Source organism: Paenibacillus lentus (genome assembly GCF_042714055.1).
Taxonomy (GTDB): Bacteria; Bacillota; Bacilli; order Paenibacillales; family Paenibacillaceae; genus Fontibacillus; species Fontibacillus lentus_A.
Window position 1 is genome coordinate 1 of record NZ_JBHGVC010000021.1, and the last position, 56,882, is coordinate 56,882.

Here is a 56,882-nt window from a genome sequence, read left to right on the forward strand (position 1 = left end):
AAGTTCAGAGGTCATCTGCTCGCTAGTTAGACAAAGGCTGTCTGCTGCGAATTGCTTATGTTTATCTTAAGCTTGCTTCAGGTTGTAGAAGGATTTCAAGCCGTTGTATTGAGCCAGTTCGCCCAATTGGTCTTCGATGCGAAGCAATTGGTTGTACTTCGCAACACGGTCTGTACGGGAAGGTGCACCCGTTTTAATTTGACCAGCGTTTGTCGCTACAGCGATGTCAGCGATGGTGCTGTCCTCGGACTCGCCGGAGCGGTGCGAGATTACTGCCGTGTAGCCTGCGCGTTTTGCCATTTCGATCGCGTCGAAGGTTTCTGTCAGCGTACCGATTTGGTTTACTTTGATCAGGATGGAGTTACCGATACCGTCCTTGATTCCTTTTTCCAGACGCTCTGTGTTTGTTACGAACAGGTCGTCGCCCACGAGTTGAATTTTGTCACCCAATTTCTCAGTGAGCAATTTCCAACCTTCCCAGTCGTCCTCGGAGCAGCCGTCTTCGATTGTAACGATTGGGTATTTATCCACCCAAGAAGCCAGCAAATCAACGAATTCAGCTGGAGTGTAGGATTTGCCTTCGCCTTCCAGATGGTATTTACCGTCTTTGAAGAATTCAGTAGAAGCAACGTCCATACCAAGCATAACGTCTTCGCCTGGTTTGTAGCCTGCTTTCTCGATCGCCTCAATGATGGAAGACAGAGCATCCTCATTGGAGGAGAAGTTAGGAGCAAAGCCGCCTTCGTCACCTACAGCCGTGTTCAAGCCTTTTGCTTTAAGTACGGATTTCAGGTTATGGAAAATTTCAGCGCCTACGCGAAGTGCTTCTTTGAATGTAGGTGCGCCTACAGGCAGAACCATGAACTCTTGCACGTCTACGTTGTTATCCGCATGCGCGCCGCCGTTTACGATGTTCATCATTGGAACTGGAAGCTGCTTCGCGTTGAATCCGCCAAGGTAAACGTACAAAGGAAGATCAAGAGCGTCAGCTGCAGCACGAGCTACGGCCATGGAAACAGCCAGGATCGCGTTTGCGCCGAGCTTGCCTTTGTTATGTGTTCCGTCCAAAGTAATCATCAGCTTGTCGATGCCAAGTTGATCCAAAGCATCCATGCCGATGACTTCAGGAGCGATAATTTCGTTTACGTTCTCAACAGCCTTCAATACCCCTTTACCAAGGTAACGGGATTTGTCGTCATCACGCAGCTCAACCGCTTCGTGAGCGCCTGTGGAAGCGCCGGAAGGAACGATAGCACGGCCAATTGCGCCGGACTCCAGATATACTTCAACTTCTACCGTCGGGTTACCGCGGGAGTCCAGGACTTCGCGAGCGTACACGTCAGAAATAATAGTCATTGTATAGTCTCCTTTTATATGCGTATTTGAAAGCTTTTCTTGTAGCCTCTTGCCCGAAGCCTGTTCGGACAATTTATGCTTTGCGGCTGGCGATCATCGAGGTGCCGGTCATTTCTTCCGGCTTAGGCAGACCCATCAAATCCAGAAGCGTTGGCGCCACATCGGCCAGAATGCCGCTATCACGTAGTATAACATTTTCATCGGTCACGATAAAAGGAACCGGGTTGGTCGTATGCGCCGTGAACGGACGGCCGTTCTCATCGAATACCATATCGGCATTGCCATGGTCGGCAATGATGATGACGACGCCGCCTTTTGCCTTAACGGCATCAACCACTTTGCCTACGCATTCGTCGGTCACTTCTACCGCCTTCTTCGTCGGTTCCAGCATGCCGGAATGGCCTACCATGTCCGGGTTGGCGAAGTTCAGGATAATCGCATCATGCTTATCGGATTCGATCTCCTTCACGGCAGCCTCAGCCACTTCATAAGCGCTCATCTCCGGCTTCAGGTCATATGTGGCCACCTTCGGCGAGTTGATAAGCACCCGCGTCTCCCCAGGCAGCTGGACATCCCGTCCGCCGCTGAAGAAGAACGTAACGTGAGGATACTTCTCCGTCTCGGCAATGCGAAGCTGCGTCTTTCCTTGCTGTACAAGAACCTCGCCAAACGTATTGTCCAGATCCTTCGGCTTGTAGGCTACATAACCCTCTACGGTTTCCGCAAACAGCGTCAAGCAGACGAAATGCAGACCTTGCGGGAACTTCGGCCCCCGGTCAAAGCCTTGAAAATCCTTGTTCGTAAATACGTTCGACAATTGAATCGCCCGGTCGGGACGGAAGTTCAGGAACACGACAGAGTCGCCGGACTCTACCTGAGCAATCGGCTGGTCATGTCCATCCACGATAACGGTCGGCATCACGAATTCGTCGAACACCGATTTCTCGTAGGATTCCGTCACGGCTGTAATCGGATCGGTATATTTAGGGCCTTCGCCGTATACCATGGCACGGTAGGACTTCTCGACGCGATCCCAACGCTTGTCGCGATCCATCGCATAGTAGCGGCCTTGCACCGTGGCAATTTTACCTACTCCGACTTCCTCGATCTTCGCAATAAGGCGCTCGATGAATCCTTTAGCGCTGTCTGGTGCCACGTCGCGGCCATCCAGGAACGCATGGATATAAACCTCGTTCATCTCTTCCTTCTTCGCAAGATCAAGCATAGCGAACATATGGTCAATGTGGCTGTGTACGCCGCCATCCGAAAGGAGTCCGTATAAATGAAGCTTCTTCCCGTTAGCCTTGGCGCTGCGTACAGCATCCACCAAAGTGTCATTCTCGAAAAATTCGCCTTCACGGATCGATTTGGAAATCCGGGTTAAGTCCTGATATACGATGCGTCCCGCCCCGATATTCAAGTGGCCTACCTCGGAGTTGCCCATTTGCCCTTCCGGCAGGCCCACGGCCTCGCCGCAAGCAGTCAGGGTCGTGTTCGGATACTGCTTCAGGTAGCGGTCGTAGTTAGGCTTGTGAGCCTGGGCAACCGCATTGCCTTCCGATGTATTCCGAAGACCGAAACCGTCCATGATGATCAATGCTACAGGTCTTGGAGCTGCCATTTACTGCGCCCCCTCGACCAGTTGAATATAAGAAGCCGGCTGCAGGCTGGCACCGCCAACTAGCGCGCCATCGATATCGCTTTGGCCCATATATTCCTTCACATTCTCAGGTTTTACGCTGCCGCCGTATTGAATGCGGATTTTGCCGGCAACTTCATCGTTGTACAAATCTTTAACCAGGCTGCGGATGTAAGAAATGACTTCGTTCGCATCCTGTGCTGTCGAGGATTTGCCGGTTCCAATCGCCCAGATCGGCTCATAAGCGATGACAACCTGCGCTGCCTGCTCCGCAGACAATCCTTGAAGGGCTGCTTCGGTCTGAACCTTAACAACCTCCTTCGTTTGGCCAGCTTCACGCTCTTCCAGCTTCTCGCCGACACAAGGGATCGGAGTCAAGCCATGCTTGAATGCAGCATGAACCTTTTTATTCACGATTTCATCCGTCTCTCCGAAGTAAGCCCGGCGCTCCGAATGCCCAATAATGACATAATCTACGCCCAGATCCTTCAGCATTCCCCCGCTGATTTCACCGGTAAATGCACCTTCATCCTCAAAATGCAGGTTTTGAGCGCCAATTTTGATCTTCGTTCCTTTAGCCGCTTCGACCAAAGCCGGAAGATTGATATAAGGAGCACAAATCACGCTCTCTACGCCTTCTACTTCTGCTTTACCCTTTACCGCTTCGAAGAAAGCTTTTGCTTCAGGAACGGTTTTGAACATCTTCCAGTTCCCTGCAATGATCGGTGTTCTCATGCGGTTCACTCCTTTATCTTTCACTAAATAGTGTTACTTGTCGTTCAGAGCCACAACGCCCGGAAGCGCCTTGCCTTCCATGAATTCCAAGGAAGCGCCGCCGCCTGTGGAGATGTGATCCATTTTATCCGCCAAATTGAATTTCTCGGTTGCCGCTGCCGAGTCGCCGCCGCCGATGATCGTGTAGCCTTCCGTCGATGCGCAGGCTTCAGCTACCTCGCGAGTACCGCCCGCAAAAATATCGATTTCAAATACGCCCATCGGCCCATTCCACACGACTAATTTCGATTTTTTGATAATATCCGCATAAATTTCGCGAGTTTTCGGTCCGATATCCACGCCTTCCCAATCTGCAGGAATGCTGTCGATGTCCACGACTTTATGATTCGCATCCGCACTGAAGTCGTCCGCTACAACTACGTCTACAGGCAGCACGAAGTTCTTGCCCAGCTTCTTCGCCTTCTCAATGAACTCGAGCGATGCATCAAGCTTGGTATCATCCAACAGAGATTTACCAATCTCATGGCCTTGCGCTTTGAAGAAGGTATAAGTCAGACCGCCGCCAATCAGTACGTTGTCAGCAATGTTGAGCAAGTTGTCGATGACATCGATTTTGTCTTTTACTTTGGAACCGCCGATAATCGCAGTGAACGGGCGATCTGGGTTGGACAACGCTTTGCCGAGAACGGCAAGCTCTTTCTCCATCAACAGACCGGATACCGCCGGCAGGTGATGAGCGATGCCTTCCGTGGAAGCATGTGCACGGTGAGCCGCACCGAACGCATCGTTCACGAACAGATCAGCCAGCTCGGCGAATTGCTTCGCAAGCTCTGGATCGTTTTTCTCCTCGCCCGGGTAGAAACGAACGTTCTCCAATACAAGTACATCGCCGTTGTTCAGGGCAGCTACTTGGGCTTTGACCGCTTCGCCAACCGCTTCATCTGCTTTTGCTACTTTTTTGCCTAGCAATTCGGACAAACGCTCAGCAGCCAGGTTCAACCGCAGGGATTCAACCACTTGGCCTTTCGGACGTCCCATATGGCTTGCAAGAATAACTTTCGCGCCTTTTTCAACCAAATAGTTAATGGTAGGCAGCGTCTCACGAATTCGAGTATCATCGGAGATTTTACCATCCTGAACCGGGACGTTAAAATCGACTCTGACAAACACGCGTTTGCCGGCTACTTCCACATCACGTACACTTTTCTTGTTCATCTCCACGTTCCTCCTAAGGTATGCGGCGGCCATGGACTAACGCCATTTATACGCCACGCGTTCTCTTGAATGATTTCTCTCCTAAGCGGTGCTTTATATCTATATAATTTGTGTGTGTGAATGTCGATTCTATGACTTTATGAAAAGCAGATCTAGAAACTCATAAAGCTTGGTTTTCTGGTTTCAATCATGAACCAAAGAGGAGTCCTGCGGTCAGGTCGCTCCTCTTTGATGTTAGGTTTTATTTAGGGATTACTTAGCTTTTTTAGCGAAGTACTCCAGCGTACGAACGAGTTGTGCTGTGTAGGACATTTCATTGTCATACCAAGCTACTGTTTTAACCAATTGCTTGTCGCCAACCGTAAGAACTTTAGTTTGTGTAGCATCGAACAGGGAACCGTAAGTGATTCCTTTGATATCGGAAGATACGATTTCATCTTCAGTGTAGCCATAAGTATCTGGATCGGAAGCAGCTTTCATCGCTTCGTTGATCTCAGCTGCTGTAACTTGTTTCTCAAGAACAGTTACAAGCTCAGTCAGGGAACCGGTAGCTACAGGCACACGTTGTGCTGCACCATCAAGCTTGCCTTGCAGTTCAGGGATGACAAGGCCGATCGCTTTAGCTGCACCAGTTGTGTTAGGGATAATGTTCTCAGCTGCTGCACGTGCGCGGCGGAAATCGCCTTTCGCGTGAGGAGCATCAAGTGTGTTTTGGTCGCCTGTGTAAGCGTGGATCGTCGTCATCAAGCCTTCAACGATGCCAAATTTGTCTTGAAGAACTTTAGCCATAGGAGCCAAGCAGTTTGTCGTACAGGAAGCGCCGGAAATTACTGTCTCTGAACCATCCAGGATTTCATGGTTAACGTTGTAAACAACAGTTTTCATGTCGCCTGTAGCAGGAGCGGAGATAACAACTTTCTTAGCGCCGCCTTTCAAGTGAAGCTCAGCTTTTTCTTTCGTTGTGAAGAAGCCTGTGCACTCCAGAACGATGTCAACGCCAAGCTCGCCCCAAGGAAGCTCTTCAGGATTGCGGTTAGCAAGAACCTTAACTTCTTTGCCATTCACTTTGAAGAAGCCGTCATGAACTTCTACTTCGCCATCGAATTTGCCTTGAGTTGTATCATATTTCAACAGATGAGCCAACATTTTAGCGTCGGTCAAGTCATTAATTGCTACTACTTCGATACCTTCCACGTTTTGAATACGACGGAAAGCAAGACGTCCAATACGTCCAAAACCGTTAATACCTACTTTTACACTCATTGATAGATCCTCCCAGTGTTTGTTTTTTTATTATTCAAGACCAGCCTGATAAAAGCCCGTCATGAGTAAATAAGGTTATGCGATCAAATTGCGCTGTTCTGCTGTTTTTCTTTTTGCTCCAGTTCGCTCACGATGTCCATTGCCGCGGCTTCGTCCGTGACGAGAATGTCTTCATGTCCGAACTGCAGCACCGCGTATATAGCTTTGGCCTTGCTTTTGCCGCCCGCGATTCCGATCACCGTGTCCGTCTTCCTGATGTCTTCCAGACGGAGTCCCAAGGTCAGCATTTTGTGAACAACTACGCCTTCTTCATCGAAATAATAACCAAATGATTCTGCGACTGCGCCTTCCTTCTGCAGCTCCTCAATCATTGAGGAATCGAGCTTGCGGCGGCGAGCCATTTCCATCGCATCCCCGATGCCGTGTATGACAATCCGCGCCTGGCGAATCGTACTCACAATATCTTGGATGTTGGGATCGTGCACCAGTGACTGATACGCTTCCTTGCCCAACAAATCAGGTACATGCAGCAAGCGGTAACCCGCTCCAACCCGCTTTGCCATGCCGGAAGCAATCGTATTCGCCTGAATTTCCAGACTCTCTCCGAGCCCTCCACGCGCTGGCACGAACCAATTCTGCTTGAATGCCGCATTCGCCGGCGGATTCAATTGCTCCGCTACTTCGGCCATCGTCGTGCCGCCTGTGACCGCTACGACGTCTCCGCCGCGCATGGCGCCTAGCAGCGCCTTTGCTCCTGCCAGACCAAGCTCGCGCTTTGTGAGCGGCGAGGTTTCCCAGTCTCCAGGGATGACCACGACTTTGCGCAATCCAAAGGCTTCACGTATCTTCTCCTCCAGATTAGCAAGACCGAATATTTCCTTCACAATCGGCTCCAAATCTTCCAGCAGCTTCCTGCCCGAATCGCTAACCCTCATGCCTATATTCTCGATTTCAATCAGGCCTTGAGCCTTCAGGAGATCTGTTTCGGCACGCAGTACACGTTCTGTCATGTTTAGCGAGAGAGCCAAGGTTCTGCGACCAATCACATCCGATAACATGATCTGGTGAAGTATGGTATGCCTTTTCTTGAGAATTTCCATGAGATCTGGAAGAAGCTGCTTCTGCATTTCTAAAATAGTTCGCATGCTTTCCACTCCTGCAAGCTTCGTCTTTCTCTCCTTCTCCTATGGCCTTAAAATGTCCCGGGTTAACCTTTTAAGTCCCACTGATATTTTAACCAATTTTGGTCCCTGTTGCAAGTGTGATGTCCCTATAATTCTCTATCTTTGCGGCACTTATACAACAACTTTCAAGGAACTTCTCTAAATCAAAAAATAATTTTAAAAAATAATTTATTAAGTCCTTTTTCGTTAAGAAGTTAGCAATCTAGTTTTTTCTATTTACAAATAGTAGAGTTGAGCATATAATTAACTGGAATGTAATTACAAATATGGGAAAAGCGGTGTATTGATTGCGTATCTTCATTACGTATATTCTCGTCTTTTGTACTATTTTTTTATCCGGATGTATAGGTCAGCCTAGCTCTTCCGAATTAAACGATAACGGCATCACCCTAAATATCGGCTATTTCTCAGAGCAGCAGTTTGAAAACAGATATTCGTCCTTGTTGGCGATTGAATATCCGCATTTAAATTACAATGTTATCCCGACAAATGAATTGATTACTGGGAAGCAATCCATTCAGGAATGGGCCGCCAATAACTCTGTAGATTTGATTTATCTGCCGCCAGATTATCTGCAATCTTTTAAAAATAACGGACTACTTAAAGAGCTTGATTCTTACATACAAAAAACTTCCTTCCCTCTAGGTTCCTACGTCCCTAGTATTGTAGAGCTCATGAAGCAGTATGGAGATGGACAGTTGTACGGATTAGCGCCCACCTTCTATGGCCGCGCACTAGCTTATAACCCTCATATATTTGACCAGTATGGCGCCGAATATCCGGGGGATCAAATGACCTGGGAAGAAATTATCGAGTTAACCCGCCAATTTCCAAAAGGGCTTTCGCTTTCTTACCCAACAGCGGCCCACTTTTTAATTAATGTAGGACAAACCCAGAATCTCCAAGCATACAGTGAGGATACAAACCGTATCACCTTAAACAGCCCCTCATGGACAAAATTACTAGAACTAGTTCAGGAGCCGCTAAGAGACGGCCATATTGAGTTCCATGATTTAAATAACAACCTATTTATAACAGGCGAGTATGCCATGTCGGTCATAACTTATGATGAATTAACCCTTTTAGAGCAGCAAGACTCGACATTAGAATGGAAGCTGGTCACGATGCCAACACATCCATCGGAGCCAGATTCAAGTCATCACTATGCTTTGGATGGGATGTGGGCCATTCCTAGCACCTCAACCGAAAGTGATGCAGCCTGGGAATTAATCCAGTTTTTTATGTCCGATCAAGTTGCTAAATGGTCGTATCGATCTGTACATGGCTTTTCTTCGCTTACCGCTTATACTTTTATGGGACAGAGCAATACCAATATTGAGGCCTTTTACAAACTTAAACCCACTAATAGCGCAAGCTTCGTACCCAATTCAATATATGATCTTCTTAACAGAGCTGTAGAGCAAATCCTCACCGGAGAGATGACCTCAGAACAAGCTTTAGCCGTCATTGCGAATGCAGAAATTTCATTAGAAGATGATTAACTATGTGATTAGTTCTATAAGAACTTATTTTTCCGGGGGAAAATATGCCCAGGATTATGCATCAGATAGCTGGTAAAAGATTGAGGGTGGGGTCATCCCACCCTATTCTCCACTTAAAGGAGGAGCCTACATATGTCAATGAGACGCGGACTATTCATGATCTTATTGCTTATTTTCACTATAAACGCACTTGCGGGTTGTCAAAGGCCCCAGCAGAATCAGCCAATCACGCTCAAAGTCAGCTATCCGTCTGCACAGCAGTTTTATAAGATGTTCGGTTATGCTTTTCAAAAATCATATCCCCATATCGAAATCCAAGTTCTCCAGGATGAGCTCCGAACAGAGGGTAACAGCTTCGATACGGAAGCTGATGTAATCTATTTAAACGGAATGTATCAATATAAAGCAGCAATAGAACAAGGTAAGCTTAGGCAGATAGTCCCGCCGTTATTAAACCCATCAACGAATAATGGCGAGCTCTCACCGGTCGTTACCACCCTGCTTAGCTCTGCTTCGCAGGACGGCCGCTACTACGCGCTGGCTCCGACCTTTCACAGTGAAGCATTGTATTTCAATAAGAAATTATTTGACAAATATAACGTTCCCTATCCTTACGACGGGATGAGCTGGGCTGATATATTCACTTTGGCACAACGTTTCCCTACCGTAGATGAAGAGGGTAACCGATTATATGGCATCCAAATGAACTATTATCAAAACGTAACGATGAATTACATCCTTAAAGCTGGGGAGACCGAGAACTTGTCTTACTTCAATCCCGATACCATGAAAGTTACGATGAACACCGAAAGGTGGAAATCGATCTGGTCCACTGCGGTTCAGGCCTTTCGAGCCGGAGTCGTTTATGATCAAGCAGAGGGTTTGGACTCCATGAAGCATCCCGCTTTTTTGACGGAGGATGCAGCAATGACCGTGAGCTCCAATACTCTAGCTTACAACTTTGAGCCATTCTCACATTTTGAAGGCGCAACGAGAATCGATTGGGGAGTAGTAAGCCCACCCGTTGACCCGCTAAGTCCGGATACCTCCAACTTTTATGAGATATTCGACTATTTTGGTGTCTCTTCGGCTTCGGAGCATCCAGAAGAAGCGCTTGATCTCGTCAAATTCATTACGGGAGATTCCCTCAACAGCCCGATGCTGGCCCAAAAGCAGCCCAATTTCGGATTGCCGGCCGTGATTGAATATGTCCATCCGGTTAGCGAGCATGATCTCTCCCCACTTTATTCGCTAAAGGCCAATCCTGATTATATCGACTTGTATACAAGGGTCGAGCCGGATATTCTGGATGCTTTTCAGCTTACCGCACAATCCGTCCTCGATCGGCTTCTGCGGGATGAGTTAACGCTGGAGGAAGCGCTCGTAGAAGTCGAACTGCGAGGTCAAGAGGCTGTCGATGCGGCAATCATTGAACTTGAACTGAAGAGGCAAGGGAAATAAAAAAGCGTACATGCCGCCAACACGTTTTCCGGCAGAGCGTGTTGGCATATAAAAATTCCCACTTGAATTTTGTCTTCCAATGCCATATAATCATTTTTGTTACGCTAAATTTGCGCCCGTGGTCCAATGGATATGACGTAGGCCTCCGGAGCCTGAGATCGAGGTTCGATTCCTCGCGGGCGCGCCATCTTATTTTCAACCTCTGCTACATACAGCCTGCATAAGGCTTTTTTTAGATTATAAAATTTAGAATGTACGTCGATAGAATTTTTTTTCAATTTCACAGTTTTTCCAAAAGGCACCTAAGGTGCTTTTCTTTTTTTAATAGTTTGACCATCTTTGACTTTCTGTTTAAAATTGTTTATGATGAGGTTAATATCTCTCGATTACGTCAATTATGAGATTGATTGAATCGATACCAAAATTTATATTACAATGGAAGCTATACTGCTAACTTCGCTATCGGTCCAACCTTTACGCAAGGGACGCATGTAATAGCTTGAACCAATCTAAGGAGGTTTTATCGGTGAGTTATATTCCAATGGTCGTTGAACAAAGCAACCGCGGAGAACGCGCATACGACATTTATTCCAGACTGCTGAAAGACCGTATTATCTTCCTTGGTAGCGGAGTGAATGACGTCGTTGCCAACTCCATCATCGCTCAAATGCTGTTCCTGGATGCAGAAGACCCAGGCAAAGATATTCATTTGTACATTAATAGTCCAGGCGGTTCCATCACAGCAGGCATGGCTATTTATGATACGATGCAATTCATTAAATCGGACGTATCGACGATTTGCGTGGGACTTGCCGCTTCCATGGGCGCATTCCTGCTGAATGCAGGTACCAAAGGCAAACGCTATGCGCTGCCTAACAGCGAAATCATGATTCACCAGCCGCTCGGCGGTGCGGAAGGACAAGCGACCGACATTGAGATTCGCGCTCGACGCATTCTTAAAATGCGCGATAAACTGAATCATATTCTTGCGGAACGTACCGGTCAGCCGCTGGAGCGGATCGAGAAAGACACGGATCGCGATTACTTTATGAGCGCTGCCGAAGCTATGGAATACGGTATCGTCGATAAAGTCATCGAAAGAGTGACCCCTGAGGGAGTATAACTGTTACTTATATAAGGCTGTTCTCCAAGTATAGCTTGGAGGACAGTCTTTCTTGCAATTTGTGTGCTACAGACAAAGGAGCGACTGAAGGATGAGCAGCAACCGGATAAACAAACAATATGATATTAGCCACAGCCTGGGTCAGGTAGCCTTAGGGGCGGAGCCTGCGGATATGGTTGTGACCAACGGCACGCTGGTGAATGTATATACCGGCGAACTGATAGGCCACACAGATATCGCCATCAAACATGGCCGCATCGCTTATGTAGGCCAGGCCACACATACCATTGGAGCCAATACACAGGTAATCGATGCCGCAGGACGATATATTTCCCCTGGACTGCTGGATGGCCATATGCACGTAGAAAGCACAATGCTGTCCGTGACCGAATTTTCCAAGGCTGCGCTAGCTAAAGGAACTACAGCGATATTCATGGATCCGCATGAAATAGCCAATGTATTCGGGACGGAAGGCGTCCGCCTCATGCATGAAGAAGGCCGCGGCTTGCCGCTTAAAGTGTACACGACATTCCCTTCCTGTGTTCCTTCCACAACGGATTTAGAGGATGCAGGCGCCGAGCTTCATGTCGCGGATATCGCCGAAGGCATGACGTGGGACGGCGTTGCCGGCTTGGGCGAGGTAATGAACTTTCCTGGGGTGGTTCACGGGGAGCCTAAAATGACTGGGGAAATTAAAGCCACCATGCAATCCGGCAAAGCAGTAACCGGCCATTTCCCTAGTGATGACGAAGCTGAGCTTCAAGCCTATATCGCCGCAGGAGTCACCTCTTGCCATGAGACGGTCACGCGGGAGCAGGGGCTGGCTAAGCTAAGACTCGGCATGCACCTGATGATCCGCGAGGGCTCCGCATGGCATGACGTCAAAGAAGTCATTAAAGTCGTTACCGAGGATCATGTTCGAACCGATAACATTATGCTCGTCACCGACGATGTCTACCCAGAAACTCTTGTCGATAAAGGCCACCTCAACCATGTCGTCCGCCGTGCCATCGAGGAAGGGGTTGACCCGGTTACAGCCATTCAGATGGGGACGATCAACACAGCTCGTTACTTTAAGTTGGATGGGGATATCGGTGGAATCGCCCCCGGTAAATGTGCGGATCTGCTGCTCATCGACGACTTACGTGATATGGAGCCTTCTACCGTTATTACGAACGGAGAGCTGGTCTATAGCGGCGGCGAGCTGTTAGCCCAGTTCCCAAGCTATGTCTATCCGGAAAAGATTCGGCAGTCGGTTCATATAGCCAAACCGCTGACCGCGGCTGATTTCCTTCTTCCCAGCCGAAGCCAGGGAACGAGCACCAAAGTACATTTGATTCAAGCGATAGAGAATAGCGCCCGTACGGCCAAAGCCGTCGCCACATTACGCGTATCCGAGGGCATGATCCAGCCGGATCCCGGACAGGATATCGTCCAAATAGCGTGCATTGAGCGCCATCATGGAACAGGACAAATCTCTCTGGCCTTTGCTCAAGGCTTCCAATTGAAAAGAGGAGCGGTCGCATCCACGGTAGCTCATGACAGCCATAACCTTCTCGTCATGGGTACGAATGCGGACGATATGGCCGTGGCGGCCAACGAGCTCGCCCGGCTCGGCGGCGGCATGATTGCGGTCGAGGATGGTAAAATACTCGCCTCAGTACCTATGGTTATCGCTGGTCTGATGTCGGATCAGCCACTGGAAACTGTAACTCGAGAAGTAAAGCAGCTGGCTGCCGCCTGGAAGCAGCTCGGATGTCCGCTAAATGCACCGTTCATGACATTTTCGCTGATCGCTTTACCGGTCATTCCTGACATCCGCATCTCGAACCGCGGCCTGGTTGATGTGACGGGGTTCAAGCTGATCCCCGTGGAAATTGTCGAAGGGTAAACAACGAATCCTAAGGAGGTACACTATGAAAGTAGATATATGGTCAGACTTCGCTTGCCCGTTCTGCTATATCGGCAAACGAAAATTCGAAGCAGCTCTGGAGCAGTTCCCTCACCGGGATCAAGTCGAGGTGAGCTTCCGAAGCTTCGAGCTCGCCCCTGATGCGCAGAAGAATACCGGGAAGGATATGAATACGATTCTAGCCGAGAAGTATGGCATGTCCTACGAAAAAGCTAAACAAATGAACGATCAAGTCACTCTGCAGGCTGCTGAGGTTGGATTGGAATACCGTATGGACAGCGTCATCCCAACGAACACCCATGATGCGCACCAGCTGACGCAATTCGCCAAGCAGCATGGCAAAGCCAACGAGCTGGCGGAGCGGCTGTTCAAAGCCTATTTCACGGAAGGGCTCGATCTAGGAGATCATCCTACACTTGCCCGACTAGCTGCCGAGATCGGCCTTAACGAGCAAGAGGCGCTCAATGTCCTTAAGGAAGCCTCCTTGGACCGTGCGGTCACGGACGAGCTGCAGGAAGGCGCACGACTTGGCATCAGCGGCGTTCCGTTTTTCGTAATCAACGATAAATACGCCGTATCCGGCGCACAGCCAAGCGGAACATTCCTAGGAGCGCTTCAACAAGTATGGCAGGAAGAGCAGCAGCAGCCTTTACAAGTGATCCATGGCGAGGCCAGCAGCAATTCGGGGGCCGGCCCGGATTCCGATCCTTCCTGCTCGGACGGCTCCTGCTCCGTTTAATTTTCTACTAAAGCAATAGCACGAGGTTGCCTGAATAGGTATATGCTCCCCTTATATAGTTGACAGGTTAATGAATGATATCTGCTGCTATAAGGGGAGCTTTTTCACGCTAAGTTACAATTGCTTGTAACGTTTCCGAATAATCAAAGAAGATTAGCATAACGAAATAATACCAACAAAGCAACCGCCTCAATGATTACTTTTTATCGCAAGAGAAAGAGGCTTCCCCGTAAGGTCAATTACCCCTGGGAAAAGCCTCTTTGCTGTTTCCATCACTGCTCCTGACGGCCTAATTCCGTCTCGTAAAGTCAAACGGATTCGTGCCTGCTGGCAATAGCTGTGAGAAAGGGAAATAAAACTCTGGGAACCCATTCACATAGGGCAAGTACTCATAGAGCGGGAAAAATATGACGATCCCCTCGTCTTTAACATAATACGACGGATTCGGCCCAACGGTCTTGAAGTTGCCGAAATAGCCCGGCGTTTGCTGCAATTGCTGGGCAATAGCCGGATCGACGATCTGGCGATAGTCCGGGTTGGCCCGCAGCAGCTCATCAAGTGTAAGCAGCTTGCCGTCTTGCAGCCGGAAGGTCATCCCTTCCCGTAGGCTGTTTCCATGAGCTCCTCCCGTATAAGCATAGGTTTGCTCGTAAAGGCTCAGGATGCCATTTTTGTTATACGTTAAATTGTAGCCGCCCAAGAACTCATACTTATGCCCGCTCGGGGATGGCTGACTTTGCTTCGTTTCTTGGACGGATTTCCCTACAAATGCCTCGGCTCTGGCTTTAAAGAAGGAATTCAGTTTGCGCTGAACGGATTTATTCTTCAAACCGCTAATATGAGGATACTCCGCCTTGATGGAAGCCCCCGGCAGAGACTTCTCCATCGTTCGCGTCTCCACCTTAACCCCTTGATTCGGAGATGCCGGGCTGGAAACATTCATCAACTGAGAAGCTGCCTGCACGGCAGGAATCACCCTTTCTGACGCTGCTTGAAGGGCATGTTCCTCCGCATTTCCCTCTACCAGCATACCAGCCGAGAACAAAACCGCCGCAACCACTCCTATCCCTATCCGTTTTATCATGAACCTTTCCATCTTTACGTCACCTCTTTCCTTGGATAGTCGAATTATGTCCTTCTTCCCACTAAATCATGCTCCTACCCATGCGAAACGCAAACGACAAAAAAACAGTGAAGCGCATTGCGCTCCACTGTTCTGTTTACTAAAACTTAATAGGATCTCAAAAGCAAATTAATCGCGGCCGCTCTTCAGGTCCGTCCAGGAACGGTCATAGAGCTGCAGCTTATCCTGAACGTCGCCGAGCCACTCCGTGCGGGACAGTTCATCCGCAGAAAGATTAATCATCGTATCGGCATTGTATTCATCGCTATGGAATTCCTTGGCCTTGATATTCGGATCACTGTATCCGATCGATTCGTAGTTTTTCGCGCTAACCTCCGGCTCCAGCATATAGTTAATGAACTTCTCCGCCAGCTCCTTGTTCTTCGCGTCCTTCGGAATCGCATAATTATCCGCAAAGATCGTTCCGCCTTCTTTAGGCACTACGTATGCAACATCCGGGTTGTCCTTGGCAATTACGGAGGCGTCGCCCGACCATACTGTGCCGATCCAGCCTTCTTCCTGAATCATTTTATTCTTGATATTATCGGTATCAAAAGCAAGCACGCTCGGCAACAGCTGCTTCAAATCATCCACCGCAGCAGTGATTTCCGCTTCATCCATCGAGCTGTTCGATTTGCCGGCCTTTTTCAGGGCCATCCCGATCACTTCCCGGTTATCGTCGAGCAGAAGCACTTTCCCTTTGTACGCCGGGTTCCACAGATCTTCCCAGCTATCGATCTCGTCCTTGATGTACTTCTTGTTGTAAGCGATGCCCGTTACGCCCGACATATATACGATCGAATATTTGTTGCCCGGGTCGAACACAGGATCCTTGTAAGCAGGATCGATGTTCTCGAAATTCGGAATATTCTCCATATTCAGCGGTACGAGCAAGTCCTCTTTAATCATGGTGTCTACCATATAATCGGAAGGCTGAATCAGATCGTAGCCGCTGCCGCCCGTTTTGATCTTCGCCAGCAAATCCTCGTTGTTGGCAAATACGTCATAGACGATTTTTACGTCATACTGCTTCTCAAAATCAGCCAGTACATCCGCATCGAAATTATCGGCCCAGCTGTATATATTCAGCGTCTGCTTTCCCGATGATCCACAACCTGACAGCAAGGATAATACGAGCATACTTGCCAGCAGCACGCCAGCCCATTTCATTTTTTTCAATTTATTTGGTCTCCTCTCTTGAATACCTAGTTTAAATCATGTTTAAAAAGTCCTCTTTTCAGCACTGAATCCGAATCCTACTCTCTGATGTGCGTTTTTCCAAAACGCTTCAGGTTATAGAAGCCTACATGAGCATTTAAAATGTTTCCAAGGGAAACATGCTGCGAAAGCATCTGCTCTTCGAGGGTGAAGGCAAGATTCAATGTCGAATCACTTCTTGAAATACTTCATAATAAGAAAAGCTCCGATTGTTGCTTATCGAAAGATGTAGACAATCCTTTATTAGCGGTAGCTTTTCTTACGATTTAGAATTATACAGCATTACTGGAATGTCTAGAAATTCTGTAATCTTCAGAAGGGGACTCTTTGAACTACCTCTAACTTAGAAGGGAAGCACGGACTGTTTCTTTTGCCCCTTGCCTCGATTCAAAATATACTGCGCCAATAAAATCAAGGTTACGCTCACAATGATCAAAATCGTACATAGCGCATTAATTTCCGGGGAAATACCCCGTTTCACTTGTCCGTAAATATATATAGGCAGCGTCGTCGAGCTCGGCCCGCTTACGAAGAAGCTCACCATGAAATCATCCAAAGATAAAGTAAAGGCAATTAGCGCCCCGGCCACAATACCCGGCATAATTTGCGGAAATGTGACATAACGGAACGTCTGCCATGCGCCGGCCCCCAGGTCATTCGCTGCTTCCTCCAGTTGCTTGCCCATGCCCGCAAGCCGCGTGCTGACCACGACGTACACATAAGACATACTGAACGTGATATGCGCCAGGATAATCGTGAGCTTGCCCATAGGAATCTGAAATTGGGTAAACAGAACAAGCAAAGATAAACCCATAATAATATCCGGAATAATAATCGGCAAGTAGAGTAAGCCGCCCATTCCGGCTTTGGACTTACGGCTTAGCGTTCTCATCGACAAGGCCGCCATCGTGCCTAGTATCGTAGATACCAGGGTGGAGACAGTGGCAACGATCATGCTGTTGCTCAGCGCCTCGATCACCCGCCGATTTTTAAACAATGAGACGTACCAATCCAGCGTGAAGCCGCTCCAATCCGCAGCCAGACGCGAGCTATTAAACGAATAAGCAATAATAAAAGCGATTGGCACATAGATAAACACCATCATAAGAAGCGAATGGAATCCGAGTAGCGGATGCGTCTTGGTCTTCATCAGCGACCCTCCTTCACTTTTAAGTGCCTGGAAGTCATCGCTTTGTTAAACAAGGCGATCATAATCAAAGACGTGATCACGAAGATAATCGACAGCGCCGAGCCGAACGGCCAATCCCGGGCTCCTGAGAATTGAGCTTGTATGACATTGCTGATCATCGCCGATTTAGCGCCGCCCAAAATGTCCGTTACGACAAACATGCCTGTTGTCGAAACATAGACTAGCACCGAGCCCGTCATAATTCCCGATTTTGTCTGCGGCAGCGTAATATGCCAGAACGCTCTCCAAGGAGATGCCCCGAGGTCGCTGGCGGCCTCTAGCAGCTTCTTGTCCATTTGCTCCAGCGCCACATAGATCGGGAGCACCATAAAGGGAATAAACGTATATACCATGCCAAGCAGCACGGCCCCTCTTGTATATAGCATCTGCAGCGGCTCCTGGATGAGGCCGATATCTATCAGCAGGTTGTTGACGATCCCTTGTGTCCGAAGCAGCAAGACCCATGCGTAAGTGCGAATGAGAAAATTAATCCAGAACGGAATCGTCACAAGAATAAGTCCCCATGTCTGCCTCTTCGGGCCTGAATTGGCAATATAATAAGCCAACGGGTAGCTGAGCAGAAGACAGATCACCGTGGTCAAGACAGAGAGCACAATCGTATCCCAATAAATCCCTAAATACAACGGATCGAAAAAGCGGGCATAAGAAGCCAGATTAAAATCAACTACGACGCCCCCAACCTCGCTACGACCCATGAACGACATACCGACGACGATAAGCATCGGAATGACCATAAACACGCCCAGCCACAACAGAACAGGCAATACGGTCAGGCTCGATTTCCTCATGGCCCGATAATCACCTCATCCTCAGTGTTCCAATCCACCCCGACCTTTTCGCCGATGATCCAAGGACGATCATCCGTAAAATCAAATACGATCGAGACCGTCATCGGCTCGTTGTCCAGCTGGACGATTAGCTTGTGGATGCTGCCCAGGTACAGGACATCCATTACCTCTCCGCAGCGCTTGGATCCATCAATCTGCCTGCTTGCCCGCAATTTCTCTGGACGCACGGCAAATAACCGCCCATCGCGGGAGAAAATGTTATTCTCTCCTACAAAGGTAGCGGAGAACAGGGTGGTCGGCGTCGCGTATATTTCGCGAGGCGTGCCTATTTGCTCTACTTGTCCATTATTCATAATAACGATCCGGTCGGACAGCATCATCGCTTCCTCCTGGTCGTGGGTCACGTACACGAACGTAATGCCCAGGCTCCGCTGCAACTGCTTCAGCTCGGATTGCAGGTTCTTCCGAAGCTGCAAATCAAGAGCGCCTAACGGCTCATCGAGCAGAAGTACCTTCGGCTTGTTCGCAATCGCCCGGGCAATAGCCACGCGCTGCTGCTGGCCTCCAGACAGCTGATGCGGATAGCGCTTGACCAGCGGAGTGAGCTGTGTCATCGTTACCGCTTCCTCTACTCGCTGCCGCTGCTCCTTGGGCGGCATTTTCTTCATCTTTAATCCAAATGCGATATTATCCTCAACAGTCATGTGCGGAAATAGCGCATAGTGCTGGAACACCAGGTTCAAATCCCGGCGATTGGGAGGCAGATGCGTTAAATCCGCCCCGTCCAGCATAATTTTTCCACTCGTCGGTTGCTCGAACCCGGCGATCATGCGTAAAATCGTCGTCTTGCCGCAGCCGCTCGGGCCCAGCAGGGTTAGGAACTCCCCTTCTTGTATGGTGAGCGATAGCGGATGCACAACGACTTGTCCTGCAAAGCTTTTTTCAACTTCGGCCAGTTCAATCATGTATGCACCAACTCCTTCAGGTCTACTAAGAAAAAAAAGCCATATCCATTGGTATGGCTTTCAAAAGGTCAGTCGATTCATTTTTTGCATATTCACTATACCTTGTTTTGTTCTCAGTTACAACACTTTTCTAGGCCATTCGATAGAACTAAAGAAGGTTTTGTGAAGGTTGCCAGGCTCCAGAACCAGCAATACGCTTGGATGGACGCCCCGCTATGGTTACAACGCATCAGAACCTTCCAATTATTGACCGTACTTTTATCAACAAAAGAACCGTGATGCCTCTGCCAAATAACAGAGCGGCATCACGGTTCGGGGAAGAAGAGCCTTGATTCAACCCAATCCTTGAATTATTATTTCATCTCATACACTACGGAAAGCGTTGTTTTCACGGTAATCTCCCCGGGTTCGATGGAGGTTCCCTGATCCATGGAGGCCTTTTCCGCTACGGCAAAGCTCATGTTCATATAAGGCGCGTAATCATTACTGCTGCCTTGAGTAACGCTCAGCACAAGTCCAACCTGACGCTTGGCCGCCTTGGCAATCGCAGCAGCTTTCAGATCCGCGTTAGCCATCGCCTTTTGAATGACCTGCTCCTGATACAGATCCGGATTCTCGGTCGAGAAGCGGACATTGTCGATGCGGTTCGCCCCTGCCTTTGTGAGCTCGTCAAGCAGCTGGCCGACCTTATCCAAATCGCGGTAAGTAACTGACAAGGAATGGTATGCGGAATAACCCTTAACCTTCTGCCCTTCCTTCTCCGAATAAGTATAGTTCGGCTGAACCGAAAACTGTCCCGTCTTGATATCCTTCGCATCGAGCTTCCACGTATCCTTAAGCAGAGCGTTCACCTTCGCCATCTTGGCAGCATTCTGGCTTTGCGCCTCCTTTGCTGTATCGGCCTGTGTCTCTACCCCCACAGAAATGTAAGCGATGTCCGGTTTAATCGAAATTTCCCCGCTGCCTGTAACGTTAATTACATTACGCTGCGCCTCATTATCAGCATACACAGATTGCACTGCCCCCCCGCTAATCAACGAACCTCCAACAACTAACGCTCCTGCAATTAACACTGCTCCTACAGGCTTTAACCAATTTTTCATTAGAAATGACCTCCATTATAGGGTAAGTTTAACTACTAAACGGCAGCTTGCGGATAAATGTTGCAGTTGAGCTTCAATTAACAAAAAAAATATTTTTCGACAAACTTCGAATTAAAAAGGAACGATGACGTGAATAGAGTCACGAAATCGTTCCTTCTTGAACACTGGCAGCAACCTATTACTGGTTCTCCAGTTCCTCTTTACTAACCAAATTAATTAAAGCGTTTGCGGCTTGCTCCGCATCTGCGCCATCTGCACTGATGTAGATTTCCGTTCCGGTGCTAATGGCAAGGCTCATAATACCCATGATACTTTTTGCATTTACTTTTTTATCGTCTTTTTCGACAAATATTTCAGATGAGTATTTATTCGCTTCCTGAACGAAAAGCGCTGCCGGCCGAGCATGTAGACCCGTTTTCAATCGAACAGTCACCGGGTGTTTGATCATGAAACCTTACCCCCTATTACGAATTCAATCAGCATATTGTAGAACTATGCGATCATGGTAAATTTATCTCATTATATCATATACAGACTGTAACAGACTAGCTATACACTTGTACCCCCGCGAATTTTTTCAGCCAGCTCGTCGATTTTCCGAAGTCTGTGGTTGACGCCGGACTTGCTAACCTTGCCTTTTAACAGCTCTCCGACCTCTTTCAGGTTCATATCGGGATGAGCCAAACGTACTTCGGCAACCTCTCGCAGCTTCTCCGGAAGGTTCTCAAGTCCCATTTCCTTCTCCAGCAGCCTGATATTCTCAATCTGCCTGACGGCTGCTCCGATCGTCTTATTCAAATTCGCTGTTTCACAGTTGACGATCCGGTTGACCGAATTGCGCATATCGCGCATGATGCGAACGTCCTCAAACTTAAACAAGGCTTGGTGAGCGCCGATAATGTTCAGCAGCTCGATAATTTTCTCGCCCTCTTTGATGTAGAAAATAAAGCCCTTCTTGCGCTCGATACAGCGTGCATTCAGATGGAATTCATTAGCGAGATCCACCAGCGCCTTGCAATGCTCCTCATACATGGAGGCAATTTCCAGATGATATGAAGAGCCCTCTGGATTATTGACCGAGCCCCCTGCCATAAATGCCCCTCGCAAGTAGGCTCTTTTACAACAGTTTTTCCGGGTCAAGTCGGGATTAATCCCCTGCGTAAAAATAAAACTCTCGGACACAATGTTCAACGTCTTCAGTATTTCCTGAACCCGGGCCGGAATTCGTACGATATAGACGTTATTTTTCTTCAGCCGCATTTTCTTGCGTACAAGCAGCTCAGTATGAACCTGAAAGTGCTTCTTCAGTAAAGAATAAATTCGCCTTGCAATCGCGGCGTTTTCCGTGGAGATGTCCAGAACAACCTTTTTGTTCGAAACCTGTACCGAGCCGTTCATCCGAATTAACGCGGACAACTCGGCTTGCTCGCAGCAGGGCTCGGCCTCGACCATCGTTAGTTCCTTTTTGGTTTGCGCCGCAAACGACAAGGGTCTCACCTCTTTCGTAAATTCCAGTTCTGCACCAATTGATAAATATGCTGACTTAATTTGTCGGCATCATGGCGCAAATAGCGACGGAACAACACGAGCGTGTCCGCAATTACTTTATATCCTCTTCCCGTCACGACGTCCCAATCGACCTCGACGGGCTTGGCGCCTTGCTCGGCATAGAAATCCTGAACCTGAGTCGGGATTTCGCCGTCGTTAACGATGACATAATCGAATAAATGATGACCCACATGATCGTAAACAGCCTGCAAGTGATCGCTTACCGTATAATTATCCGTCTCTCCGGGCTGAGTCATGACATTGCACACAAATATTTTGATCGCGTTCTTGTTGGCCAGAATCGACTCCGTCAGCTTCGGAACGAGCAAATTCGGAATAATACTCGTATAAAGACTGCCCGGGCCGATCAGAATGGCGTCGGCTTCGCGAATCGCTTCACAAGCCTCCGGCAGCGGCTCAACCTCCTCCGGCTCCAGGAAGATCCGCTTGATTTTGCCGCGAGCCTCAGGGATCTTCGATTCCCCGGTTATGATCGTACCGTCCTCCATCTCTGCATGAAGCACAACCGCTTGGTCGGCAGCGGGGAGCACGCGGCCGCGTACCGCGAACACGCGGCTCAGCTCGCGGACGGCGGTAACGAAATCGCCGGATATATCCGTAATGGCTGCTAGTATTAAGTTGCCCAAACTATGCCCGGCTAGTCCCGAACCGTTAGAAAAGCGGTAGCTGAGCATATTTGATAATAAAGGTTCCACGTCCGCCAGCGCGGTCAATACGTTACGGATGTCGCCGGGAGGAGGCATATGCAGTTCACTCCGGAGGATTCCGGAGCTTCCTCCATCGTCGGCGACGGTAACAATGGCCGTGATATCGAGCGGTTTCTCTTTTAATCCGCGAAGCATGACAGATAGGCCAGTACCACCACCCATCACTACGATTCGCGGTACTTTTGTCTCGTTAGCTCGATTCATCGTCTTGATTCACCCTCTTAATGCCGGTCTCGGCCCTCATCCCTGTGGCTTACGCGAACCGTCTCCGTTTCACTAGTTCCGAGCATCCGGCCCAAATATTCAGCAATGGCGACCGAACGGTGTTTCCCTCCGGTACAGCCGATGGCGATAATGACCTGGCTTTTCCCCTCCTTATGATATTGGGGCAGCAGAAAGTGCAGCATATCCAGCAGCTTGGTCAGGAAAGACTGCGTCTCCGGCCACTTCATAACATAATCATATACATCGCTGTCTTGTCCGGTGTGTGGACGAAGCTGCTCTATATAATGAGGGTTTGGCAGGAACCGAACGTCGAAAACGAGATCGGCGTCGATCGGTATGCCGTATTTAAATCCGAAGGATGTGATGTTAACGGATAAATGATTGCTCTCCAAATGGGAGAAGCGGGAGATAATTTTCTCTTTGAGCTGAGCAGGCTTAATGTTGCTCGTATCGATCACCTGTGTGGCGGAAATTTTCAATTCCTCCAGCATTTTGCGCTCAAGCCGAATGCCATCCAGCGGCATACCGTCCGGCGCAAGCGGGTGACGGCGGCGGCTTTCCTTGTATCGCTGCACCAATACGGAATCGGTTGCATCCAGGAACAAAATTTCACAATTAATCGTAAAATGATCCTTCACATAACCAAGCGACTCGGATAACGCCGTGAAAAATTCTCGGCCGCGTAGATCGATAACAAGCGCTACCTTGGCGATCTTGCCGTTCGATTGCTCAATGAGCTCAGCGAATTTGGGGATGAGTACTGGAGGTAAATTGTCCACGCAGAAAAATCCTAGGTCTTCCAGGCTCCTTACGGCGAGCGATTTCCCTGCCCCCGACATGCCTGTAATAATAATCAAATTGGCAACTGAAGTTTTCTCCTTGTCTGACATGCATTTCCCTCCTTGTATGTTCTCCTGTTCTTCTATCTATCTATTATATATCTATAATGACATCGACAACATATATCGACAGAATATGATGACAGACCCCCGACGTTCCTATGAGCCTATGAGCCTATGAGCTGGCTTGCGAGCCTACGAACGGGTAAACAGGCCAGCGGCCCCAACCATTCCGGCATCATTGCCCAGCGTTGCGGGAACGATGCTTACCCCTCTTGCTACTACTTCAGGAGTCAGCTTCTGGAACACACTGCGTACTTCATTAAAGAGAATGTCTCCTGCCTTGGATACGCCGCCGCCGATAATGAATACTTCCGGATTAAGAACTACGGCTGCAGCTGCGAGCGCTTTGCCTAAATAGAACGCGGCACGGTTGACGATCCGAATCGCCACTTCATCTCCCTCTTTAGCTGCATCAAAAACGTCCTTCGCCATGATTTTCTCCACTTGCGATAACGTCGTTCGTTCGCCTCTAGCCACCGCATCGTTCGCCATCCGAATAATGCCGGTTGCCGAGGATACCGTCTCAAGGCATCCCATCTCGCCACAGCCGCATTGAATCGCTTCCAGGTCGGGAACGACGGACATATGACCAAGCTCGCCTGCAAAACCGGCGAATCCTTGATAAATCTTGCCATGTATAATAATGCCGGCACCTACGCCAGTACCCAGCGTAGCGCAGACGCAATGATCGATGCCTTTGCCGGCGCCGCTCCATGCTTCGCCCAGTGCCGCAACGTTGGCATCATTGTCTATTTTGACGGGCTTGCCCAGACGTGCCTCCAGAATCTCTCGAATCGGAAGATCCCTCAAACCTACATTCGGTGCAAAAATGATGATTCCTTCGCGTACGTCCGTAAATCCGGCAACTCCAGCACCGACACCCGCTACCTGCTCCCAATTAAACGGGGATTGCTCCACAATATGACGGACATACTGCTCGATATTGTTAACTACGGTATCGGCACCTTTATTAGCCTCGGTTGGCCCTTCATAAGTATGGAGAAGCTGCCCTTCATCATTACAGATGCCGACTTTGATCGCAGTCCCGCCAAGGTCAACACCAATGTAGATTTTTTCAGACATTGTACAAGCCACCTTTTTCTTAAATAAAATAGTTTATCCTACGTACCAACTATAAGCGAACCACTCCGTTCGGTCAAGAGAAGCAAGCTGCAGAAAATCCAGTAAATACAAGGCTTTCAGCGCAAATGATGAAATTCACAAAGGCTGTTTCGATCAGAAAAGCACCTAGTGCCGCTAGCTCCAAGACGTGATCCAATCCTTCAATTTCCCAGCAAAAAACCCCGCCAATGGCGAGGTTTCCATAAAATAGACATGTATACCATATATAACATACATCCTTAAGACAATATCCGCTTTTGTCCCTCCAAAGCCTGAATCGGAGCGATATTCTGAGTGAATTCCAAGGTTCCCATGTATTTCCCATCGTCGCCGCGAATCGCAAAATAGCGAATGTAGACGAATTTATCCTTGAACGGAATCCAAAAATCCTCCGTATCCTTCCGCCCGGCCTTAAAATCCGCCAGCAAGTCATTCACGACATGCACGCTTTGCGGAGGATGGCAGTTCTGCACCGTACGGCCAATGACCGCCTTCGTCCGGGCAAAAATTCGCTCCTTCCCATGGGAGAAATACCGGACGACATCCTGCTCATCAATAAACGTCAGATCCACAGGCAAATGATTCATGATCGCTTCCAGCTGTGCGACGGACAGAATCCCTGTCTCAAACCGGATCAGTCCATTTGGCAGATGGCCGTTCTCCGTTCCCTCCCCACCTTCGTCAAACGCCAAGGGTACCCGCTCGGGAATCCACTTCTCTTCCGGAGCGACAAGACAATATCCGATCTCCTCGCTCTCCGCGGCAATCTTGACCCACTCGTCCTCCGTAAGCTTCTCCAAGGCCATCGGCAGCAATATGTTCTCTTCCTTGAAAATCATCTCGTTCACCTCGGTGATCAGCCGCTCCAGATCGATCATGAGCATATTCTTAGCGGCACGGTCGCCATTATAGCCGAGCAGCTTTTCCTTGATTTCCTTGATCATGGCGCGAATGGCATCATCTACGCCCCACATGACTTTGGTAGGACCATAGATACCGTATTTCTCCAAGTACGGGAACAGCAAATTTTCCTTACGGCTATAGTGCTTATCCAGATCCAGGAGCAAATTCAGATCCTCCACCAGCTTATATATGATTTCCGTGCCCTCTTCCCGGTGGAATTTATCCTTATGCAGCTCCAGCTTGAAATTGACATGCCGCTCAATCTCGCGATTTTCCAGCTTAAAGGTATGGACAGGGTGCCCCGGCTGCTCCTCCGGCTTGGACGAGCGGTGAATTTCCTCGATCGATCCTTTGAATATAGCGGTGTGCACAGAACATAAACGCTGTACCTCGGAGACCGGAATCCCCTCCTCCTCCATCAAAGCATGCTCCATTGCCGATATTTCCGCCACCGTAACGTCTCCCACCGCTTCCTCGAACCGCGCCTTGACTTCCTCTACACTCTTGCCCTCATGCAGCTCCTTAATGATCTCCTTAAGCATCTGCTGCCGGCGTCCTTGCTCCGGCACGGCATGCTCGCGGTTGTTAATCATTTCGCTCATCGCCGTATCCTCCTTTATATTTTCAACCTGTTATTTTAAAAAGCTTCCTAGGCGCAGACGACAGCCCCCGCCACCAGTTCATTCTCTAATCTCGTAGCCCTTCGCTCGAAAAGCATCCTTGATCTTATCCAGCTCTATCTTGCGCAGCCTGGCACCCTGGGGGATCGTCATAAAACGTCCCGCGCTCTGCAGCATTCCCGGTTTAGCTAATTGCTCAAAGCCTAATCCAACCATGATATCGATCACTTCAGGATCGGCAGAGCATAGCTCATACACCGTTTTACGCAAATCGATCGCTTTTCCCATGAACCATCACCTGCATTCTTCAATTTTGAATGAAAACCATTCTCATATAAAAAGTATCACAGAGCATCACCGTTACTTGTGATTACAATCACAAAGATCAGGAGGGTTCCCAGCATAGTTTATTTTTTAATTCAGATTTGTCACAATAGGAACAGAAGGAGGCATAATGATGAATCAAATTCATTTGCTATATATTGAAGACGATACGGAGATCGGGGAATGGGTATACGCAAATTTGCAGGATCGCGGCTACCGCGTGACGTGGCTGACTAGCGGGGAGCGCGCCTTGGAACAGGCGGATGAATGCCGGCTCGTCATTCTCGATGTCATGCTTCCGGGCCTGGACGGCTTCACCATCGGGCAGCGGCTCAAGAAGCAGCACCCGGATCTTCCCGTGTTGATGCTATCGGCAAGAACCTCGATCGACGACAAGCTGCAGGGCCTGCAGTTCGCGGACGACTACCTGACGAAGCCGTTTCACCCGGATGAGCTGGTCGCCCGGATTGAAGTGCTGCTGCGCCGCAGCGGCAATATTTCCCCAGAGCCGCTCAGGCTCCGGCACCTGCTCGTTCACGAACGCGAGAACCTGATTATCAACCAGGACAGCGGAGAAGAAATTATGCTTACCGGGAAGCAATTCCATATATTCAACTACCTGCTGCGCCACCTCGGTCAAATTATGACGAAGGAGCAAATCTATGAAGCCGTGTGGGGAGAGCCTTACCTGGAAGGCGATAAGACCCTGATGGTGCATATCCGGCATTTACGCGAAAAAATAGAACGCGATCCCGCCTCGCCCGAAATTATCGAGACGATCCGGGGGATCGGTTACCGGGTGAAAGCATGAAAATAATAAACCAAAGCCCTTTTCAGCGCCTTCGGAACTCCCTTCTGTCCCGATACGTGCTGATTATTGCCACGGCTCTTGTATTTATTCCCGTGCTCATTCCGGTCAGCTTTGCGGCCTCATGGGCGGTTAATCGGATGCTGATCACGGACGGGCAAGAGAGCTATCAGTTGCCTTACGGCAGTGCTTATGATCTAGAACAGATGTGGCATAAGCAAGCCAAGGCGCTTGATGGAGCCCCACCCGAGAAGATTAACGCCAAGCTCACGGCATTGAAGGAGCAGTATCCCGATGCAGCGCTTTTCTGGGTCGACGGGGAGGGATTCACGCAGCTTCAGCTGCCCGTACAGCCTGCGCATCCCGAGAAATGGTCGGCGGAGCATACCATCGCCTTCATGAAGGCGGGGATTAATTCCGATCCTTATACGGTAGTCGCCTTGATCGGAGGCAGCGAAAAAACCGGGCAGGGCTTTATGGTATTCGAGCTGCCGCGCTCCTATCTATCGTTCCAGAATCGGCCTAGCGATACCCGATTTTATGGCTTGTTCATGGCCCTTATTTTCGGCATCTTCATCCTGCTGTCCTACCTGTTCTTCCGCGACATCCGCAAACGCCTCCTGCGGCTTGAGTCATCCATGACCCGCGTCGGAGATAACGGGCTTCCCTCACTTACAGACGAAGGACGACCCGATGAAATCGGCAGGCTGGAGCAAGCGTTTAATCATATGGTGAATCAATTGGAGGAAGGCCGCAGGAGAGAATGGGAAGAAGAAGAGCTGCGCAAGAATCTCATTGCTAATCTGTCCCATGACCTGCGTACGCCGCTAACGGTGTTAGGCAGTCACCTCTATTCGATCGCGAAGGAGCCTTTATCTTCACAAGGGCAGCAATCTTTATCCCTGATGCAGACGAAGCTTGACGATCTGGATCACTTAATCGACCATCTGCTGTCCTACAACTTGCTGACTAGCGGCAGGTACGCCATGTCTATCCAACTGCAGGACGTGCACCGCATCGTCAGAGAGAGCGCCGCCGCATGGTACCCGGTCTGGGAGAAGGCCGGCATGACCATCGATATTGACCTGCCCGAGGAACCATTGAAGTGGGCGATCGACAGGCAGGGCTTTCGCCGTGTGCTGGATAACCTGTTCCAGAATGTTGTCCGCCATGCCGGTTCGGGGAAGTATGTAGGCATTCATACCACAGGTTGGAGGGGGCGAACCGCCCTTGTCATCACGGATCACGGCCCCGGCCTCGACACCGCCTCGAATGCCAAAGGCGCAGGCCTTGGGCTCGCCATCGTCGATTTACTGCTTCGGGAAATGGGACTGCTGCTTGATGCGGAATCCTCCAGCGCAGGTGCCCGGTTCATCATATATCCCGCCTCTTAAAGTGCAGGTTCAAAAAGTCAGACTTTCAGCACCGAGAAGGTTGGATAAAGCTAGGGACTGAGGAGCACAGCTAAACGTTTTCGAAGAAAACGACTACGGAAGCATACACAGGCAAAACCTACGTGAGCACCGGAAGGCCCGGCTGAATTCAAGATTCGATGTCGAATGGGCTTCCTTGGGTTACTTCGTGATCAAAGATTGACTTTTTGAACAACCTCTTAAACGAAATTTAAACTTCAACGGACACTGTATTTAAACTTCGGAGGATATGCTGGTTTCCGAGGTGATATATCGTGAGTGAAATGATTATCCAAACTAAAGGACTAACGAAAAAATACCGCGGACGCGCTGCCGTCGATCAATTAAACCTGGAAATCTCCAAAGGGGATATTTACGGCTTTCTTGGGCCCAACGGAGCCGGCAAGACAACGACGATCCGCATGCTGCTGGGGCTAATTCAGCCAACAAGCGGCTCGATCTCCATTTTTGGACGGGAGCTGAAACGGGATAAACTGAATATTTTGCGGCGGATCGGCTCCTTGGTCGAGTACCCTTCCTATTACGGGCACTTAAGCGCCACCGACAACTTGGAAGCAATCCGACGTATTCTGGATGTGCCGAAATCACGCATTGCCGAAGTGCTGGAGATCGTATCTCTGACCAAGGAAGCTAGACGCCCGGTGAAGGGCTTCTCCCTCGGCATGAAGCAGCGATTGGGCATTGCCGCCTCATTGCTCGGCAATCCTGAGCTCCTGATTTTGGATGAGCCTACCAACGGCCTTGACCCTTCCGGCATTCAGGAAATCCGCGAACTGATTAAGAACATGCCGGAGCAATACGGCATTACCGTGCTCGTCTCCAGTCACCTGCTGGGCGAAATGGAGCAAATGGCTCATAAGGTCGGCATCATCCGCGAAGGACGGATGGTCTATCAGGATACGATTCAGCATTTACGTCTTCAAGCAAGGCATGATATCGAGCTGGTCGTATCCGAGCCCGATTCCGCCATCTGGATCGCCCGGGATATGGGACAGACGGGAGCTCTGCAGGACGGGGTCATGACATTCCCAGGCATGAAGGATCCCCAGGTAGCCCATTTGGTCAAGCGGCTCGTCGAGAACGGCCACGCTATCTACCGGGTCGAGCAGAAGAAGAAATCCCTTGAGGATATCTTCATGCAAGTGATCGGGGAGGGAGCGCTATGATGGTGCTGCGCTCGCTTCGAGCCGATTTCCTGAAGATACGCCGTAAAGGAATCTGGTTCCTGGTCTTCCTGGCTCCGATCGGTCTCGTCGCGATGCAGGGGCTGAACTTCGGACTGCGCTTCGACTATCTATCCAAAATATATGAGGACAATCTTTGGGGCGGGCTAATTTACAATATCGAATTATTCGTCCCCATGGCGCTGTTCCTCGGCTGTACCTTGGTCAGCTCCTTGGTCGCCAATGTAGAGCATCAAATGAGCTCGTGGAAGCAGCTGCTCGCTTTGCCGATTTCGCGAAGCGCCGTATTCCTTTCCAAATTTACACTCTGCGTGCTGCTATTAACCGCTTCCTGCATATTGCTGCCGCTTTTTACCGTAGGATTGGGATTCCTCCTAGGCTTTGAGCCGGCGCTACCGATCGGGAGGCTCCTTTCGATGGGCTTCTACCCTTATTTGGCCGCATGGCCGCTGCTGGCACTTCAGCTTTGGCTATCGCTTGCGTTTCGCAATCAAGCCCTTCCGGTATCGATTGGCGTAGCCGCCGCGATTCTCTCGCCTTTTACGCTGGATCTATCCGCTAGCTTTCCGCTTAATTGGCCCACGCTGGCTCTTAGCGATGCGGATCCGCTGTTCTATCTGCTTAGCGGCATAACATTAGGTATCTTCATCATGCTGATAAGTCTTGTGCACTTTAATCGAAAGGATGTGGACTGACCATGCGAAATTTTCTGCGTATTTTATCTGCGGAAACGCTAAAAATGTCCAGATCGGGCATTTGGCTGATTATTCTGGCCAGTCCCGCCCTTTCGTTATTGGTCGGGGCGTTAGTATCCGTTCCCGCGGGCGCCGACCCTTGGCCGATCATGCTCGGAGCCATGGTCATGCTGCACGGCATGCTGTTCCTGCCCATTATGGCCGGATTGTTCTCAGCCTTCGTCTGCCGCTACGAGCATACCGGCGGCGGCTGGAAGCAGCTGCTTGTCCTGCCCGTATCGCGTACAGGCGTATATCTCGCCAAATTTGCCGTCGTGGCCGGCCTGCTTGCTCTTAGCCAGTTCTTCTTCCTCCTGGCACTGATTGGTGCGGCGAAATTTCACGCCTTTCCGGGAGCCATGCCGTGGGGGATGTTCCTGCAAAGCGTTCTGGGCGGCTGGATCGCCTGCCTTCCGCTCGTAGCGCTGCAGCTGGGCGTATCGCTCAACTGGGCGAGCTTTGCGGCACCGCTGGCGCTGAACGTCTCGCTGACGATTCCGAATATGCTGATCGTCAACTCAGCCACCTACGGCCCGTTCTATCCTTGGGCTCAGCCGGTTTTGGCCATGATGCCGAGCGGCGAAGCAGAGTTCGGCGCCTTCAACCTGCCGTACCAAAGCTTGCTGATCACCGTACTTGGCAGCTTTCTGCTATTCTTCCTGGCTGGACTCACCTACTTCCGCCGGAAGGAAATTTAGCAGCCAGGCCCGGCATTCGCCACTGTTCTGTATATCGCACCTTCTTTACGCAAAGAGCCTAAGGCTAACCCCTCAGGCTCTTTGTGCATAAATGGAACTTATATATCCCCGCTCCGTTACCATCCATTCCAAAAGTGACAATTGTCACCTGGAATTTATGACAGTCCATACTAACGTCTCCCGCCTCATCCTTCTATCATTAACTTAATCATGATCAAAAGAAGCGAGGCGAACCTCTTGAACGCAAATGCAAACATCATTATCGAGATGAACCATGTAACCAAGACGTTTAAAGACAAAAAAGCTGTCGATGACGTTTCCTTTCATATCGCCAAGGGCTCCATTGTTGCCATTCTCGGTCCGAACGGAGCCGGCAAGACTACGGCCCTGTCTATGATGCTCGGCCTGCTCGAGCCAACTGCTGGAACAATCAGGCTGTTCGGCGGGCATCCTAAAGATCGCAAAGTGCGAGAGAGAATCGGAACGATGCTGCAGGAAGTCAGTGTCATGGATAAGCTGAAGGTACATGAAATCCTGGCCTTGATTCGGGAATATTACCCCCATCCCGCCGACATGGATTTTCTCATCCGACTGACTGGACTCACCAAGTCCGACTTGAATCGTTACGGGGAAAAGCTGTCCGGCGGGCAAAAGCGCAGCCTGGGCTTTGCCCTGGCGATGGCCGGCAATCCCGAGCTAGTCTTCTTCGATGAACCGACCGTAGGCCTGGACATTACCGCACGCCGCCGGTTTTGGGACAATGTCCGTATGCTGGCCGATCAAGGCCGCACGATTCTGTTCACTACCCATTACCTGCAGGAAGCGGACGATATCGCGGATCGTATCCTGCTGTTCAACAAAGGAACATTAGCTGCCGATGGCACGCCGGAGCAGATCAAAGCTCAAATCGTCAAGCGCTCCATCTCTTTCACGACGACCCAGGACGGCCCTGAACTACGTCAGCGGCTGAAAAAGCTTTCCCCTATTTCAGCTTGCTATGATAAAGACGGGCGCATCTATGTCAGCACCGATAATACGGACGAGGCGCTGGCTGCCATATTCGCCGAGCAGCTTCCCGTTCGCGATATTAGAATCGATCAGGGGCGGCTTGACGAGGCTTTTGAACAATTAACGATGTCCGCTGAGGAGGCGATTTAACGATGCGAATCGTATGGCTGCAATGCAGAGTAGAAATGCTGAGAATTTTACGCAATCCCTATTATGTATTTTGGTCGCTGGCTATGCCAATTACCTTTTACTTCATATTTACGCGGATTTTTAACACAGGAGGCGACGATGTCCAGCTCTGGCAGGCGCATTACCTCATGTCCATGACCACTTTTAGCGTGATGGGTTCCGCCATCATGACCCTCGGCATCCGGCTTGTTCAAGAACGGACGAACGGCTGGGATACATTTATGCGGATAACTCCCTTGCCGGGCACGACTTATTTCTTCGGCAAAATGTTCGGTCAGACCGTCATGCATTTGTTCTCGATCGTGGTTATTTTTCTGGCTGGTTATCTCGTGAACGGCGTATCCCTATCTATAAACCAATGGCTGCTCAGCGGGCTGTGGATTCTTGGCGGATCCCTGCCGTTCCTAGCGATCGGCACGCTTGTCGGCACGATGAAGCGGGTTGATACCGCCAGCGGCGTCAGCAACGCCGTCTATATGATCCTTGCCATTTCCGGTGGCATGTGGATGCCGATCGAGATCCTGCCGCGCATTATGCAGCAAATTGGACACTGGCTGCCCTCCTACAATTTCGGCAACGGCGCATGGGCGATCATTCGCGGACAAGCGCCCGAGTGGAGCAATGTCCTTCTTTTGCTGGGCTACTTGATCCTGTTTATGTTACTATCCACCTATATCAGAAAAAAACAGGAAGCGGTGTAATCCAACATGGCGCGCCAATCATTTGAGTTTCTTCCCAAAAAATTAGGCTTTTTCCCCTACGTTTGGGTGATCTATATTGCCCTGCCGATCTTTAACCTACGGGGATATACCGGGTTCATGCTTCTTTGGGGATGTCTCATGATCGGACTATTCGTCATCAGCTACCGTCAGTTGTATTTCGTTACGGGGCGCGCCTTTAATTGGTGGCTGGGTTTGCAAATGGCGATTATTCTGACCATGAGTATTTTCTACAGCCCCTATAATCTTTATATGGGCTTCTTTACGGCTAATTTTATCGGCTGGTATACCGACAAGAGGAAATTCAAATTATGTATGGTCGCGTTCGGTACGATGCAAATTCTATCCATCTTGTTGAACCTGCCGCGGCTTAAAGGAACGGAACTGCTATTCCTTCTTCCCTTCCTGGTAATTATGTTCATATCTCCATTCGGTGCCCGCTCTTTGAGCAAACAACAGCAGCTGGAGCTGGAGCTCGATCGGGCCAATGAGCAAATTAAAGAGCTGGTCAAACGGGAGGAACGTATGCGTATCGCTCGCGATCTGCATGATACCTTGGGGCATACCTTATCCCTGATCACGCTCAAAAGCCAGCTTGTCGAGAAGCTGGCTCCCCAGAATCCAGAACGCGCCCAGGAGGAAGCGCGGGAAATACAGCGCACCTCCCGGGCCGCGCTGCGCCAGGTTCGGGAGCTGGTATCGGATATGCGCACGGTTACCGTAGCCGAGGAATTGGCCGATGCCGGGGAAATACTTCGCATTGCCGGCATAGCGCTAGAGGTAAATGGCGATGCCAGGCTGCAGGGCATCCCTGATCTGACCCAGAACATCGTTAGCCTCTGCATCAAGGAAGCCGTGACCAATATCGTGAAGCACAGTCGAGCCGAACACTGCCGGGTAACGATAGAGAATTCAGAGGCAAGCATTCGGGTAAGCATCGAGGATGACGGCATCGGCGTGGATTCCTCCATCTCTGCCGAATTTTCAACAGGCAATGGATTAAAAGGCATGACAGAACGACTCACTCTCATTAACGGGTCGCTGTCCATATCGGCTGGCGATAGGGGAGGAACGCTTCTGAGCGTCGTCGTGCCTATAATCATGAAAGACAGAAAGGATGCTGAACAGCATGATTTCCATTGTAATCGCTGAAGACCAGCGCATGCTGCGAGGTGCGCTCGCTTCTCTGCTTGGCATGGAGGAGGATCTCAAGGTCGTCGGTCAGGCGGAGGACGGAGCAGAAGCGCTGGCTCTGGTAGAGCGAGCCCAGCCCGACATTCTCCTGATGGACATTGAAATGCCCCGCCAGAGCGGACTGGATATCGCGGAGATTCTCAAGCAGCGCTCCTCCCCCTGCCGGGTCATTATTTTGACTACTTTTGCCCGTCCGGGATATTTTGAGCGGGCGGTTCAGGCTGGTGTTCATGGCTACCTGCTCAAGGATGAGCCCTCGGATAAGCTGGCGGAGTCCATTCGCCGCGTTATGGCCGGACATCGCGAAGTATCGCCGGAGCTGATTTTCGGCGCCGTACGCGAAGAGAACCCGTTAACCGCAAGGGAAAGGGAAATCCTCAAGATGGCGGCAGGTGGATTGAGCGCTGGAGAAATAGCAGCCTCACTGCACTTATCCTACGGCACCGTCCGTAATTATATCTCGGAAATATTGAACAAGCTGGAAGTGAAAAGCCGGATCGAGGCGGTTCGCCTGGCCGAGGAAAAGGGATGGATCTAAGCGGGACATCAGTCTGGAACCCTTGGTCACCAAACTAAATAAAGGCTGCTCCTACCGTCATAATCCTCATTATGACCCGGGAACAGCCTTTTTTCTAATCCTATGGGTTAAGTGTCTCGCTCCAATCACGAACCATGTCGCCTTCCAGCAGCTTCTCGCAATCCATCGCCGCCATACAGCCCGAGCCTGCCGCAGTAATCGCCTGGCGATAGCGGGTATCCTGCACATCGCCGCAGGCAAACACGCCTTCCACATTCGTGATCGTCGTTCCGGGCTTCACGATAATATAGCCGTGCTCGTCCGTCTCGATCTGCCCTCCCAGAAACTTCGTATTCGGCGTATGCCCGATCGCGACAAATATGCCATCTGCGGGGATCAGCTCTTCCTCATTCGTCGCATTGTTGCGAACCTTGAGACCGATGACAGCCCCCTGCTCGTCCGTCGATACCTCCAGTGGAGTACGATTCAGCGCCCATGCAATCTTCTCATTATCTCTAGCGCGATCCTGCATAATCTTCGAGGCCCGCAGCTCGTCGCGCCGATGCACGATCGTCACGTTAGTGGCAAAGCGCGTAAGGAAGCTGGCTTCCTCCATTGCGGAGTCGCCGCCGCCGATCACGATAATTTTTTTGCTGCGGAAGAAAAATCCGTCGCAAGTCGCACAGGTGCTTACCCCGCGGCCGACGTTCTCCTTTTCTCCCGGAATGCCGAGATATTTGGCGGAAGCCCCAGTCGAGATAATGACGGTCTCTGCCTCTAATACTTCCCCGCCCTCGACGGTTAATTTAAATGGCCGGCTGCCGAAATCTGCCTCTTGTACCCACCCGTTCCTGAATTGTGCCCCAAAACGTTCAGCCTGCTTCCGCATTTGATCCATCAGCTCCGGCCCCAGAATGCCCTGCGGAAAGCCCGGGAAATTCTCAACCTCCGTTGTCGTCGTCAGCTGTCCTCCAGGCTCCATGCCCTCGATCACGAGCGGATTCAAGTTGGCGCGGGCCAAGTAAATCGCTGCCGTCAGCCCTGCTGGCCCGGTTCCAATTACAATCGCTTTGTACATCAACCCAACCTCCCTGGTGTCCATTTGTTCATCAAATCAATTCATAATTACCGATGATCTATTATGTAATTGATCCTATACACAAGTTTTACCCAAGACAGACCTGCTTTACCCGCTCATTTGCAATAAGCGGCTAAATCAGTGTGCAAATTATTGAACGAAAGGAAATGTACGATTCGCTTTTTCTTTCACATTACATACCTGGTTTACCCGGCGGGCATAACGGCTGGCCGTAGATGCGGAGATGCCGTACCGTTTGGCCACCTCCTCATAGGTGATCGGTTTGCGCCGCATTTTCGCCGTCAGGTAGTCCAACGCCGCTGCCCATCCTTCAATATGAGCCATCGTCGGTATATCCGGATATAGACGAGTCAAAAAGTCTACCCACAGCGTTTCAATATCATGCTGCAATTGTAGATCCGAGGTTTTCCCTATCCGCTTGACGGCCAAATCGATAACCGCCTGCCATTCGCTTCGCCATACCGGTAGGCTGGAGCTTGTTTTGCTGGGATCTACCATCGTGGTTGTCCCGCCTTTCCATACGGGTATCGGGCCTTTTACGCCAAGAGACCGCAGCACTAAGACGGCCATGTCCTTTAGGTAGCCATCTTCCTCCGGAACTAGCAAAAATGCCAAAAGTGCTTCCTCTACTTCCCGATCCGCAATCAGACGAAGTGCCTGAATGACTTGAAGCTTCGTTTGGTGATCTCCATGGCGCAGCGCCCAGAAGAAGGAAGAGCGTATGAGGGGATTATCCCGAATTTCCGGGGGGAAGCCGTTCTCCCATTTTTCCGGCTGCTTAAGCTGCTCTTCAAAAGGAAGGTTATAATGATAGCTAATCGGGGGATATTGCCCTTGCAGCTCGTAATTATCCATTCTGTTTAAATAGAAAGAAGATATACCTGAATTCGGATCAAGCTTCTGCAACTGCCGCCATAACGCTCGCGCTACCGAGTAACGCTCGGTATTATAAGCCGCTACTGCGGCGTAATGATACAAGGTTGGATCACTATTAACCTCATCATCCTTAAGAAGCCGCTTGAAGTGCGTATACGCCGCCTCGTGCTCTCCTAGAATCCCCATCGTCGTCGCCAGCTTGAACAAATGCTCTTGATGGAACGGAACCACGACCCGCAGCAGCAGCCTCAGCTTGTCCAATTCCTCGACACTTCCTTCCCGCTGCAAAAAAATAGCCAAGTTGCATAGTCCGTGCAAATTTCCAGCATCCTGCTCCAGCACTCCATGAATCATGTCCATCGCCTCCGGGAAGAGGCCCAAATAATAGTACCCTAACGCCAAATTGTTCCGGGCTGCCAGAAAATCCGCATGCTTTGCGACGATATCCTCCAACAGCTTCACTGCTTGGGCAAATTTGCCCTCCTCCAGCAGCTCGCGAGCCAAATCATGCTCGATCATGCCTTCACGCGATTTGATGCTTTTCAGCTTGGTTGGACGCTGCAGCTCATACTGCAGCAAATCCATCATCTCTTCCGCTTCTGCTAGAAACTGTCCATCGGCATCTTCTTGTAGATACGTAATCAATGCCTCTTCCGCCGCTTCAAACTGCTCCATATTCGCATAATTATTAGCCATATAGAAATAACATTCCGTCATAGACGGATCAATGTCCCGTAAAAGAACGGACAATACGGCATTGGAAGCCTCATAATCGCCCATTTCGGACAGGATGCCCGCCATATTGCAATGATTCACCGGATTGCCCGGTTCATACTCCACCGCTTTACGAAAATATTTCAATGCCTTGTCATAGCGATTGCGGTCTAATGATGAGACAGCTCTCTCAAAGAAAAAGTTCGCATCCAAAGAAAGCGACAGCACATCCGCCTGCATGCCTTCAATTTGGACTTTGCTCTTCTTCACTCAAGGCACCTCCTTCTATCCCTATCTCTCCCACACAGTATACCATAGAGAAAGCCCTCCTCCCACGGGGAATCAGGAAGGTAAAATACGGATTTAACGAAGAATAGAAGGAGAACAGGCAGCGAATGCCGAACTACTGGGTGATACAAAATTTTACAAATGGAGTGAGATTAGTGACTATTTTATGGGAGAATATCGTGCTTACTTTGCTGATCATCTTAGTTCCCCTTCTATTAGTTGCCGGGCTCGCTATATGGCTGATTTTAGGCAGCAGTCGCCGCAAGCCTTAACATAAGAAGAGCCAGAGATCCTCTATAAAGAAGATTCTGGCTCTTTTTTAACCCCTAATCATTCACCCTTAAATTCCCCGATCCCTGAATAAAGCCGCAATCGACCCGCCCTCCATAATAAACTGGATAGCCTGGGACAGCATCGGCGCCACGGACAGCACCTTAAAATGGGCCGGCGGCGGCTCCGGCAGCTCGATCGAGTCCGTTACAATAACTTCCCGAATGTTCTTATGGCGAAGACGTTCCACCGCCCGATCCGAGAACAGTCCATGCGTTGCACAGACATAAGCATCATTGGCTCCGCGCTCTTTAAGTCCCTCTACCACATTGACTATCGTCGTACCGGTATCGATTAGATCCTCAATAATAATCGGCGTATATCCCGCAACATCGCCAATCACATGCGTAATAACCGACTCATTATGAGCCGGCCGTTTCTTGATCATGATCGCGAAGGGAGAATCCAGCCCGCTAGCCAGCTTCTCCGCCATCGATGCCCGCCCGGCATCGGGAGATACGACAACCGGATTGGAAATGTTCTGTGCCTTCAAATATTCGGTCATCAAATCAAGCGCGGTCAAATGATCGACAGGAATGTTAAAGAACCCTTGTATCGCCGGCGCATGCAGGTCGATCGTTATCACCCGGCTCGCCCCGGCGGTGGTCAGCACATCCGCCAACAGCTTCGCGGAAATCGGTTCCCGCGGAGCCGACTTCCTCTCCTGCCGCGCATAACCATAATAAGGCATAATAATGTTAACCGTCCGGGCTGAAGCACGCTTGGCCGCGTCGATCATCACTAACAGCTCGACGAACAGCTCATTGATCGGATGGGAGAGGGACTGCACCAGAAACACATCGGAGTTGCGGATGCTCTCTTCATAGTGAACGTAGATCTCTCCGCTTTTGAATCGGGACAGCTTGACCTTACCCGGCTCAACGCCGAGCCGCTCGCAGATTTGCGCCGTCAATCTTGGATTCGATGAACCCGCAAAAATTCTCAGCCTGGATTCCATAACATCCTCCTGGATCACCATTGTAGTAGTCGTTTATGTAGGAGCTCAGGGAGCCCAAGATAACTTCCTCTTCGTAATCAGTCCTGTTCCAATCGAATCATTCTACGCCGACGCTCCGTGAACGTTGCCAGTTCCCGCACTCCCAGCTCGTACAAAGCAGCCCGCGCAGTATCCAAGTGCTCGCTCAGCTTCAATGGATCATGGGCGTCAGAGCCTACCGTCAGCGGTATCCCGAGCTGAATGGCGGACTCTAGAATGCGATTACTCGGGAACATTTCAGCACATGGCTTGGACAGTCCTGAAGCATTCAATTCCATCGCTATCCCGGACTCCGCTATTGCCGATAATGCGTAATGTTCCAGTGCTCTTGTCTCATCCTCCCTAGCCGGGCCTGGAGAATGGCCGAAACGCTTAATAACATCAAAATGCCCGATGATATCATAAAATCCTGTTTTAGCAGCTTGACCTATTGCTTTATAATAACGCTCATATACGGCAAAGACGTCCTGGCCTTCCCAGTTATGAACCTGCCGGTAATCAGAAATATCCCACTCATCCAGAAAATGCACCGAGCCGATGACATAATCCCAAGGATAGCCTTGAATAATCTTCTCGATCTCTGCCTCCCAGCCTTCGATAAAGTCGCCTTCCAAACCCACCTTCACATCGATCTGGCTGCGATACTTCTCCTTAAGGGCGAAGGCCTCTTCCACATATCGCGGCAGCTCATCCATTGCCATCGCCATCTCGGGGTAATACGTCTCCGGGTTTACATGCAGCAGCGGCATATGATCCGATAAGCCAATTTCGGACAAGCCGATCTCAATCCCTCGGACGACATATTCCTCCAGGCTGCCAACAGCATGGCCGCAGCGGGCATGATGCGTATGATAGTCGATCCAATAATTGTTTTTCCCTGCCATTCACGATCCCTCGCTCTAGTTTATCGGCACACATCTCTCCGCGTTTATAACATGGCTTATTCTCCTGCTTAAGCCATGTGCAGTCGATAGTCGCTGTTAAGCTTCTTGATCCGTGCTTAAGTGTGGATCAATCTCGACGCGGACGTTCATGGCGCCGCTCCAGCTCCTGCATAATATCGTCCAGCGGCAGATTCCGCTCACGCAGCAGTACGAGCAAATGGTAGATTAAATCGCTGACTTCGTAACGCAGCTCGTCATTATCCCCGTTTTTGGCGGCGATGATCGATTCTGCGGTTTCTTCGCCTACTTTTTTCAGGATTTTATCGATCCCTTTATCGAATAAGTAGGTTGTATAAGCACCCTCCGGGCGCTCTTTATGCCGTTCTGCGATCAACTGCTCCAATTCAGCCAAAACGGCAAAACGGCTGCTTCCCTCACCATTTGCCGTAGAGCCTGTACCTGCAGCCCGATCTTTGGACAGCGCAGCTACGCGATAGAAGCAGTTGTCTTCCCCAGTATGGCATGCCGGGCCTTGACGATAGGCCTCCACGAGCAGCGTATCGCCGTCGCAATCATAACGAAGCGAAGCGATTTGCTGCGTATTGCCTGAGGTAGCTCCCTTATGCCATAGCTCAGAGCGCGAGCGGCTCCAGAACCACGTCTCTCCGGTCTCTAGCGATTTCTTCAGGGACTCCCGGTTCATATAGGCCAGCATCAGCACATCCTTCGTGGACGCGTCCTGCACGATGGCTGGAACAAGGCCGTTCTCGTCCCATTGAATGATCTCTTCCAGCTGGTTCAGCGGAAGCTGCGGTTCAAGTTGCTGACTCATCGTATTTCCACTCCTCTGGATATCAGATCTTTTTTCAAATCCGGGATCGCAATCTCTTTATAATGAAAAATCGTTGCCGCCAGAGCAGCATCCGCCAGTCCTTCGGTAAATACATCGTAGAAATGAGACACTTTGCCGGCTCCGCCGGATGCAATGACCGGAATGCCAACAGCACGGCTTACCGCCTTCGTTAAAGAAAGATCGAATCCATCCTTCGTACCGTCAGCGTCCATGCTCGTCAGCAAAATCTCCCCTGCGCCTCTAGATTCGGCATCCTTAACCCACTGGATCGCGCTCATCCCGGTTGCCTTCCGTCCGCCGTGGGTGTATACCTCCCAGTCCTTCAGCTCCTCGTTGTATTTCGCATCAACCGCCACAACGATGCATTGGGAACCGAAGCGCCGGGCGCCATCGGAAATCAAATCGGGATTCAGCACGGCTGCGGTGTTAATGCCGATTTTATCTGCTCCCGCCCGCAAAATTCGCTTCATATCCTCTACCTGGGAAATGCCCCCGCCTACCGTGAACGGGATGGAGATCTCTCCAGCAGTTTGCTTCACAACCTCCACCATCGTCGCTCGTCCTTCATTTGAGGCAGATATGTCCAAGAAGACAAGCTCATCCGCGCCTTCCCGATCATACAGCGCCGCCAGCTCTACCGGATCACCCGCATCCCGCAGATTCACAAAATTTACGCCTTTCACGACCCGCCCGTCTTTCACGTCAAGGCAGGGTATAATTCGCTTTGCGAGCATGATGGATCAATCCTTTCTAAATGGTATCTCAGTTTACGTTATATATGCTCATCCTTATCGATTGAATGCTCATTCCTGCAGCCTGAATTCGGGCTTTTTCCCCCAAGCGCTAGGACTATCCCTTGATGGCCTGAATTGCAGCAGTCAGATCAATGCTGCCAGTATACAGGGCCTTGCCTACAATAGCGCCGCCCACACCCTCCTCGGCATGTGCCGCAAGACGGAGCAGATCCTCCTGAACCGTTACCCCTCCCGAGGCGATAACCGTGCGTCTCGAAGCCTTGGCTAAAGCGACAATGGCCTCTACGTTAGGCCCTTGCATCATCCCGTCGCGGGAAATATCCGTAAAGATGAAGGTTTCGGCACCTTTAGCAGCCAGCTCTTTAGCCAGCACCTCCGCTTGAACCTCCGAGGTTTCAAGCCAGCCGCGCGTAGCAACGAAGCCGTTGCGCGCATCGATGCCGATGGCGACTTTATCGCCATATGTCCCCAGCACGGATTCCGTGAACTGGCGATCCTCAATCGCCGCCGTACCGAGAATGACCCGGCTTACGCCCAGCGATAGCAGGCGCTTTACGTCATCCAGCGTGCGCAGGCCGCCGCCGACTTGAACAGGAACCTGTACGCTGCGAGCGATCTCGCCGATCAGCTCATCGTTCACAGGATGGCCTGCCTTCGCTCCGTCCAAATCAACGAGGTGAATGAACGTACCACCCTGTGCTTCCCAGGACTTGGCTACCTCCACGGGATTGTCGTTATATACCGTTTCACGCCCATAATCGCCTTGAACCAGACGGACACACTTGCCACCCCGAATATCAATCGCCGGGTAGATGATAAATGAAGACATAAGATACGTTCCTCCGCTCTATACATTTCCTCTATTACAAAAGGTTGTTAACTTATTCGCCTCTAGGCCTTCCCCTCTGCCAAGGCCAGGAAGTTTCGCAGCAGCGACATGCCGAGCTCCCCGCTCTTCTCGGGGTGGAACTGCATGCCGTATACCTGGTCACGGCCTACAATCGCCGTCACCGGATGACCGTAATCGGTCACGGCGATCAAATCGCTCTTCGCTTGCGGCTCGACGTGGTAGGAGTGGACGAAGTACACATGTCCTTCCTCCAGCCCCGCAAGCAGCGGGCTCTCCGGCTGCAGGAACGACAGCCGGTTCCAGCCCATGTGCGGCACTTTGTAGTCGCCGCCCGCAAAGCGCACCGCCCTGCCCGGCAATAGGCCGAGGCCTTCGTTGCGCCCATGCTCTTCGCTCTCGCCGAAGAGCAGCTGCATGCCGAGGCAGATGCCGAGCAGCGGTGTGCCGTTTGCGGCGGCTCGCCGCACCACGGCGTCGAGCCCGGTGCCTCGCAGATGCGCCATGGCGTCGCCGAAGGCGCCTACGCCAGGCAGCAGCACGCCGTCGGCACCGAGAATCGCAGCAGCGTCGCCGGTGACGAGCCCCTCGTAGCCGAGGCGCTCGACCGCTTTGCTGACGCTGTGCAAATTGCCCATTCCGTAATCAACGATGGCGATGGCCAAAGTTAGAGCACTCCCTTCGTTGACGGAACACCGCTCACGCGCGGATCAATGCTTGTAGCTTCATCGATGGCACGTCCGAGTGCCTTGAACACGGCTTCAATCATGTGGTGCGTGTTCTGCCCGTAATGGACGATCACATGCAGTGTAACCCGTGCCTCCAGCGCCAGCTTCCATAAAAACTCGTGTACGAGCTCGACATCGAAGCTGCCTACCCGGCTGGACGGATATTCCGCGCGGTATTCGAAATGCGGCCGGTTGCTGCAATCAATGACAACCTGGGCCAGCGCTTCGTCCATCGGAACAAATACGCTGGCATATCGTTTAATACCCCTTTTGTCGCCTAACGCTTCCCGCAGACACTGCCCAAGGCAGATGCCGATATCTTCTACCGTATGATGGTCATCAATTTCGATATCGCCATGCGCCTCGACCGTCAAATCGAAATGGCCATGCTTCGTGAACAGGTCAAGCATATGATCCAGAAAAGGCACATCGGTCTGAAGGTTTGCTTGTCCGCTGCCATCTACGGTAAAACTCAATTTGATATCCGTTTCATTCGTTTTGCGGCTAACGCTCGCGCTCCGCTCTCTTGTCTCTTCATGATTGGTTGTCATCATCTGTTCCCTGCCTTTCCTTCTTTACGCATTCGAATTTCGATCGCCCGCGCGTGACCTTCCAGTCCTTCGCGACGCGCCAGTTCCATAATTGTCTCACCGTTCGCCAGCAAAGCTTCTTTACTATAATAGATTAAGCTGGATTTCTTAATAAAATCGTCTACATCTACCGGGGAGGAATAGCGAGCCGTTCCATTGGTCGGAATAATATGATTCGGCCCAGCGAAATAATCCCCAACCGGCTCCGAGCTGTAGGCCCCGAGGAAAATAGCGCCCGCATTCTCAATCAAGCCAAGATACCTCATCGGATCCTCCACCATCAATTCGAAGTGCTCCGGCGCCATTTGATTAATGACGTCAATGCCTTCCTCAATCGAATCCACCAAGAGGATTACGCCATATTTATCAATCGAGGCTGCTGCGATCGCCTTCCGTGGCAGCTCGGCCAACTGACGCTGAACCTCTTCCTGACAAGCCTTGGCAAAGGCTTCCGAGGTTGTTACCAGCACCGCGGAAGCCATTTCATCATGCTCAGCCTGCGACAGCAGGTCGGCCGCCACATAAGCCGGATCGGCACTGTCATCGGCCAGGACAGCGATTTCGCTTGGGCCCGCCATGCTATCGATGTCTACCGCGCCATAAACCTCGCGCTTCGCCAAAGCAACGTATATATTGCCAGGGCCGCAAATTTTATCAACAGGCGCGATACTCTCCGTGCCGTAGGCCAGGGCAGCAATGGCCTGTGCTCCGCCAACCCGATAGATCTCGCTTACTCCCGCTTCAGCAGCGGCAACAAGAATATAAGGATCGATACCGGCCTTGCCGCTGGTCGCAGGCGGGGTTACCATGACAATCTCCGGCACGCCCGCCACTTGTGCGGGAATGACGTTCATCAGCACCGAGGAGGGATAAGAGGCCTTGCCGCCGGGTACGTAGACGCCAACTCGTTTGAGAGGACGAATGATCTGGCCTAGAATGCTGCCGTCAGGCTGCAAATCCATCCAGGAGTTGCGCTTCTGTCTTGAATGATATGCGCGTATATTCGCGGCTGCCGCCGATATTGCCTTCACAAAGGAGGGCTCCACCCGGTCATAAGCAGCCTGCATTTCCTCCTTCGTCACTCGAAGCGTTTCCGGTGCCAGCTTCATGCCGTCCAACTGCTCCGTGTATTTCAGAAGCGCGGCATCCCCTTCATTTTTTACAGCGTTAACGATGGCCTTGACGACTTCATTCTGCTCCGGTGAACCGTAGTCCACTTCCCGCTTCAGCTGAAATTGTCCCGCCGATACGATTCTCATCCCTGTCTGCCCCCTAACATTTGCTCTCATTCATTCCATAAATGAAACTTCTTCTCTTCTTGCTTCCAATCCAGCCCTGCAGGATTTTCGCCTCTAAGTTACCTGCCGGCCTGGTATTTTCTCTTCCAATCCGACTTTCGCTCTAGCTGCCGATCTCCGTTCTCTGAATGACCCGATTCAATGCGTCGCATACCGCCTGGATCTCACCGTTCTTCATCCGATAGCTCACTCGATTCGCAACTAAGCGGCTCGTGATTTCAAATATGCTCTCCATTTCCACAAGCCCATTTTCTCTTAGTGTACGGCCGGTTTCTACCATATCCACGATACGGTCAGCAAGGCCGATCAGCGGTGCGAGCTCAATGGAGCCGTTCAGCTTAATGACCTCCACCTGCTGGCCCTGCTCGCGGAAATACTGCGAGGCTACATTCGGGTACTTGGTCGCTACGCGCTGATGAATGCCAGGCTTCCAGTCCGGCAGGGCAATGACCGACATCCGGCAGCGGGCGATGCCCAAATCGAGCAGCTCATATACATCACGGTTCTCTTCCATCAGCACGTCTTTACCGACGATTCCGATATCCGCTACCCCGTACTCCACATAAGTCGGCACGTCCACGGGCTTCGCCATAATGAACTCCATGCCGATTTCCGGCAAAGGAATGACGAGCTTGCGCGACTCGTCCACGTCGGTAGGAATAGATAATCCCGCTTCACGAAATAATGCCGCTGCTTGTTTATATATACGCCCTTTGGGCATGGCAACCTTAATAATTTCTCCCAAGGCTTAAGCCCTCCCTTCATCCTTATGTAGATCAGAAACTTACAAAGCTGCGAATCTCGCCATAAGCTGGCCCTAATGGGCCGCTGCCCATGTTTCTGGCTGCCGTCTCGGATAGTAAATCCTCCGCTCTATCGGTATGCTTCATTAGTACGCTTCGCCCTTCACTCCGCAGACGAGCCGCTTCAGCAAAAGCCAGCTTGCGGTTCGCCGCATCATATTGCAGCAATATCGGCAGTTCCCGCTCGACCTGAATGCCATTAACGCCATCCAAAATCCGATTTGTCTTTAACGAGAACCCCGTCGCCGGCGCCGGACGGCCAAATTGCTGGAGCAAATTATCATAGCGCCCACCGCTGCACACGGGAAAACCAAGCTCAGCCGCATATCCTTCAAAGGTCATTCCCGTATAATACGAGAAATCCCCGATCATCGTTAAGTCGATCATGACATGCTGTGCAACGCCATAATCCTCAAGCGCATCCCATACTTGGCCAAGATGCTCTATGGAGGACTGAGCAAGGGAATTGCCGCTAAGCTCCATGGCCTGATGGCATACTTCCTTCCCGCCGCGCAGCTTGAGTACGCCTTCCAATTCTTTTCTCTGCTCTTCGGTCAAGGATAGCTTCGCCAGTGTCTCGCGATAACCGACATAATCCCGGTGCATAAGCACTTCTTTCAATGTCTCGCGAACTTCCTCGCTACCGGGAATCGCTTCCTCCAGCAAACCGTTCAGAAAACCCACATGGCCAAGAGCGATTTTGAAGCTCGTAACCCCCGCTGCCTGGAGAGAGGATACGGCCAGGGCCACTACCTCGGCATCTGCCTCCGCAGAATCGTCGCCAACAAGCTCTACGCCTGTCTGAAAGAACTCCGCTTCCTTGCCCGCTTCCTCTTCAATCGCTCGGAATACGTTCGCATGATAAGACAATCGGAGCGGCAGAGGCTCATCTCTCAACAAAGAAGAAACAACCCGCGCGATCGGAGCAGGCATATCTGAACGGAGCACCATCGTTGTTCCACGGCTGTTAAGCAGCTTGAACAGCTTTTGATCCGATGTTGAACTAGCCACGCCGACCGTATCGTAATATTCCATTGTCGGTGTCATAATTTGACGATATCCCCAGCTGGACATGCAATCCAGTACACTGCGCTCTATTGCCCGCAGCTTCTCTGCCGCAAAAGGCAAATAATCACGCACACCAGCCGGTTTTTCAAATCCTTTCGGTTTAGACAAGACTTTCACCTCTCAGCAGATAAACTATATTAATTACTTTATCATATTAAAGTGCTACCATGCTAACAAATTAAAGGGTATGGCATATTTTATCATACTTGCTTCCGAATCGTCAACGCACTAAAATTTAGCTGCATTTGGAAGTTAAAATGCCTTCTGATACAACTTTATCATATCGTCGGCCATTTGACAGGATATCCATAAAACCGTTTGTGGCTCTTCAGCGTCTTAACATATAAGTGCAAATTACCGCATCGATTTTATACCGTTGGGGTCTACAGAATTTACCTGTGGCCCATAGCAATTACTCAGCTGCATAAAAGCAAAATAGAGTGATACACGGTAACACGCGCAGAAAGGAGCCAGAAAGTGCAGGAAAGAGAATGGGCGGCTGCCGCATGCCTCGGAGATGAAGATGCCTTCTACAAGCTGGTGTCTTCCCAGAAAAGAAAATTGTTCGGCATTGCCCACAGCTATTTAAAAAATGAGGCCGATGCTTTGGAAGCAGTCCAAGAAACGATCTGCCGTGCATGGATCAAATGCCGGCAGCTGCGGGATCCGGCTGCTTTCGTACCTTGGCTCATTCGTATCCTGATTAACTGTTGTCACGATGAGCTGAAGTACCGCAAAAGGACTTTGCCTCATTATAATGAGACATCACAGGAAAAAATTGAAATGATCAGTATTCATAAACTGGATTTGGAACGGGCACTGGATCGCTTGAAGCCCAAGTATCGTGACGTACTGATGCTCAAGTATTATCAGGATATGACATTAACCGAAATTGCCTGTATCCTGGACCGGCCTGAAGGCACCGTAAAGACCTGGCTGCACCAAGGATTAAAGCAAGTACGAGGACATATAGGAAGGGGAGGCGAAGAGTACAATGAGAAACCATCATTTTAATCGGGAGTATGATCGGGAAGAAAGGCTGCTGGCGGATTATTATAAATCCCACGACGCTGCTGCCAAACAGATGGATGAAGAAAAACTAGAAAATGCACTTCTTGCAGGGCTAGCAGCAGGAAATTCTCAGTATAAGCGCCTCGCTCATTACTACCCTTGGAAGCTTGCTGGTGCAGTGCTTGCTTGCTGCCTTATCCTCATTCTCGGCTGGCAGGCCTGGGAGTTGGGAAACAAAGACCGTTCGGCATTTCATGCTTCCCGCTTGGATATTCCAAGCTTCGTATACGACAGAATGACGCCGAAGCTTAAAGATGCAGCACTCCATGGACTGTATCAGCCTATCAACGAGACGGTAATACAAGGAGATTACCAGGTGACTATAAACGGGGTTATTGCTGATCGCACAGAGATGGTTCTATTCTATACATCGGTTAATTTGCCGGGCAATGTTCCTATTTACCCCCGGGATGCCAGATTCCTGGATACCCAGGGAAATCACCTGAATGTTGGGATAGATTATTCTTCAACAACCCCCCAGCCAGGGACATCGACGAATGTGCAGCATGGTGAATTTACACTTTCTTTTCCTAAGAGCGATGTGCCTGACCAATTCAATTTTTCTGCAAAATGGGGGCACGAGCAGGCATCTGATGCGGCACATGAACTCATAGAGTTCCCTATTCAGCTTGATTCCAGTAAATATGCCGGTTTGGAGCATAGAATCAGGGTCGATCGCTCGGCAACGATTGGACCATATACGTTTACCGTTACAGACGCCGTGTTAAATCCATTAACTACAAGGGTTTATGTCCAAATCAAATCCGCCGAGGAGAATTTATATCAAGGGCTGATCGACCCTGTTCTAAGGATAACCCAGAAGGGCTCACGGAAGTCCATTCCGATGCATATGTCAACAATGAAAGGCGATTCGGGCCCGCTTCTTATTGAATTCGACAGCCTGTATTATTCTGAGTGGGAAAACCTATCATTTGGTGCTTCTGGAATGGAAGAAGCGTTAGGGGAGGATTTAGAACTTGTGCTGGATACGGAGAAGCAGGAACTCATTTCTTCTCCGAATGACATAGTGCGGCTGGCTAGCGTAGTTCCAAACGAAGAGTTTATTGATCTATACTTTGAGCTTGATTCCACTTCCGATCAAAGGGTTGCACGCTTTGAACTAGATGAAGAATTTCTGGATGGAAACGGGGAAAAATACTCATTAATTTTGGGTCGTTCCAGCTACCGCTCTTACCAAGATATGTCCCTAACGGTTAACTATAAATTAAAACCGGAAGACTATACTCAGCCGTTAACCTTTAAGCTTCTATCCTATCCCGGAACAGATATGAATCAACCTTTTGAAATTCCGCTTCTCTCCGAGAGCAATTCAAAGAAGTAAGATGCGCCCTCAGTTCCATATCCCCGCCGTTAAAAGAGTATCTCACCTAAAACAATAAAGGATCGCCCTTGGGCGATCCTTACCTTTCCATTTCTTCGGTTGCGGTTACAACAGCCTCCGAAGCTGCTGCTTCTCCTGACGATTTACGCTCAATTACGCGTAGCGGGTTGCCGCCCACGAAAGCTCCCGGTGCGACGTCTTTATGCACGACCGATCCGGCTGCGACGACCGCCCCATCTCCAATCGTTACTCCAGGCAATATGGTCGTGTTTGCTCCAATCATAACCTCATGCCCAATGTGAACCTCGCCTAAACGATATTCCTTGATCAAATATTCATGAGCCAGGATCGTCGTATTATAGCCAATAACGGAATTTCGCCCAATCGTAATTAATTCTGGGAAGAATACATCAACCATGACCATGAGACCAAAGGCGGTATGCTCTCCAACCTTCATGCCAAGAATGCGGCGATAAATCCAGTTCTTTAGCGGCAGCACCGGACAATACCTAGCCAATTGGATGAAAACAAAATTTTTGACACCCTTCCATGGACTTACCGTACGGTACAGCTGCCACAGTGCATTCGGCCCTTCTACTGGATAACGCTGCACTCTTCTCACTTCTTCTGTAGCTCCCATCCTAATATTCCGTATAGATCGAGCATGTCCTCCAAAATATAATCCGGATTGTACTTTTTCAGCTCCTCTGCCCCTTTAAGCGACCAGGCTACTGCTGCGGAGAGTGCTCCGGCAGCTTGAGCCGACTTAATGTCCGCAGGACTATCCCCTACCATCAATGTGCGTTTGGGGTCGGCATTCAACCGCTCCATTGCCGTCAAAACCGGCTCGGGGTGCGGCTTCGGATGCGTGACGTCCTGAACCGTAACAATCGTATCCATATATTTCAGCAGTCCAAACAGCTCCAATACACGCATCGTAGATGGTCTGATCTTGGTCGTAACAATCCCTACCTTGATCCCTTTGTCTTTCAAAGCAGAGATTACTTCATCAACATGTGGAAATCCCTTGACCATCGTATCGTGGTGTACCGTGTTAAATGAGCGATAATCGGTAACCAGCTCCGCGACATCCTGCCAGCCCGAGAAGGCTTGAAACTGCTGCTCCAGCGTCATGCCCATATAAGGAATGATCTGCTCCCGGGTATGCGGCTGCTTGTGCTTGTCTAATACATGCTGAAACGACGCTATAATCAGTTCGTTTGTATCGACAATCGTTCCGTCTAGATCAAATAACACTGTGTCTATCTTCAAGTTAAGCTACTCCTTTTTCTGTTCCTCATCTTCCGCCTTGGTGGTATCCGCACCATTCTCTGTCGCGTCCAGCACCTTCTTGTTCAGAGCGGTTGTGCTGGATACATTCTCGATTTCCTGATTCTTCGTAGAAATAATCGGATCACTGTACCGTGGCAAATCAGGTATCGTTCTGCGCCGAATGGCGATGAAGACGATAGCGATAACAATGATAACCAACGCCAACAACTGAGATATACGAACATTGCCATAGGTGGGATCCAAATGCCCAGGCTCGAATCCGAGCCATAGCATCGGAGACCATAGCCCGTCTACAAAAGCAGCCAGCCACTCTGGCCCCTTAAACGCCAAGCTATCCGTACGTAGGGCCTCGATAAAGAAACGGCCGATGGAATACCAAATGAAGTAGGAGAGGAATAGCTCTCCTGCCCGTAAAAACTTCTGTCTTCTTAATACGAAGAGCAGCAGCAAAACGACTAAGTTCCATAATGATTCATAAAGAAATGTAGGGTGACGGAATACGCCCTCTATGTTCATTTGGTTCACGATAAAAGACGGTAAATGCAAGTAATCTCTTAAAAAAGCTTCCGTCGTCGGTCCGCCATAGGCTTCCTGGTTCACGAAGTTTCCCCAGCGGCCGATCATTTGGCCTATGATCAGGGAAGGTGCACTAATATCCGCGATCCTCCAGAAGCTATAACCGCGTCTTCGCACCAAAATCACTGCACCTATAATTCCGCCTATAAGTGCACCATATATGGCTATGCCGCCTTCCCAGATTTTAAAGACATCCCAGAAATTATCCTTATATTGCTCCCATGTAAAAGCGACAAAGTAAATTCTAGCAGCGATAATAGCCGATGGAACTCCTATCAACAGCAAGTCCATGAAAAATTCCTGAGGAATGCCGAAGCGCTTCCCCTCTCGAATCGCCAGAAGCAACCCGACCAAAGCGCCGGTTCCGAGAATTAATCCGTACCAGTGTACGGCGATACTTCCAATAGAAAAAGCTATCGGATCCAATAACAAAGTGCCCATCATTCACGCTCCTAGTCCAAATCGTCGATATCTTCCGCAATCGTCTCGGTCAGCTTTGTCGTAAATTGCAATGCCGCATTATACCCCATCCGCTTCAGGCGGAAGTTCATAGCGGCCACTTCAATAATGACGGCCAGGTTCCGTCCAGGCCGAACCGGAATCGTCGCCAGCGGGACATCCGTATCAATGATCCGCGTGGTCTCCTCATCGAGTCCAAGCCGGTCATATTGCTTCTCCTGCTGCCAAGCCTCAAGTCTGACGACGAGGGAAATGCGTTTATTGTTACGAATGGCCCCTGCACCAAATAGGGTCATGACGTTAATGATACCGACACCCCGAATCTCGAGTAAATGCCGAATTAATTCTGGCGCAGTCCCATGAAGCTGATTGTCGGAGGTCTGACGAATTTCTACGGCATCATCGGCAATAAGACGGTGGCCCCGTTTAACCAGTTCCAGAGCAGTCTCACTTTTACCGATCCCGCTGGAGCCCGTAATAAGCATACCCACCCCATACACGTCGACAAGCACGCCATGAATCGTTGCCGTAGGGGCAAGCTTCTTCTCCAAGAAGCTGGTAATTCGGCTGGATAGAATCGTTGTCGCCATATTGCTGCGCAAGACAGGAATATTCTTGACTGAGCTGATTTCTGTCAGCTCCTGCGGCACTTCCCAGGATCTTGTCACGATGATGCACGGCGTCTCATCACTGGAGCACAGACGCTCCATGCGATCACGACGCTCCTCAGCTGGCAGCATTTCAAAGAAAGCCAGCTCCGTCTTCCCTAGAATCTGTACCCGCTCTGGCGGATGGTACTCGAAATAACCGGCCATTTCCAGGCCGGGACGATATAAATCATCCACTGTGATGATTCGTTTCAAGCCTTGCTCTCCGGACACGACCTCAAGTCCGAACTGGTTGACCAATTCTGATACTTTCACTTTTTTAGGCATGGTGTTCTCCCTCTCCAAGCCGCTAGCCGCAAAATACCACATGACGGCTAGCGCCCTGCAAATATGTCAATAAAATCCAGTGACAGCTGCATTTATTTCATTGTATTCATCGTAAAGGAAAATACGACGTAAATCAATTGTCACCCCGGTTTACAGCAAAAAACCGCCCCGAAGGGCGGTTTTGATTATCTGTTATGATTAGCTGAAAAATACGTTTTGCTCAGTTTCTTTATCGAAGATATGAATTTTGTTCATATCGATCGCAAGTTTCACATTATCGCCTTCACGAGTGTTGGAACGTCCGTCCACACGAGCGATCAGCGGGGAAGTGCTGCTCAAGTACAACAGCATTTCGTGACCCAGGTTCTCTGTTACGTCTACGCTTGCCGTGAAGACGGTATTTGGAGATCCTTCCAAGAAGATTGGCTCTTCATGGATGTCTTCTGGACGTACGCCCATGATAACTTCCTTGCCGCTTGCATATCCTTTTTCCTTCAGGGTAACAGCTTTACCTTGAGGAACTTCAACTTTAAGAGCATCGGATTGGAAGTATACAGCGCCGTTTTGCTCTACAATTGTACCGTTAATAAAGTTCATTGTAGGGGAACCGATAAATCCAGCAACGAAAATATTCGTTGGTTGGTTGTACAGCTCTTCCGGAGAAGCAGCTTGTTGAATGATACCATCTTGCATAACAACGATACGGTCACCCATCGTCATAGCCTCTGTTTGGTCATGCGTTACATAGATACAAGTGGTTTCCAGACGTTTAACCAGCTTTGTGATTTCCGCACGCATTTGACCACGGAGCTTAGCATCCAAGTTGGAAAGCGGTTCGTCCATGAGGAAGACTTGTGGATCGCGGACAATCGCGCGTCCCAAGGCAACCCGTTGACGCTGACCACCGGAAAGTGCCTTCGGTTTACGTTCAAGCAAGTGCTCGATGTCGAGAATTCTTGCTGCTTCGCGTACACGTTGGTCGATTTCTTCCTTTTTCACTTTACGAAGCTTCAGACCGAACGCCATGTTTTGATATACGTTCATATGCGGATACAATGCATAGGACTGGAAAACCATCGCGATGTCGCGATCTTTAGGAGCCACGTCGTTTACGACACGGTCGCCAATGTACAATTTACCTTCAGTAATTTCTTCAAGACCTGCGATCATACGGAGCGTAGTAGATTTACCACAACCGGATGGTCCAACCAATACGAGGAATTCTTTATCTGCAATGTCAAGGTTAACGTCGATAACGGTTGCTTTGTCAGCACCTGGGTATTTTTTAAAAATGTGTTCTAAGCGTACGCCTGCCATGAGTTCTGCCTCCTAGAATAAAATTAGTATCAAAGATTAATCCAAATGTAATCGGATTCATTTCGTATCTTTATCTTAACCTAACCGGGCAATAGAGCGCTATCCACAAAATGCACAAAAAACCTAGTCTCTATTTGTCACTTTATACAATAGCATTCCCAGCTTCACCACAACCGCATCATGAAAACTGCGCACATCAAGTCCTGTCTCCTGTTTGAACTTATCCAGCCTATATAGCAGCGTATTCCGGTGAATATATAATCGTTTGGCAGTTTCGCTTACATTACAATCCAATTGAAAAAAGGTTTCCAGCGTGGTCAACGTCTCTTCATCCTTCAATAGACGAATCTGATTTCCGGTATCATCTATAAATCTTTGCCGCTGGGCATCCGGTATGCTATAGACTAGACGCTCCAAACGCAGCTCCCAAGGGAGATGAATTTGCTCCGTTACATGAAAAATACGACCAAGCGTCAGCGTTTCGCGCAATAATAGTGCCGTTGATACAAGCGCCTGCTCTGGAGCAATCGGCTCGCCGACCGCCAAGTGAAATCCACCGCCGACCCATTCATTGGTAATCAGCTCATACATGCCTTGACTCAGAGCGCTCAGCATATCCCGTTCCGTATCTAAACCCTCTTCATTTTCGTCACGAAGATCCGTCAATAGCTTCTCCCCGACAAGAACATACCACTCTTCCTTTAGGGGCAGCAGCACAATGTCACCGCTAAAGTAACTGCGCAGCAGCTTATTTAACTTTGCATACGATATATCCATGGCCGAATGGTTCTCCCAGCCAAGCAGGAAGGGGAGCATGGCCCCGTTTATCTTCACTTTCCGAGTTAGTGACTCCGGGACAATGGCTTGATACTCCCCGTGCTCCAACTGTTCTTGAATCCACGCCCCTAATTGCTGGCTGCGATGCTCATCGTCTTTTTTCACGCCACCTGCCGGCAATGATCGCTCTCCGTCAACCGCAGCCATTAACAGCTCGATCAGCCTTACTTCGGTCTCGGCTAAATTTGACGTGTTTGCTTCAAGTACTTGAACCGTATGATTATGAATTCCACCAAGCCAGAGTGAGCGATCTTCTAGTACAATTGAACGAGCCATTGTCGTCCCCTCTGATTTCCTATAATTCGTCAAATTCCCCCACTCCTGCAATTCCATGCTTAATACATTTACAGGAGCCTTGATTATGAGTTCCAGTTGCTTCTTAAGTAAGTTAATTTCCATAAAAGGTGCCTTTCTGGAGAAGCCCGTTTTTTATTGACTATAGTCCATATTGTATCATGATCCTTAGGAAATATTAAAATTTGCTTCCTCCAGGAGATTTGAATGAAACAACAAAAAAGCCGTCAATGTGACATTGACGACTTTTGAGATGAGCCATGAAGGACTCGAACCTTCGACACCCTGATTAAAAGTCAGGTGCTCTACCAACTGAGCTAATGGCTCTTACTGGTGGAGGCTGATGGATTCGAACCACCGAACTCGTACGAGAACAGATTTACAGTCTGCTGCGTTTGGCCACTTCGCTAAGCCTCCAGATTCATGCCGGATCAGGACCGCTGCCTGAGAGCATAAAAGTGGCTCGGGACGGAATCGAACCGCCGACACGAGGATTTTCAGTCCTCTGCTCTACCGACTGAGCTACCGAGCCATATGAAATTTGGTCAAAAAAATAAAGCGGTTAAGTTTGTAACTTTCCCACTTCTTGTGGAAATACCTTATAAATAATTTCATAAAGTTAATGGCGGAGCCGACGGGATACTCTTCGCTACGCTCCGAGACTGCGATGGAATGCTAACGAAGCTAATGCTTCGACGAACCCTTATGGGTTCTCATCCCTATTCCAGAGAAGTAATGGCGGAGCCGACGGGATTCGAACCCGCGGTCTCCTGCGTGACAGGCAGGCATGTTAGGCCTCTACACCACGGCTCCGCAATAATAGCTCCAAGAGAAAAAAATGGTGCCGGCGAGAGGACTTGAACCCCCAACCTACTGATTACAAGTCAGTTGCTCTACCAATTGAGCTACACCGGCATAGGAAAAATATAAGTATGGTGGAGGCTAACGGGATCGAACCGCTGACCCTCTGCTTGTAAGGCAGATGCTCTCCCAGCTGAGCTAAGCCTCCGAAATAAATTATGGTAGCGGCGGAGGGGATCGAACCCCCGACCTCACGGGTATGAACCGTACGCTCTAGCCAGCTGAGCTACGCCGCCAAACATATATGCTTGTACTAATGGCGGAGAGGGAGGGATTCGAACCCTCGCACCGCTTACGCAGTCTAACCCCTTAGCAGAGGGTCCCCTTATAGCCACTTGGGTACCTCTCCAAGCCATAAATCCAAGGATGTTAATC

General features: G+C 50.0%; 53 protein-coding genes and 9 tRNA genes. 17 read left to right on the top strand and 45 right to left on the bottom strand.

Features of this window, described 5'->3' with window-relative positions; genetic code table 11:
- Positions 1-66: 66 nt before the first annotated feature.
- The 6 genes from eno to ACE3MQ_RS26165 all read right to left on the bottom strand — a co-directional run bounded on the left by eno (position 67) and on the right by ACE3MQ_RS26165 (position 7,353).
- A complete protein-coding gene (gene eno, locus ACE3MQ_RS26140; protein ID WP_379398356.1) occupies positions 67-1,356 on the bottom strand; it encodes a phosphopyruvate hydratase in 1,290 nt (429 codons plus the stop codon).
- Between the two features lie 73 nt (positions 1,357-1,429).
- A complete protein-coding gene (gpmI, locus tag ACE3MQ_RS26145) occupies positions 1,430-2,977 on the bottom strand; it encodes a 2,3-bisphosphoglycerate-independent phosphoglycerate mutase (protein WP_379398361.1) in 1,548 nt (515 codons plus the stop codon).
- Positions 2,978-3,730, bottom strand: a complete 753-nt coding sequence (tpiA, locus tag ACE3MQ_RS26150) for a triose-phosphate isomerase (RefSeq protein WP_379398363.1) — start codon at positions 3,728-3,730, stop codon at positions 2,978-2,980.
- Positions 3,731-3,763: 33 nt separating this feature from the next.
- Positions 3,764-4,945, bottom strand: a complete 1,182-nt coding sequence (locus ACE3MQ_RS26155) for a phosphoglycerate kinase (protein ID WP_379398365.1) — start codon at positions 4,943-4,945, stop codon at positions 3,764-3,766.
- A gap of 252 nt (positions 4,946-5,197) precedes the next feature.
- A complete protein-coding gene (gap, locus tag ACE3MQ_RS26160; RefSeq protein WP_379398367.1) occupies positions 5,198-6,208 on the bottom strand; it encodes a type I glyceraldehyde-3-phosphate dehydrogenase in 1,011 nt (336 codons plus the stop codon).
- A gap of 83 nt (positions 6,209-6,291) precedes the next feature.
- The gene (locus ACE3MQ_RS26165; protein WP_379398369.1) at positions 6,292-7,353 is read right to left on the bottom strand and encodes a sugar-binding transcriptional regulator; all 1,062 of its coding nucleotides are present in this window, start codon (positions 7,351-7,353) and stop codon (positions 6,292-6,294) included.
- A gap of 326 nt (positions 7,354-7,679) precedes the next feature.
- On the opposite strand from ACE3MQ_RS26165, the gene ACE3MQ_RS26170 reads away from it, so the two are divergent.
- The 6 genes from ACE3MQ_RS26170 to ACE3MQ_RS26195 all read left to right on the top strand — a co-directional run bounded on the left by ACE3MQ_RS26170 (position 7,680) and on the right by ACE3MQ_RS26195 (position 14,129).
- Positions 7,680-8,894, top strand: coding sequence for an ABC transporter substrate-binding protein (locus ACE3MQ_RS26170; protein WP_379398371.1), 1,215 nt, complete (start codon positions 7,680-7,682; stop codon positions 8,892-8,894).
- A gap of 132 nt (positions 8,895-9,026) precedes the next feature.
- A complete protein-coding gene (locus ACE3MQ_RS26175; protein WP_379398373.1) occupies positions 9,027-10,355 on the top strand; it encodes an ABC transporter substrate-binding protein in 1,329 nt (442 codons plus the stop codon).
- Positions 10,356-10,467: 112 nt separating this feature from the next.
- Positions 10,468-10,542 (top strand) — tRNA-Arg (locus ACE3MQ_RS26180).
- A gap of 339 nt (positions 10,543-10,881) precedes the next feature.
- Complete coding sequence (clpP, locus tag ACE3MQ_RS26185) at positions 10,882-11,478, top strand: ATP-dependent Clp endopeptidase proteolytic subunit ClpP (protein WP_379398376.1); 597 nt, start codon at positions 10,882-10,884, stop codon at positions 11,476-11,478.
- Positions 11,479-11,569: 91 nt separating this feature from the next.
- Positions 11,570-13,369 carry an adenine deaminase gene (ade, locus tag ACE3MQ_RS26190; protein WP_379398378.1) on the top strand — a complete coding sequence of 600 codons (1,800 nt, stop codon included), beginning with the start codon at positions 11,570-11,572 and terminating at the stop codon, positions 13,367-13,369.
- A gap of 25 nt (positions 13,370-13,394) precedes the next feature.
- Entirely contained in the window at positions 13,395-14,129 is a 735-nt protein-coding gene (locus ACE3MQ_RS26195) for a DsbA family oxidoreductase (RefSeq protein WP_379398380.1), read from the top strand.
- A gap of 289 nt (positions 14,130-14,418) precedes the next feature.
- Here ACE3MQ_RS26195 and ACE3MQ_RS26200 read toward each other — a convergent pair whose 3' ends face one another.
- From ACE3MQ_RS26200 to ACE3MQ_RS26260, 13 genes are all read right to left on the bottom strand, one after another.
- Positions 14,419-15,213 (bottom strand): DUF3298 and DUF4163 domain-containing protein, encoded by a 795-nt coding sequence (locus ACE3MQ_RS26200; RefSeq protein WP_379398382.1) that lies wholly within the window; start codon positions 15,211-15,213, stop codon positions 14,419-14,421.
- A gap of 168 nt (positions 15,214-15,381) precedes the next feature.
- Complete coding sequence (locus ACE3MQ_RS26205) at positions 15,382-16,431, bottom strand: ABC transporter substrate-binding protein (RefSeq protein ID WP_379398384.1); 1,050 nt, start codon at positions 16,429-16,431, stop codon at positions 15,382-15,384.
- Positions 16,432-16,813: 382 nt separating this feature from the next.
- Complete coding sequence (locus ACE3MQ_RS26210; protein ID WP_379398386.1) at positions 16,814-17,620, bottom strand: ABC transporter permease; 807 nt, start codon at positions 17,618-17,620, stop codon at positions 16,814-16,816.
- On the bottom strand, positions 17,620-18,468 hold the full coding sequence (locus ACE3MQ_RS26215; RefSeq protein ID WP_379398388.1) for an ABC transporter permease: 849 nt from the start codon (positions 18,466-18,468) through the stop codon (positions 17,620-17,622). The genes ACE3MQ_RS26210 and ACE3MQ_RS26215 overlap by 1 nt, the downstream gene beginning before the upstream one ends.
- Positions 18,465-19,433, bottom strand: a complete 969-nt coding sequence (locus tag ACE3MQ_RS26220; RefSeq protein WP_379398390.1) for an ABC transporter ATP-binding protein — start codon at positions 19,431-19,433, stop codon at positions 18,465-18,467. Before ACE3MQ_RS26220 ends, ACE3MQ_RS26215 begins: the two co-directional genes overlap by 4 nt.
- A 353-nt stretch (positions 19,434-19,786) precedes the next feature.
- Positions 19,787-20,536, bottom strand: a complete 750-nt coding sequence (locus tag ACE3MQ_RS26225) for an SIMPL domain-containing protein (protein ID WP_379398392.1) — start codon at positions 20,534-20,536, stop codon at positions 19,787-19,789.
- A gap of 178 nt (positions 20,537-20,714) precedes the next feature.
- Positions 20,715-20,984, bottom strand: a complete 270-nt coding sequence (locus ACE3MQ_RS26230) for an HPr family phosphocarrier protein (protein ID WP_019640181.1) — start codon at positions 20,982-20,984, stop codon at positions 20,715-20,717.
- A 101-nt stretch (positions 20,985-21,085) separates the two neighbouring features.
- Positions 21,086-22,024 (bottom strand): DNA-binding protein WhiA, encoded by a 939-nt coding sequence (whiA, locus tag ACE3MQ_RS26235; protein WP_379398394.1) that lies wholly within the window; start codon positions 22,022-22,024, stop codon positions 21,086-21,088.
- 5 nt (positions 22,025-22,029) lie between these two features.
- Positions 22,030-23,016, bottom strand: coding sequence for a gluconeogenesis factor YvcK family protein (locus tag ACE3MQ_RS26240; protein WP_379398396.1), 987 nt, complete (start codon positions 23,014-23,016; stop codon positions 22,030-22,032).
- Positions 23,017-23,033: 17 nt separating this feature from the next.
- Entirely contained in the window at positions 23,034-23,927 is an 894-nt protein-coding gene (gene rapZ, locus ACE3MQ_RS26245) for an RNase adapter RapZ (protein WP_379398398.1), read from the bottom strand.
- Between the two features lie 144 nt (positions 23,928-24,071).
- Complete coding sequence (locus tag ACE3MQ_RS26250; RefSeq protein WP_379398400.1) at positions 24,072-25,022, bottom strand: ROK family glucokinase; 951 nt, start codon at positions 25,020-25,022, stop codon at positions 24,072-24,074.
- 278 nt (positions 25,023-25,300) lie between these two features.
- Positions 25,301-26,566 (bottom strand): DUF438 domain-containing protein, encoded by a 1,266-nt coding sequence (locus ACE3MQ_RS26255; protein ID WP_379398402.1) that lies wholly within the window; start codon positions 26,564-26,566, stop codon positions 25,301-25,303.
- Positions 26,567-26,644: 78 nt separating this feature from the next.
- Positions 26,645-26,872, bottom strand: coding sequence for a DUF1858 domain-containing protein (locus ACE3MQ_RS26260; protein ID WP_379398404.1), 228 nt, complete (start codon positions 26,870-26,872; stop codon positions 26,645-26,647).
- Between the two features lie 169 nt (positions 26,873-27,041).
- Here ACE3MQ_RS26260 and ACE3MQ_RS26265 point away from each other — a divergent pair, with 169 nt between their 5' ends.
- The 9 genes from ACE3MQ_RS26265 to ACE3MQ_RS26305 all read left to right on the top strand — a co-directional run bounded on the left by ACE3MQ_RS26265 (position 27,042) and on the right by ACE3MQ_RS26305 (position 35,413).
- Positions 27,042-27,719, top strand: a complete 678-nt coding sequence (locus ACE3MQ_RS26265) for a response regulator transcription factor (protein ID WP_379398457.1) — start codon at positions 27,042-27,044, stop codon at positions 27,717-27,719.
- Positions 27,716-29,110, top strand: coding sequence for a sensor histidine kinase (locus tag ACE3MQ_RS26270; protein WP_379398406.1), 1,395 nt, complete (start codon positions 27,716-27,718; stop codon positions 29,108-29,110). Before ACE3MQ_RS26265 ends, ACE3MQ_RS26270 begins: the two co-directional genes overlap by 4 nt.
- Before the next feature lie 293 nt (positions 29,111-29,403).
- Positions 29,404-30,315, top strand: a complete 912-nt coding sequence (locus ACE3MQ_RS26275) for an ABC transporter ATP-binding protein (protein ID WP_379398408.1) — start codon at positions 29,404-29,406, stop codon at positions 30,313-30,315.
- On the top strand, positions 30,315-31,028 hold the full coding sequence (locus tag ACE3MQ_RS26280) for an ABC transporter permease (protein ID WP_379398459.1): 714 nt from the start codon (positions 30,315-30,317) through the stop codon (positions 31,026-31,028). Before ACE3MQ_RS26275 ends, ACE3MQ_RS26280 begins: the two co-directional genes overlap by 1 nt.
- A gap of 2 nt (positions 31,029-31,030) precedes the next feature.
- Positions 31,031-31,765, top strand: coding sequence for an ABC transporter permease (locus ACE3MQ_RS26285; protein WP_379398410.1), 735 nt, complete (start codon positions 31,031-31,033; stop codon positions 31,763-31,765).
- A gap of 267 nt (positions 31,766-32,032) precedes the next feature.
- The gene (locus ACE3MQ_RS26290) at positions 32,033-32,923 is read left to right on the top strand and encodes an ABC transporter ATP-binding protein (RefSeq protein ID WP_379398461.1); all 891 of its coding nucleotides are present in this window, start codon (positions 32,033-32,035) and stop codon (positions 32,921-32,923) included.
- A 2-nt stretch (positions 32,924-32,925) separates the two neighbouring features.
- The gene (locus tag ACE3MQ_RS26295; RefSeq protein WP_379398412.1) at positions 32,926-33,663 is read left to right on the top strand and encodes an ABC transporter permease; all 738 of its coding nucleotides are present in this window, start codon (positions 32,926-32,928) and stop codon (positions 33,661-33,663) included.
- Between the two features lie 6 nt (positions 33,664-33,669).
- Complete coding sequence (locus ACE3MQ_RS26300) at positions 33,670-34,833, top strand: sensor histidine kinase (protein ID WP_379398414.1); 1,164 nt, start codon at positions 33,670-33,672, stop codon at positions 34,831-34,833.
- Entirely contained in the window at positions 34,811-35,413 is a 603-nt protein-coding gene (locus ACE3MQ_RS26305) for a response regulator transcription factor (RefSeq protein WP_379398416.1), read from the top strand. Before ACE3MQ_RS26300 ends, ACE3MQ_RS26305 begins: the two co-directional genes overlap by 23 nt.
- A 100-nt stretch (positions 35,414-35,513) precedes the next feature.
- On the opposite strand, the gene trxB is transcribed toward ACE3MQ_RS26305, so the two are convergent.
- The 12 genes from trxB to ACE3MQ_RS26365 all read right to left on the bottom strand — a co-directional run bounded on the left by trxB (position 35,514) and on the right by ACE3MQ_RS26365 (position 47,630).
- Positions 35,514-36,470 carry a thioredoxin-disulfide reductase gene (gene trxB / locus ACE3MQ_RS26310; protein ID WP_379398418.1) on the bottom strand — a complete coding sequence of 319 codons (957 nt, stop codon included), beginning with the start codon at positions 36,468-36,470 and terminating at the stop codon, positions 35,514-35,516.
- A 150-nt stretch (positions 36,471-36,620) separates the two neighbouring features.
- Positions 36,621-38,351, bottom strand: coding sequence for a tetratricopeptide repeat protein (locus ACE3MQ_RS26315; protein ID WP_379398420.1), 1,731 nt, complete (start codon positions 38,349-38,351; stop codon positions 36,621-36,623).
- A 358-nt stretch (positions 38,352-38,709) separates the two neighbouring features.
- Complete coding sequence (locus ACE3MQ_RS26320) at positions 38,710-39,657, bottom strand: ribose-phosphate diphosphokinase (RefSeq protein ID WP_379398422.1); 948 nt, start codon at positions 39,655-39,657, stop codon at positions 38,710-38,712.
- A gap of 77 nt (positions 39,658-39,734) precedes the next feature.
- Positions 39,735-40,580, bottom strand: coding sequence for a histidinol-phosphatase HisJ (gene hisJ, locus ACE3MQ_RS26325; protein ID WP_379398424.1), 846 nt, complete (start codon positions 40,578-40,580; stop codon positions 39,735-39,737).
- 127 nt (positions 40,581-40,707) lie between these two features.
- Positions 40,708-41,412, bottom strand: a complete 705-nt coding sequence (gene hisIE / locus ACE3MQ_RS26330) for a bifunctional phosphoribosyl-AMP cyclohydrolase/phosphoribosyl-ATP diphosphatase HisIE (protein ID WP_379398426.1) — start codon at positions 41,410-41,412, stop codon at positions 40,708-40,710.
- The gene (gene hisF, locus ACE3MQ_RS26335; protein WP_379398428.1) at positions 41,409-42,167 is read right to left on the bottom strand and encodes an imidazole glycerol phosphate synthase subunit HisF; all 759 of its coding nucleotides are present in this window, start codon (positions 42,165-42,167) and stop codon (positions 41,409-41,411) included. Before hisF ends, hisIE begins: the two co-directional genes overlap by 4 nt.
- A gap of 115 nt (positions 42,168-42,282) precedes the next feature.
- Complete coding sequence (hisA, locus tag ACE3MQ_RS26340) at positions 42,283-43,017, bottom strand: 1-(5-phosphoribosyl)-5-[(5-phosphoribosylamino)methylideneamino]imidazole-4-carboxamide isomerase (protein WP_379398430.1); 735 nt, start codon at positions 43,015-43,017, stop codon at positions 42,283-42,285.
- Positions 43,018-43,079: 62 nt separating this feature from the next.
- On the bottom strand, positions 43,080-43,700 hold the full coding sequence (gene hisH / locus ACE3MQ_RS26345) for an imidazole glycerol phosphate synthase subunit HisH (RefSeq protein WP_379398432.1): 621 nt from the start codon (positions 43,698-43,700) through the stop codon (positions 43,080-43,082).
- A 2-nt stretch (positions 43,701-43,702) separates the two neighbouring features.
- The gene (gene hisB, locus ACE3MQ_RS26350; RefSeq protein ID WP_379398463.1) at positions 43,703-44,314 is read right to left on the bottom strand and encodes an imidazoleglycerol-phosphate dehydratase HisB; all 612 of its coding nucleotides are present in this window, start codon (positions 44,312-44,314) and stop codon (positions 43,703-43,705) included.
- Positions 44,314-45,612 (bottom strand): histidinol dehydrogenase, encoded by a 1,299-nt coding sequence (gene hisD / locus ACE3MQ_RS26355; RefSeq protein WP_379398434.1) that lies wholly within the window; start codon positions 45,610-45,612, stop codon positions 44,314-44,316. The genes hisB and hisD overlap by 1 nt, the downstream gene beginning before the upstream one ends.
- 142 nt (positions 45,613-45,754) lie before the next feature.
- Positions 45,755-46,396 (bottom strand): ATP phosphoribosyltransferase, encoded by a 642-nt coding sequence (gene hisG, locus ACE3MQ_RS26360; RefSeq protein ID WP_379398436.1) that lies wholly within the window; start codon positions 46,394-46,396, stop codon positions 45,755-45,757.
- A gap of 31 nt (positions 46,397-46,427) precedes the next feature.
- On the bottom strand, positions 46,428-47,630 hold the full coding sequence (locus ACE3MQ_RS26365) for an ATP phosphoribosyltransferase regulatory subunit (protein WP_379398439.1): 1,203 nt from the start codon (positions 47,628-47,630) through the stop codon (positions 46,428-46,430).
- Positions 47,631-47,999: 369 nt separating this feature from the next.
- On the opposite strand from ACE3MQ_RS26365, the gene ACE3MQ_RS26370 reads away from it, so the two are divergent.
- On the top strand, positions 48,000-48,536 hold the full coding sequence (locus tag ACE3MQ_RS26370; protein WP_379398441.1) for a sigma-70 family RNA polymerase sigma factor: 537 nt from the start codon (positions 48,000-48,002) through the stop codon (positions 48,534-48,536).
- Positions 48,517-49,935: a DUF4179 domain-containing protein gene (locus ACE3MQ_RS26375; protein ID WP_379398443.1), complete on the top strand. Its 1,419-nt coding sequence runs from the start codon at positions 48,517-48,519 to the stop codon at positions 49,933-49,935. The genes ACE3MQ_RS26370 and ACE3MQ_RS26375 overlap by 20 nt, the downstream gene beginning before the upstream one ends.
- Positions 49,936-50,014: 79 nt before the next feature.
- Here ACE3MQ_RS26375 and ACE3MQ_RS26380 read toward each other — a convergent pair whose 3' ends face one another.
- The 14 genes from ACE3MQ_RS26380 to ACE3MQ_RS26445 form a co-directional block, all read right to left on the bottom strand.
- The gene (locus ACE3MQ_RS26380; protein WP_379398445.1) at positions 50,015-50,557 is read right to left on the bottom strand and encodes an acyltransferase; all 543 of its coding nucleotides are present in this window, start codon (positions 50,555-50,557) and stop codon (positions 50,015-50,017) included.
- On the bottom strand, positions 50,554-51,207 hold the full coding sequence (ppaX, locus tag ACE3MQ_RS26385) for a pyrophosphatase PpaX (RefSeq protein WP_379398447.1): 654 nt from the start codon (positions 51,205-51,207) through the stop codon (positions 50,554-50,556). Before ppaX ends, ACE3MQ_RS26380 begins: the two co-directional genes overlap by 4 nt.
- A 6-nt stretch (positions 51,208-51,213) precedes the next feature.
- A complete protein-coding gene (lgt, locus tag ACE3MQ_RS26390; protein ID WP_379398449.1) occupies positions 51,214-52,245 on the bottom strand; it encodes a prolipoprotein diacylglyceryl transferase in 1,032 nt (343 codons plus the stop codon).
- 11 nt (positions 52,246-52,256) lie between these two features.
- Complete coding sequence (hprK, locus tag ACE3MQ_RS26395; RefSeq protein ID WP_379398451.1) at positions 52,257-53,198, bottom strand: HPr(Ser) kinase/phosphatase; 942 nt, start codon at positions 53,196-53,198, stop codon at positions 52,257-52,259.
- A 198-nt stretch (positions 53,199-53,396) separates the two neighbouring features.
- A complete protein-coding gene (locus ACE3MQ_RS26400) occupies positions 53,397-54,515 on the bottom strand; it encodes an ABC transporter ATP-binding protein (protein WP_379398453.1) in 1,119 nt (372 codons plus the stop codon).
- A gap of 123 nt (positions 54,516-54,638) precedes the next feature.
- A complete protein-coding gene (locus ACE3MQ_RS26405; RefSeq protein WP_379398455.1) occupies positions 54,639-55,661 on the bottom strand; it encodes a PucR family transcriptional regulator in 1,023 nt (340 codons plus the stop codon).
- 239 nt (positions 55,662-55,900) lie between these two features.
- Positions 55,901-55,973: transfer RNA gene (locus tag ACE3MQ_RS26410), tRNA-Lys, on the bottom strand.
- 4 nt (positions 55,974-55,977) lie between these two features.
- Positions 55,978-56,063: transfer RNA gene (locus tag ACE3MQ_RS26415), tRNA-Tyr, on the bottom strand.
- A 42-nt stretch (positions 56,064-56,105) separates the two neighbouring features.
- A tRNA-Phe gene (locus ACE3MQ_RS26420) sits at positions 56,106-56,178 on the bottom strand.
- 204 nt (positions 56,179-56,382) lie between these two features.
- Positions 56,383-56,459 (bottom strand) — tRNA-Asp (locus tag ACE3MQ_RS26425).
- A 26-nt stretch (positions 56,460-56,485) separates the two neighbouring features.
- Positions 56,486-56,561 (bottom strand) — tRNA-Thr (locus tag ACE3MQ_RS26430).
- A gap of 18 nt (positions 56,562-56,579) precedes the next feature.
- Positions 56,580-56,655, bottom strand: a tRNA-Val gene (locus ACE3MQ_RS26435).
- Positions 56,656-56,666: 11 nt separating this feature from the next.
- Positions 56,667-56,743 (bottom strand) — tRNA-Met (locus ACE3MQ_RS26440).
- Between the two features lie 21 nt (positions 56,744-56,764).
- Positions 56,765-56,856: transfer RNA gene (locus tag ACE3MQ_RS26445), tRNA-Ser, on the bottom strand.
- Positions 56,857-56,882 lie beyond the last annotated feature (26 nt).

Excerpts from the sequence above, each read along its gene's own strand:
- ACE3MQ_RS26195 (WP_379398380.1), top strand. The coding sequence starts at position 13,395 with ATGAAAGTAGATATATGGTCAGACTTCGCTTGCCCGTTCTGCTATATC.
- ACE3MQ_RS26155 (WP_379398365.1), bottom strand. The coding sequence starts at position 4,945 with ATGAACAAGAAAAGTGTACGTGATGTGGAAGTAGCCGGCAAACGCGTG.
- hisD (WP_379398434.1), bottom strand. The coding sequence starts at position 45,612 with ATGAGAATCGTATCGGCGGGACAATTTCAGCTGAAGCGGGAAGTGGAC.
- hisIE (WP_379398426.1), bottom strand. The coding sequence starts at position 41,412 with ATGAGTCAGCAACTTGAACCGCAGCTTCCGCTGAACCAGCTGGAAGAG.
- ACE3MQ_RS26320 (WP_379398422.1), bottom strand. The coding sequence starts at position 39,657 with ATGGAATCCAGGCTGAGAATTTTTGCGGGTTCATCGAATCCAAGATTG.
- ACE3MQ_RS26255 (WP_379398402.1), bottom strand. The coding sequence starts at position 26,566 with ATGAGCGAAATGATTAACAACCGCGAGCATGCCGTGCCGGAGCAAGGA.
- ACE3MQ_RS26280 (WP_379398459.1), top strand. The coding sequence starts at position 30,315 with ATGGTGCTGCGCTCGCTTCGAGCCGATTTCCTGAAGATACGCCGTAAA.
- gap (WP_379398367.1), bottom strand. The coding sequence starts at position 6,208 with ATGAGTGTAAAAGTAGGTATTAACGGTTTTGGACGTATTGGACGTCTT.
- ACE3MQ_RS26400 (WP_379398453.1), bottom strand. The coding sequence starts at position 54,515 with ATGGCAGGCGTACGCTTAGAACACATTTTTAAAAAATACCCAGGTGCT.
- ACE3MQ_RS26300 (WP_379398414.1), top strand. The coding sequence starts at position 33,670 with ATGGCGCGCCAATCATTTGAGTTTCTTCCCAAAAAATTAGGCTTTTTC.
- hprK (WP_379398451.1), bottom strand. The coding sequence starts at position 53,198 with ATGCCTAAAAAAGTGAAAGTATCAGAATTGGTCAACCAGTTCGGACTT.
- ACE3MQ_RS26225 (WP_379398392.1), bottom strand. The coding sequence starts at position 20,536 with ATGAAAAATTGGTTAAAGCCTGTAGGAGCAGTGTTAATTGCAGGAGCG.
- hisJ (WP_379398424.1), bottom strand. The coding sequence starts at position 40,580 with ATGGCAGGGAAAAACAATTATTGGATCGACTATCATACGCATCATGCC.
- ACE3MQ_RS26240 (WP_379398396.1), bottom strand. The coding sequence starts at position 23,016 with ATGAATCGAGCTAACGAGACAAAAGTACCGCGAATCGTAGTGATGGGT.
- ACE3MQ_RS26290 (WP_379398461.1), top strand. The coding sequence starts at position 32,033 with ATGAACCATGTAACCAAGACGTTTAAAGACAAAAAAGCTGTCGATGAC.
- ACE3MQ_RS26295 (WP_379398412.1), top strand. The coding sequence starts at position 32,926 with ATGCGAATCGTATGGCTGCAATGCAGAGTAGAAATGCTGAGAATTTTA.
- lgt (WP_379398449.1), bottom strand. The coding sequence starts at position 52,245 with ATGGGCACTTTGTTATTGGATCCGATAGCTTTTTCTATTGGAAGTATC.
- rapZ (WP_379398398.1), bottom strand. The coding sequence starts at position 23,927 with ATGTCAGACAAGGAGAAAACTTCAGTTGCCAATTTGATTATTATTACA.
- gpmI (WP_379398361.1), bottom strand. The coding sequence starts at position 2,977 with ATGGCAGCTCCAAGACCTGTAGCATTGATCATCATGGACGGTTTCGGT.
- ACE3MQ_RS26165 (WP_379398369.1), bottom strand. The coding sequence starts at position 7,353 with ATGCGAACTATTTTAGAAATGCAGAAGCAGCTTCTTCCAGATCTCATG.
- ACE3MQ_RS26210 (WP_379398386.1), bottom strand. The coding sequence starts at position 17,620 with ATGAAGACCAAGACGCATCCGCTACTCGGATTCCATTCGCTTCTTATG.
- ACE3MQ_RS26250 (WP_379398400.1), bottom strand. The coding sequence starts at position 25,022 with ATGTCTGAAAAAATCTACATTGGTGTTGACCTTGGCGGGACTGCGATC.
- ACE3MQ_RS26200 (WP_379398382.1), bottom strand. The coding sequence starts at position 15,213 with ATGATAAAACGGATAGGGATAGGAGTGGTTGCGGCGGTTTTGTTCTCG.
- hisA (WP_379398430.1), bottom strand. The coding sequence starts at position 43,017 with ATGTCTTCATTTATCATCTACCCGGCGATTGATATTCGGGGTGGCAAG.
- ACE3MQ_RS26265 (WP_379398457.1), top strand. The coding sequence starts at position 27,042 with ATGAATCAAATTCATTTGCTATATATTGAAGACGATACGGAGATCGGG.
- ade (WP_379398378.1), top strand. The coding sequence starts at position 11,570 with ATGAGCAGCAACCGGATAAACAAACAATATGATATTAGCCACAGCCTG.
- hisB (WP_379398463.1), bottom strand. The coding sequence starts at position 44,314 with ATGACAACCAATCATGAAGAGACAAGAGAGCGGAGCGCGAGCGTTAGC.
- ACE3MQ_RS26260 (WP_379398404.1), bottom strand. The coding sequence starts at position 26,872 with ATGGGAAAAGCGATCGATTTGCGTAAAACGGTGTATGAGCTATGCTCT.
- ACE3MQ_RS26220 (WP_379398390.1), bottom strand. The coding sequence starts at position 19,433 with ATGATTGAACTGGCCGAAGTTGAAAAAAGCTTTGCAGGACAAGTCGTT.
- ACE3MQ_RS26175 (WP_379398373.1), top strand. The coding sequence starts at position 9,027 with ATGTCAATGAGACGCGGACTATTCATGATCTTATTGCTTATTTTCACT.
- ACE3MQ_RS26215 (WP_379398388.1), bottom strand. The coding sequence starts at position 18,468 with ATGAGGAAATCGAGCCTGACCGTATTGCCTGTTCTGTTGTGGCTGGGC.
- ACE3MQ_RS26375 (WP_379398443.1), top strand. The coding sequence starts at position 48,517 with ATGAGAAACCATCATTTTAATCGGGAGTATGATCGGGAAGAAAGGCTG.
- ACE3MQ_RS26270 (WP_379398406.1), top strand. The coding sequence starts at position 27,716 with ATGAAAATAATAAACCAAAGCCCTTTTCAGCGCCTTCGGAACTCCCTT.
- ACE3MQ_RS26285 (WP_379398410.1), top strand. The coding sequence starts at position 31,031 with ATGCGAAATTTTCTGCGTATTTTATCTGCGGAAACGCTAAAAATGTCC.
- hisF (WP_379398428.1), bottom strand. The coding sequence starts at position 42,167 with ATGCTCGCAAAGCGAATTATACCCTGCCTTGACGTGAAAGACGGGCGG.
- ACE3MQ_RS26230 (WP_019640181.1), bottom strand. The coding sequence starts at position 20,984 with ATGATCAAACACCCGGTGACTGTTCGATTGAAAACGGGTCTACATGCT.
- eno (WP_379398356.1), bottom strand. The coding sequence starts at position 1,356 with ATGACTATTATTTCTGACGTGTACGCTCGCGAAGTCCTGGACTCCCGC.
- ACE3MQ_RS26305 (WP_379398416.1), top strand. The coding sequence starts at position 34,811 with ATGATTTCCATTGTAATCGCTGAAGACCAGCGCATGCTGCGAGGTGCG.
- tpiA (WP_379398363.1), bottom strand. The coding sequence starts at position 3,730 with ATGAGAACACCGATCATTGCAGGGAACTGGAAGATGTTCAAAACCGTT.
- trxB (WP_379398418.1), bottom strand. The coding sequence starts at position 36,470 with ATGTACAAAGCGATTGTAATTGGAACCGGGCCAGCAGGGCTGACGGCA.